This is a genomic window from Streptomyces sp. 8N616 (assembly GCF_052246385.1).
Classification (GTDB): domain Bacteria; phylum Actinomycetota; class Actinomycetes; order Streptomycetales; family Streptomycetaceae; genus Streptomyces.
Genome location: NZ_JBQQBY010000004.1, coordinates 114,349 through 172,019 on the forward strand (window position 1 = coordinate 114,349; position 57,671 = coordinate 172,019).

The 57,671-nt window shown below is 71.9% G+C and carries 43 protein-coding genes and 1 pseudogene (1 of these 44 running past the window's edge); 19 read left to right on the forward strand and 25 right to left on the reverse strand.

Features of this window, described 5'->3' with window-relative positions; translation table 11 throughout:
* Positions 1-15: 15 nt before the first annotated feature.
* Both ACTWQC_RS05095 and ACTWQC_RS05100 read right to left on the reverse strand, forming a co-directional pair.
* Complete coding sequence (locus tag ACTWQC_RS05095; protein ID WP_443314305.1) at positions 16-147, reverse strand: hypothetical protein; 132 nt, start codon at positions 145-147, stop codon at positions 16-18.
* Positions 148-193: 46 nt separating this feature from the next.
* Positions 194-454 (reverse strand): hypothetical protein, encoded by a 261-nt coding sequence (locus ACTWQC_RS05100; protein ID WP_443314306.1) that lies wholly within the window; start codon positions 452-454, stop codon positions 194-196.
* Between the two features lie 176 nt (positions 455-630).
* Between ACTWQC_RS05100 and ACTWQC_RS05105 the strand changes: the two genes are divergently transcribed.
* Positions 631-1,611: a ScbA/BarX family gamma-butyrolactone biosynthesis protein gene (locus ACTWQC_RS05105; RefSeq protein WP_443314307.1), complete on the forward strand. Its 981-nt coding sequence runs from the start codon at positions 631-633 to the stop codon at positions 1,609-1,611.
* Between the two features lie 231 nt (positions 1,612-1,842).
* Here the strand turns inward: ACTWQC_RS05105 and rho are convergent.
* The 6 genes and pseudogenes from rho to ACTWQC_RS05135 all read right to left on the reverse strand — a co-directional run.
* A pseudogene (gene rho, locus ACTWQC_RS05110) lies at positions 1,843-3,018 on the reverse strand (transcription termination factor Rho); the annotation flags it as partial.
* A 522-nt stretch (positions 3,019-3,540) separates the two neighbouring features.
* A complete protein-coding gene (locus ACTWQC_RS05115) occupies positions 3,541-5,283 on the reverse strand; it encodes an N-acyl-D-amino-acid deacylase family protein (protein ID WP_443314308.1) in 1,743 nt (580 codons plus the stop codon).
* Between the two features lie 528 nt (positions 5,284-5,811).
* Positions 5,812-6,939 (reverse strand): LLM class flavin-dependent oxidoreductase, encoded by a 1,128-nt coding sequence (locus tag ACTWQC_RS05120; RefSeq protein WP_443314309.1) that lies wholly within the window; start codon positions 6,937-6,939, stop codon positions 5,812-5,814.
* A gap of 99 nt (positions 6,940-7,038) precedes the next feature.
* Positions 7,039-7,824: an SDR family NAD(P)-dependent oxidoreductase gene (locus tag ACTWQC_RS05125; protein WP_443314310.1), complete on the reverse strand. Its 786-nt coding sequence runs from the start codon at positions 7,822-7,824 to the stop codon at positions 7,039-7,041.
* 127 nt (positions 7,825-7,951) lie between these two features.
* Positions 7,952-8,863: a TIGR03619 family F420-dependent LLM class oxidoreductase gene (locus tag ACTWQC_RS05130; protein WP_443314445.1), complete on the reverse strand. Its 912-nt coding sequence runs from the start codon at positions 8,861-8,863 to the stop codon at positions 7,952-7,954.
* A gap of 223 nt (positions 8,864-9,086) precedes the next feature.
* Positions 9,087-10,307: an amidohydrolase family protein gene (locus ACTWQC_RS05135; RefSeq protein WP_443314311.1), complete on the reverse strand. Its 1,221-nt coding sequence runs from the start codon at positions 10,305-10,307 to the stop codon at positions 9,087-9,089.
* 179 nt (positions 10,308-10,486) lie between these two features.
* On the opposite strand from ACTWQC_RS05135, the gene ACTWQC_RS05140 reads away from it, so the two are divergent.
* From ACTWQC_RS05140 to ACTWQC_RS05150, 3 genes are all read left to right on the forward strand, one after another.
* Positions 10,487-13,423, forward strand: coding sequence for an AfsR/SARP family transcriptional regulator (locus tag ACTWQC_RS05140; RefSeq protein ID WP_443314312.1), 2,937 nt, complete (start codon positions 10,487-10,489; stop codon positions 13,421-13,423).
* Between the two features lie 214 nt (positions 13,424-13,637).
* On the forward strand, positions 13,638-14,003 hold the full coding sequence (locus tag ACTWQC_RS05145; protein ID WP_443314313.1) for a hypothetical protein: 366 nt from the start codon (positions 13,638-13,640) through the stop codon (positions 14,001-14,003).
* A 192-nt stretch (positions 14,004-14,195) separates the two neighbouring features.
* A complete protein-coding gene (locus ACTWQC_RS05150) occupies positions 14,196-14,381 on the forward strand; it encodes a hypothetical protein (RefSeq protein WP_443314314.1) in 186 nt (61 codons plus the stop codon).
* 20 nt (positions 14,382-14,401) lie between these two features.
* Here the strand turns inward: ACTWQC_RS05150 and ACTWQC_RS05155 are convergent, their stop codons facing one another.
* A complete protein-coding gene (locus tag ACTWQC_RS05155) occupies positions 14,402-16,006 on the reverse strand; it encodes a FadD3 family acyl-CoA ligase (RefSeq protein WP_443314315.1) in 1,605 nt (534 codons plus the stop codon).
* A 112-nt stretch (positions 16,007-16,118) separates the two neighbouring features.
* On the opposite strand from ACTWQC_RS05155, the gene ACTWQC_RS05160 reads away from it, so the two are divergent.
* The 4 genes from ACTWQC_RS05160 (at position 16,119) to ACTWQC_RS05175 (ending at position 19,191) form a co-directional block, all read left to right on the forward strand.
* Positions 16,119-17,270, forward strand: a complete 1,152-nt coding sequence (locus tag ACTWQC_RS05160; RefSeq protein WP_443314316.1) for a lipid-transfer protein — start codon at positions 16,119-16,121, stop codon at positions 17,268-17,270.
* Position 17,271: 1 nt separating this feature from the next.
* Positions 17,272-17,724 (forward strand): Zn-ribbon domain-containing OB-fold protein, encoded by a 453-nt coding sequence (locus tag ACTWQC_RS05165; protein ID WP_443314317.1) that lies wholly within the window; start codon positions 17,272-17,274, stop codon positions 17,722-17,724.
* On the forward strand, positions 17,721-18,485 hold the full coding sequence (locus tag ACTWQC_RS05170; protein WP_443314318.1) for an enoyl-CoA hydratase/isomerase family protein: 765 nt from the start codon (positions 17,721-17,723) through the stop codon (positions 18,483-18,485). Before ACTWQC_RS05165 ends, ACTWQC_RS05170 begins: the two co-directional genes overlap by 4 nt.
* Before the next feature lie 136 nt (positions 18,486-18,621).
* Positions 18,622-19,191 carry a hypothetical protein gene (locus tag ACTWQC_RS05175; RefSeq protein ID WP_443314319.1) on the forward strand — a complete coding sequence of 190 codons (570 nt, stop codon included), beginning with the start codon at positions 18,622-18,624 and terminating at the stop codon, positions 19,189-19,191.
* Positions 19,192-19,423: 232 nt separating this feature from the next.
* Here the strand turns inward: ACTWQC_RS05175 and ACTWQC_RS05180 are convergent, their stop codons facing one another.
* From ACTWQC_RS05180 to ACTWQC_RS05190, 3 genes are all read right to left on the reverse strand, one after another.
* Positions 19,424-22,459 (reverse strand): outer membrane protein assembly factor BamB family protein, encoded by a 3,036-nt coding sequence (locus ACTWQC_RS05180; protein ID WP_443314320.1) that lies wholly within the window; start codon positions 22,457-22,459, stop codon positions 19,424-19,426.
* Positions 22,460-22,657: 198 nt separating this feature from the next.
* Entirely contained in the window at positions 22,658-23,446 is a 789-nt protein-coding gene (locus tag ACTWQC_RS05185; protein ID WP_443314321.1) for a VOC family protein, read from the reverse strand.
* A 72-nt stretch (positions 23,447-23,518) separates the two neighbouring features.
* Complete coding sequence (locus ACTWQC_RS05190) at positions 23,519-24,304, reverse strand: VOC family protein (RefSeq protein ID WP_443314322.1); 786 nt, start codon at positions 24,302-24,304, stop codon at positions 23,519-23,521.
* A 257-nt stretch (positions 24,305-24,561) separates the two neighbouring features.
* Here ACTWQC_RS05190 and ACTWQC_RS05195 point away from each other — a divergent pair, with 257 nt between their 5' ends.
* Positions 24,562-25,209, forward strand: a complete 648-nt coding sequence (locus ACTWQC_RS05195) for a TetR family transcriptional regulator (RefSeq protein ID WP_443314323.1) — start codon at positions 24,562-24,564, stop codon at positions 25,207-25,209.
* A gap of 711 nt (positions 25,210-25,920) precedes the next feature.
* The gene (locus tag ACTWQC_RS05200; RefSeq protein WP_443314324.1) at positions 25,921-27,915 is read left to right on the forward strand and encodes a sulfatase; all 1,995 of its coding nucleotides are present in this window, start codon (positions 25,921-25,923) and stop codon (positions 27,913-27,915) included.
* A gap of 159 nt (positions 27,916-28,074) precedes the next feature.
* Here ACTWQC_RS05200 and ACTWQC_RS05205 read toward each other — a convergent pair whose 3' ends face one another.
* Together ACTWQC_RS05205 and ACTWQC_RS05210 are read right to left on the reverse strand one after the other, a co-directional pair.
* Positions 28,075-28,545: a nitroreductase family deazaflavin-dependent oxidoreductase gene (locus tag ACTWQC_RS05205; protein ID WP_443314325.1), complete on the reverse strand. Its 471-nt coding sequence runs from the start codon at positions 28,543-28,545 to the stop codon at positions 28,075-28,077.
* Positions 28,545-29,897, reverse strand: coding sequence for an acyl-CoA dehydrogenase family protein (locus ACTWQC_RS05210; protein ID WP_443314326.1), 1,353 nt, complete (start codon positions 29,895-29,897; stop codon positions 28,545-28,547). Before ACTWQC_RS05210 ends, ACTWQC_RS05205 begins: the two co-directional genes overlap by 1 nt.
* Positions 29,898-30,057: 160 nt before the next feature.
* Here ACTWQC_RS05210 and ACTWQC_RS05215 point away from each other — a divergent pair, with 160 nt between their 5' ends.
* Entirely contained in the window at positions 30,058-31,323 is a 1,266-nt protein-coding gene (locus ACTWQC_RS05215; RefSeq protein WP_443314327.1) for a thiolase C-terminal domain-containing protein, read from the forward strand.
* A gap of 203 nt (positions 31,324-31,526) precedes the next feature.
* On the opposite strand, the gene ACTWQC_RS05220 is transcribed toward ACTWQC_RS05215, so the two are convergent.
* Positions 31,527-31,949: a Zn-ribbon domain-containing OB-fold protein gene (locus tag ACTWQC_RS05220; RefSeq protein ID WP_443314328.1), complete on the reverse strand. Its 423-nt coding sequence runs from the start codon at positions 31,947-31,949 to the stop codon at positions 31,527-31,529.
* 308 nt (positions 31,950-32,257) lie between these two features.
* Here ACTWQC_RS05220 and ACTWQC_RS05225 point away from each other — a divergent pair, with 308 nt between their 5' ends.
* Positions 32,258-33,547, forward strand: a complete 1,290-nt coding sequence (locus tag ACTWQC_RS05225) for a flavin-containing monooxygenase (RefSeq protein WP_443314329.1) — start codon at positions 32,258-32,260, stop codon at positions 33,545-33,547.
* 220 nt (positions 33,548-33,767) lie between these two features.
* Here the strand turns inward: ACTWQC_RS05225 and ACTWQC_RS05230 are convergent, their stop codons facing one another.
* The gene (locus tag ACTWQC_RS05230; RefSeq protein WP_443314330.1) at positions 33,768-34,310 is read right to left on the reverse strand and encodes a GNAT family N-acetyltransferase; all 543 of its coding nucleotides are present in this window, start codon (positions 34,308-34,310) and stop codon (positions 33,768-33,770) included.
* Positions 34,311-34,499: 189 nt separating this feature from the next.
* Between ACTWQC_RS05230 and ACTWQC_RS05235 the strand changes: the two genes are divergently transcribed.
* The 3 genes from ACTWQC_RS05235 (at position 34,500) to ACTWQC_RS05245 (ending at position 38,637) form a co-directional block, all read left to right on the forward strand.
* A complete protein-coding gene (locus ACTWQC_RS05235) occupies positions 34,500-36,728 on the forward strand; it encodes an acetate--CoA ligase family protein (RefSeq protein ID WP_443314331.1) in 2,229 nt (742 codons plus the stop codon).
* Positions 36,729-37,014: 286 nt separating this feature from the next.
* The gene (locus ACTWQC_RS05240) at positions 37,015-37,881 is read left to right on the forward strand and encodes an enoyl-CoA hydratase/isomerase family protein (RefSeq protein ID WP_443314332.1); all 867 of its coding nucleotides are present in this window, start codon (positions 37,015-37,017) and stop codon (positions 37,879-37,881) included.
* Between the two features lie 60 nt (positions 37,882-37,941).
* Positions 37,942-38,637, forward strand: a complete 696-nt coding sequence (locus tag ACTWQC_RS05245; RefSeq protein ID WP_443314333.1) for a flavin reductase family protein — start codon at positions 37,942-37,944, stop codon at positions 38,635-38,637.
* Between the two features lie 79 nt (positions 38,638-38,716).
* Here ACTWQC_RS05245 and ACTWQC_RS05250 read toward each other — a convergent pair whose 3' ends face one another.
* Positions 38,717-40,081, reverse strand: coding sequence for an MFS transporter (locus ACTWQC_RS05250; RefSeq protein ID WP_443314334.1), 1,365 nt, complete (start codon positions 40,079-40,081; stop codon positions 38,717-38,719).
* Between the two features lie 123 nt (positions 40,082-40,204).
* Between ACTWQC_RS05250 and ACTWQC_RS05255 the strand changes: the two genes are divergently transcribed.
* Positions 40,205-41,212 carry a GlxA family transcriptional regulator gene (locus tag ACTWQC_RS05255; protein WP_443314335.1) on the forward strand — a complete coding sequence of 336 codons (1,008 nt, stop codon included), beginning with the start codon at positions 40,205-40,207 and terminating at the stop codon, positions 41,210-41,212.
* 138 nt (positions 41,213-41,350) lie between these two features.
* Here ACTWQC_RS05255 and ACTWQC_RS05260 read toward each other — a convergent pair whose 3' ends face one another.
* The 4 genes from ACTWQC_RS05260 to ACTWQC_RS05275 form a co-directional block, all read right to left on the reverse strand.
* Positions 41,351-42,418, reverse strand: coding sequence for a Zn-dependent alcohol dehydrogenase (locus tag ACTWQC_RS05260; protein WP_443314336.1), 1,068 nt, complete (start codon positions 42,416-42,418; stop codon positions 41,351-41,353).
* A gap of 14 nt (positions 42,419-42,432) precedes the next feature.
* Positions 42,433-43,899, reverse strand: a complete 1,467-nt coding sequence (locus tag ACTWQC_RS05265; RefSeq protein WP_443314337.1) for an aldehyde dehydrogenase family protein — start codon at positions 43,897-43,899, stop codon at positions 42,433-42,435.
* Positions 43,896-45,206 (reverse strand): acyl-CoA dehydrogenase family protein, encoded by a 1,311-nt coding sequence (locus tag ACTWQC_RS05270; RefSeq protein ID WP_443314338.1) that lies wholly within the window; start codon positions 45,204-45,206, stop codon positions 43,896-43,898. Before ACTWQC_RS05270 ends, ACTWQC_RS05265 begins: the two co-directional genes overlap by 4 nt.
* A 246-nt stretch (positions 45,207-45,452) precedes the next feature.
* Positions 45,453-46,412, reverse strand: a complete 960-nt coding sequence (locus tag ACTWQC_RS05275) for an SDR family oxidoreductase (RefSeq protein ID WP_443314339.1) — start codon at positions 46,410-46,412, stop codon at positions 45,453-45,455.
* A gap of 255 nt (positions 46,413-46,667) precedes the next feature.
* On the opposite strand from ACTWQC_RS05275, the gene ACTWQC_RS05280 reads away from it, so the two are divergent.
* Entirely contained in the window at positions 46,668-47,594 is a 927-nt protein-coding gene (locus tag ACTWQC_RS05280; RefSeq protein WP_443314340.1) for a cyclase family protein, read from the forward strand.
* A 272-nt stretch (positions 47,595-47,866) separates the two neighbouring features.
* On the opposite strand, the gene ACTWQC_RS05285 is transcribed toward ACTWQC_RS05280, so the two are convergent.
* From ACTWQC_RS05285 to ACTWQC_RS05295, 3 genes are all read right to left on the reverse strand, one after another.
* Positions 47,867-48,559 (reverse strand): ATP-binding protein, encoded by a 693-nt coding sequence (locus tag ACTWQC_RS05285; protein WP_443314446.1) that lies wholly within the window; start codon positions 48,557-48,559, stop codon positions 47,867-47,869.
* Between the two features lie 428 nt (positions 48,560-48,987).
* Entirely contained in the window at positions 48,988-50,169 is a 1,182-nt protein-coding gene (locus tag ACTWQC_RS05290) for an acyl-CoA dehydrogenase family protein (RefSeq protein ID WP_443314341.1), read from the reverse strand.
* Between the two features lie 81 nt (positions 50,170-50,250).
* Entirely contained in the window at positions 50,251-51,414 is a 1,164-nt protein-coding gene (locus tag ACTWQC_RS05295; RefSeq protein ID WP_443314342.1) for an acyl-CoA dehydrogenase family protein, read from the reverse strand.
* A 184-nt stretch (positions 51,415-51,598) separates the two neighbouring features.
* On the opposite strand from ACTWQC_RS05295, the gene ACTWQC_RS05300 reads away from it, so the two are divergent.
* Complete coding sequence (locus ACTWQC_RS05300) at positions 51,599-53,122, forward strand: AMP-binding protein (protein WP_443314343.1); 1,524 nt, start codon at positions 51,599-51,601, stop codon at positions 53,120-53,122.
* Between the two features lie 20 nt (positions 53,123-53,142).
* Here ACTWQC_RS05300 and ACTWQC_RS05305 read toward each other — a convergent pair whose 3' ends face one another.
* Positions 53,143-55,941: a hypothetical protein gene (locus ACTWQC_RS05305; protein WP_443314344.1), complete on the reverse strand. Its 2,799-nt coding sequence runs from the start codon at positions 55,939-55,941 to the stop codon at positions 53,143-53,145.
* Between the two features lie 496 nt (positions 55,942-56,437).
* On the opposite strand from ACTWQC_RS05305, the gene ACTWQC_RS05310 reads away from it, so the two are divergent.
* Positions 56,438-57,671: the 5' portion of a hypothetical protein gene (locus ACTWQC_RS05310; RefSeq protein WP_443314345.1), read on the forward strand. It continues 434 nt past the right edge of the window; only the first 1,234 of its 1,668 coding nucleotides appear in the window; the start codon lies at positions 56,438-56,440; its stop codon lies beyond the right edge, outside the window.

Consider the following 57,671-nt stretch of genomic DNA (forward strand, 5'->3'; position numbering starts at 1 on the left):
TTCGCGATCACAAACTTACTGACGCAGCCGGATCGAGCCGTTCGGGCCGTCGGCCGAGGGCTCCAGCAGCACAGGCAGCGTGCGGTGCCCGTCGGAGATGAACGACTCGATCGGCTGGACCGGGTCACACGGAACGGCGAGCTCCATCCGCGGAAACCTCTCGAAAGGGCCGGAAGCGCGATGGATGCCTCCCTCAGCGCAAGCGGACGTCCGATGCAGTGAAGTCCGCGACGGCATACCGCAGGGGAGGTTCGCTACGGGCTCCGCGCGTGGTCGAGAAGGTTGACGGTCGTTGCGTGCCCGCGCCGATGATCAGCAGCAGCGAGTCGAGGAGCTCCTCCTCGCTGAGGCCGCCTCCGCCCTCCGCGTCCCTCGCGGCGACCCGATCGCTGGTCACGTCCGGCGCGGGCTCGGCGCGCCAGGCCGCTACCGGATCGGCGAGTTGGTCCGCCATAGGCCGTCAGCATGCTCCTGGCCTCTCGGCGCGGGCACGCGCTGCTGGTTCCCGGGCGCCAATGCCGCGCTGACGTGCGGTCCCATTTAACCTTTGAAAAAAACCGGCCAGTCTGTATCTTATGAAGCCGTAAGGTCCGAACGCAATCCACTCAGCTACGGGGCGAGGTCACCTTCATGACTCAGCTGACGACGATTTCGCGCAACAGCTACACCGTTGGCTCCTCTCTGGCTCCCGAGGCCACGCTCACGACCACCGTGCCCAAGGAGTTCGTCCATCTGGACACCGTCGCCGAGGTCTTCCTGACCGGCTGCATACAGCTCAGCGCCACCCACTTCTCCCTCACTGGCCAGTGGCCCAGGGCGCACACCTTCTTCACCACCGATGGCGGCACCCGGTACGACCCACTCATAGCGGCCGTGACGATCCGGCAGTGCGGGCTGTACCTCGCACACGCCAAGTACGGGATTCCGCTCGAGCACGTCTTCCTGCTGCGCGACCTGGACTTCACCGTCGTCGACGAGGAGATGGCCATCGGGCAGTCCCCTGCCGACATCGTCCTGGACGCCAGCTGCCCGGAGCTGCAGTGGCAGGGCCGTCAGCGCGTGGAGTCCCGGATGGAGTTCACCATCCACCGGGCGGGCCGCCTGGTGGCCACCGGAAGCTCGGGCTTCGCCTGCCTGACGCCGGCGTTCTACCAGCGCGTACGTGGCGAACGGATCAGCACCACTACCAATGGACTGCTCAGCCGACCGGCCCCGGTCAGCCCGGCCAGCGTGGGCCGGTCAGCTCCGACAGAGGTCGTACTCGCTCCTACCGGCATGCCGAACCGCTGGCTGCTGAGCCCCGATCCGCGCCATCCCATCCTCTTCGACCACGGCAGCGATCACACCCCCGGGATGGTCCTGCTCGAAGCCGCACGTCAAGCCGGTCACATCCTTCTCACCCCCCTGGGCGTGAAGCCTACCTCCGCAGCCATCTCTTTCCATCGATATGCGGAGCTGGACACCCCTTGCACTATCTCGGCCGAATTGATGGACGGCTCCGTGAATGGCGAGCGGACAGCCAAAGTGACTGCCCATCAGGACGGCCCCGTTCTCTTCACCGCGGTCCTCTCCGGGCCCGCAGCCACCGCCCGGAATCAACGACCGAATTGACCTCGGCGACAGCACTTCGCCTCGCCGATCGAGCGTTCGGCGGGGCGAAGCGGGCCCCGAATCAACCAACAGCGGGCCGAAGCAAGTCCCGTTGCGTGAACTCCGGCGTCGCGGAGAGACGCTGGACCAGGCGCTGCTCCGCCGCGCCTCTCGGCAGCTTCGACGTGGCCGTCGGGCACGATGACCAGTACCGCTGTTCTCACCCCATCTGGCCGGGCGGTCTCACCCCATCTAGCTGCCCTGGCCCTGCTGGCTGATCCGGTGCAGGAATTCGGCATTGCTGCCGGTGTTCCTCATCCGGTCCAGCAACAGCTCGATCGCCTTCTGCGCGTCCCGCTCGTGCAGTGCGCGCCGCAGCCTGCGGACGACCGCCAGTTCGCCGGGCGGGGTGAGGATCTCCTCCCTGCGGGTGCCCGAGGGGTCGACGTCGATCGCCGGGAAGATCCGCTTCTCGGCGAGGGCGCGGTCGAGGCGCAGTTCCATGTTGCCGGTGCTCTTCAGCTCCTCGAAGTAGTAGTCGTCGGCCCGGGACCCGGTCTCGACCAGCGCGGTCGCCAGGATCGTCAGCGACCCGCCGTTCTCGATGTTGCGCGCGGCGCCGAACAGCCGCTTGGGCGCCAGCAGGGCGGAGGAGTCGACTCCGCCGGTGAGGATGCGCCCGTTGCCCGGTGCGCAGTTGTTGTGCGCGCGGCAGAGCCGGGTGAGGGAGTCGAGCAGGATCACCACGTCATGGCCGAGTTCCACGAGCCGTTTGGCGCGCTCGATGGCCAGGTCGGCGAGGGCGGCGTGGTCCTTGGCGGGCCGGTCGAAGGTCGAGGAGACGACCTCGCCGCGCACCGAGCGCTGCATGTCGGTGACTTCCTCCGGCCGCTCGTCGAGGAGCACCACCATGAGATGGCACTCCGGGTGGTTATGGGCGACGGCCTCCGCGAGTTCCTGAAGGATCACAGTCTTGCCTGTCTTGGGCGGGGCCACGATGAGCCCACGCTGTCCCTTCCCGACGGGCGCGACGAGATCGATGACCCGGGTCGCCATCCGCCCCGGAGCGGTCTCGAGCCGCAGGCGCTGCTGCGGGTGGAGCGGGGTGAGATCGGCGAAGTGGGGACGGTCGGCAAGGCTGGGACGATTGGCGAGGCGGGGACGGTCGCCGCCTCCGCCCGCCTCGATCCCGTTGACCTTGTCGACACCGACCCACGGCTGGGTGGCCTTGCCGTGCCCGGGGCGCGTGGTGCCTTCGGCGAAGTCGCCTTTGCGCAGGCCGAGTCGGCGTACCTGGTTCATCGTCAGGTGCAGATCGCGCACGCCGGGCAGATAGCCGTCGGCGCGTACGTACGCGTGCTGGCCGACGAGGTCGACGACCCCGGCGAACGGCAGGACCACTTCGTCCTTCGCCGGGCGGAGCTGGGGGGAGGTGTGTTCAGTTGGGGATTCGGTAGCGGTACTCACGCGGAGTCCTTTCGTGATTCGCTCGAACAGGAAAAGATCGAGGAGAGAAGGGGAAGGGGAAGGGGAGGCCGCACCGAAGCCGGAACAACTCACAGCTCCGCAGGGCGGCAGGGATCAACCCGCGGCGACGTACGCACACGCGTACGGGAATCAGCCACGGTGATGAAGAATCAGGAACTTCGCACAACACCGGTCATCGAAAGACGGTGACGGTGCCGACTGCGGAAGCCTTCGAACGAACAAGCACGGGCGCCGCGACGCGGCGTACACACGTGCTGTGAAAGAGAGTAGCACCACCGCACCCGGGCAGCGCGGGACGAGAACTCACCCGCGCAGTTCGGATGAGCGTGCCGGGTTGAGCGTGCGATGCCGGCGAGCACGCCATCGACAGAAACATGGTGCTGCGCAGCGGCAGCACCAGGGATGAGTCCGAGCGGGTCGCGGACGAGACGGTCAACGCGACCCGCAGCACATACGGTTCTTTCAGCCCGCGGTGCTCACCGTCCGTGTGTCCCTGCCGGACCGCAGGACGATCCCGGGAATCCGGCCCGTCACGGTGTCGTCCCGGACGGTCTCCACACCGTTCACCCGCACGCTCACGATTCCCACCGCCCGCGAGTCCAGCCGCGGGCTGTCCCCCGGCAGGTCGTGTACGAGCCGCGCAGGGCCCGCCTCGATCCGCTCCGGGTCGAAGAGCACCAGATCCGCGTGCCAGCCCTGGGCGATACGGCCGCGCTCCCGCAGCCCGAACAGCTGCGCCGGGTCGTCCGTGAGCATCTTCACCGCCTGCTCGAGGCCGACCAGTCTGCGGCCGCGCAGGCAGTCCCCCAGGAAGCGGGTGGTGTACGGCGCACCGCACATCCGGTCCAGGTGAGCCCCGGCGTCCGAGCCGCCCAGCATGACGTCCTCGTGCTCCCAGGTCTGCCTGCGCAGCTCCCAGCTGGCCGGGTCGTTGTCGGTCGGCATCGGCCACAGCACCGTACGGAGCTCGTCGTTGGCGCAGATCTCCACCAGGCAGGCGAAGGGGTCCTGGCCGCGCTCGGCGGCGATGTCGCGTACGACGCGTCCGGTGAGCCCTGCGTTGGCCTCCGAGTAGGTGTCGCCGATGACGTATCGGCCGAAGTTCGTCAGCCGCCGGAAGACACCGGCCTCCTTGCTGTCCGCGCGGCGCAGCATCTCCGCCCGTACGGCGGGGTCGCGCAGCTTCGCGATCCGCTCCGGCACCGGCAGGCCCAGGATGTCGCCCCAGCCGGGGATGAGGTTGAGGGCGCAGAAGGTGCCGAGCGACATGTTCATGGGCGTGAGGATCGGCATGGTGAGGGTGACGATCCTGCCGCCCGCCTTGCGGGCCCGCTCGGAGGCGAGGAGCTGGCGCGGGACGCGCTCGGGCACGGCCGCGTCGATGGTGAGCACGTTCCAGTTGAGAGGCCGGCCCGCGGCGGCCGACATCTCGACGAAGAGGTCGATCTCCTCGTCCGCGAACTGGTCGAGGCAGCCGGCGACGATCGCTTCGATCTGCGTGCCCTCGTGCTCGCCGACCGCGCGGGAGAGCGCGAGCAGTTCGTCAGGCGCGGCGTGCCGGGAGGCGACGGGCTTGCCGTCGCCGTCCGAGTGCGTGGAGGACTGGGTGGTGGACAGGCCCCACGCGCCCTGGTCCATCGCCTCGTGGAAGAGCCGGAGCATCTGCTCCAGCTGTTCCGGCGTGGGCCGGCCGCCGACCGCGTCCGGGCCCATGACGTGCCTGCGCAGCGCGCAGTGCCCGGCCATGAAGCCCGCGTTGACGGCGATCCGGCCCTCCAGCGCGTCGAGGTAGTCGCCGAACGAGTGCCAGTTCCAGGGGGCGCCCTCTTCGAGCGCCACCAGGGACATGCCCTCGACCTTGCTCATCATCCGGCGCGTGTAGTCGGCGTCCTCGGGACGGCCGGGGTTGAGCGGCGCGAGCGTGAAGCCGCAGTTGCCGCCGGCGACGGTGGTCACGCCGTGGTTCATGGAGGGGGTGGCGTACGGGTCCCAGAAGAGCTGGGCGTCGTAGTGGGTGTGCGGGTCGACGAAGCCGGGGGTGAGGACGAGGCCCGTGGCGTCCTCGGTGCTGCGGGCCTGTTCCGTGACGGAACCGGCCTCGGCGACGACCGCGATCCGCCCGTCGCGTATGCCGACGTCGGCGACGCGTGCGGGCGCGCCCGTGCCGTCGACGACGGTCGCTCCGCGAATGAGGTGGTCGAGCATGGCTGAGGTCCCTTCTCGGCTGAGGCGGTCTGTCGGCCGGGTCACGGCCGGACCGGCCGGCCCGGCCGAGTGGTTTCGTCCGGAGGCCGCCGCGGCTCGGGCTCCGGACGTGTTCGCCGTGCGTCCGCGTCCTCGCGCCCGCGCCCGAAGGCCGGGCGCCGGATGCCCCGATGGCCCCGGCCGGAGGCCGCCGCGGAGGGGCCTCCAGACGGGGCCACTCCCGGAACGGCGGCCCGGGATTTCCCCGTCCCGTGCGGGGCAGCCCCCGCCGGACGGCGGCAGCTGCCCACGTTTCACGGGTGTGGGCATGCGTTCCGCGGGGCTGGGGGCACACACCTCCCAGCGGTAGCTGGGGGAGGGTGGGCCCAGCTCGGCCCGCACCCGGCGACGGCGCACACCCCCGCCGGGGGCTTCCGGTTTCGTACGCGGCTGCACGCCGGTGGCCGCGTTGTGCCCACCCTCCCCCAGCTACCGCTGGGAGGTGCCCCCAGCCCCGCGGAACGCATGCCCACACCACGGCGAGCGCCGTCAGGTGCCTGCCGCCTGGCGGAAGCGGGTCGTGCGGTGGACGGGGTCCGTGTCGATCTTGGGGATCACGTGCTCGCCCACCAGCCTGAGCGTGTTCATCACGTCCTCGAACCGCACCCCGATCGGTATGCCGAAGCTCAACTGGTCCGCCCCCGCCTGCTCCCACCGCTTGCACTGCTGCAGCACCTCGTCCGGATCACCGCAGATCAGCAGCTCCTCCTGGATGAGCAGCTCGATGATCTCCTCATTGAAGTCCGGCAGCATCTCCGGCCACACCGGCAGCCCCTCGGGCTTCGGGAAGGTGTCGTGGTAATGGAAGACCAGGGACTGCAGCCGGTTGAGCCCGGCGCCCGCCGCGATCCGTACGGCCTCCTCGTGCGTCTCGGCGCAGATCGCGGTCGACGTCACCATGACGTTGTCGTTGACGAAGTCGCCGACCGGCTCGGCCTCCCGGATGGCGGTCTTGTACTGCTCCAGGACCCACTCCATGTCGGAGACCTTCTGCACGCTGAAGCCCAGCACCCCGAGCCCCTTCTTCGCCGCCATCGCGTACGAGGACGGGGACCCGGCCGCGTACCACATGCCGGGGTGGGACTTCCCGTACGGCTTGGGGAAGACCTTGCGCGGCGGCAGCGACCAGTGCTTGCCCTGGAAGCCCTCGTACTCCTCCTGCAGCCACATCCTGGGGAACTCGGCGATCGTCTCTTCCCAGATCTCCTTGGTGTGGTTCATGTCGGTGATGCCCGGCAGGAACCCCAGGATCTCGTGACTGCCGGCCCCGCGCCCGGAGCCGAACTCGAAGCGCCCCTCGGAGAGGTGGTCGAGCATGGCCACTTTTTCGGCGACCTTCACCGGGTGGTTGACCTGGGCGAGCGGGTTGAAGATGCCGGAGCCGAGGTGGATGCGTTCGGTGGCGTGCGCGAGGTAGCCGAGGAACACGTCGTTCGCCGAGAGGTGCGAGTACTGCTCCAGGAAGTGGTGCTCGGAGGCCCAGGCGTACTTGAAGTTGTACGTGTCGGCCTGGATGACGTACTTGGTCTCCTCGATCAGAGCGTTGTGCTCCGCCTCGGGGTCGACTGCACGCCGCGTGTCGGGCACATATCCCTGTACGAAGATCCCGAATTCCAAGGAGGTTCACCGTCCCGAGGTTGTATCTGACGGAGCGTCAGCTCGCGATGCAGACGACTGTCGCACCGGCCGTACGAGCCGTCAATAGCTGATGCCTCGTCAGAAAATGCTGACTCCCGCCAGCCATCCGCCGTCGATGACGAAGGGCTGCCCGGTGATGTACGAGGAGTCGTCGCTGGAGAGGAAGAGCGCCAGCCTGGCGACCTCTTCCGGCCGCCCGACGCGCTCGAGCGGCACCAGCCTCCTGTAGAGCTCGTCCAGGGCCGCGGAGGTCTCCGCCGGGTCGGCCGTGGGGTCGAGCTGGGCGGGATTGCTCATCGGGGTGTCGATAGCGCCCGGGCACATCGCGTTGACCCTGATCTTCCTGCCCGCCAGCTCCAGCGCCGCCACCCGGGTCAGCCCGACGATCGCGGCCTTCGTCGCCGCGTACGAGCCGACGGCGGCCATGCCGGTCAGGGCCGTGTACGAGGCGGTGTTGACGATCGTGCCGCCGCCGGCCGCAGCGATCTCGGGGGCGACGGTCTTGATGCCGAGGAAGGCTCCGACCTGGTTGACCTGCACGATCTGCTGGAACTCGTCGAGCGGGGTGGCGGTCAGCTCGTTGAACCTGAGAATCCCGGCGTTGTTGACCAGCCCGTCGATCTTCCCGAAGGCGGCTTTGGCGGCGGCGACCGCGGCCTGCCAGTCCGCTTCCTGGCTCACGTCGAGGTGGACGTACGTGGCGACGCTCTCGCTCAGCTCCTTGGCGAGCGCCTCGCCCTGGTCGTCGAGTATGTCGCCGAGGACGACCTTCGCGCCCTCGGCGGCGAACAGCCGTGCCTCCTGCTCGCCCTGTCCGCGCGACGCGCCGGTGACGATGACGACGCGGCCGTCCAGCTTGCCCATGAGGAACTCCTCAAATCCAGCCAGGGGGCTCCCCCTGGGCGTCGGGTGCGGGCCGGTGGCCGTGGTGGCCCCCCAGACTCCGTCCGGGGGGACTCCCAGCCCCGCGGAACGAATGCCCACACCACGGCTAGCCGTCCAGGTGCGGGGCGACATCCGTGGTGAAGGCCTCCATCTGGTCGGTCAGTTCGGCCCGGCTCCGGCTCCGGAAGCGGACCTGGATCTGGTGCACGCCCATGGCCGCGTACTCGCGCAGCGACTCGGCCAGCTGCTCCGGCTTCCCCGACAGCGTCCTTCTGCCGACGTGCCAGCCGGGCTCACCGACGTACAGCGGCTCGGTGATCGCGCCGATCTCGATCGGCTCCGTCACCCCCGCCTGCTCCCGAAGGGCATGCAGCCGGGCGATCTGCTGCGGCAGCCGGTCGCGCGGGTCCCCCTGCGGCAGCCAGCCGTCGCCGCGGACCGCGGCCCGCCGTACGGCCGCGGGGGACGAGCCGCCCACCCAGAGCGGCGGGCGCGGCTCCTGCGCCGGGCGGGGCCGCTGACCGAGGCCGCTGAACGCCAAGCGTTCGCCGCCGAACTCCGGGAACTCCTCGGGCCCCAGGGCCGCCTTGAGCGCGTCGACCGCCTCGTCCAGGACGGGCCCGCGCTCGGCGAACTCCACGCCGAGCGCCGCGAACTCCTCCTCCACATGCCCGGCCCCGACCCCGAGGACCAGCCGGCCGCCGGAGAGGTGGTCGAGCGTCGCGTACTGTTTGGCGGTGGCCAGCGGGTGCCGCAGCCCGACCACGGCCACATGGCTCAGCAGCCGTACGCGCTCGGTGAGTCCCGCGAGGTACGCGAGGGTGGCCACCGGGTCGTACCAGGTCGTGCCCATGGCGGCGGCGAGCCGCCGGGGGATGGCCACGTGGTCGCAGCAGGCGACGTAGAAGAAGCCCAGCCGGTCGGCGGCCCTGGCCACCTCGGCGAGATCGCCAGGCCCGGCCCCGGCCTCCCAGGGCTCCGCGTAGATGGTGCTCAGCGACTGGATCGGCAGTTGCATGCCGTACACCAGCTGCCCTCCTGGCAGGATCTGAACCACGTCGTCTCCTCGACGGTCGGTCGGTCACTCGGCCGCGCCAAGCGGCGCCCGGCCCGGCGCCCGGCCCGGCGGCGGGCCCGGCGGCGGGCCCGGCGGACGGGCGGGCGGAATTTCCGCGCCGCAGGCGCGGGCCGACCGGGCTGCGGCTCCGGCGCCACGCCCCCGGCACTTCGGCCCCTGGGCGCTACGCCCCCGGCCAGAGGCCGTCCTTCGTCAGCCGCAGCAGCTCGATCGCGTTGCCGCGCACGATCCGCTCCACGACGTCCGGCGCCAGGTGCCCCATCTGGGCCTCGCCGACCTCCCGCGACTTGGGCCAGGTCGAGTCCGAGTGCGGGTAGTCCGTCTCGTACAGGACGTTGCCGACCCCGATCGCGTCCAGGTTCCGCAGCCCCACCGCATCGTCGAAGAAGCAGCCGTAGACGTGTTCCGCGAAGAGCTCGGACGGCGGGCGGAGCACCTTGTCGGCGACGCCGCCCCAGCCGCGGTTCTCCTCCCAGACCACGTCCGCGCGCTCGAGGATGTACGGGATCCAGCCGATCTGGCCCTCCGCGTACATGATCTTCAGGTCGGGGAAGCGGTCGAACGTGCCGGACATCAGCCAGTCGACCATCGAGAAGCAGCAGTTGGCGAAGGTGATCGTGGACCCGACGGCCGGCGGTGCGTCCGCCGAGGTCGACGGCATCTTCGAGCTGGACCCGATATGCATGGCGATGACCGTGCCGGTCTCGTCGCAGGCGCGCAGGAAGGGGTCCCACGCGTCGGTGTGGACGGACGGCAGGCCCAGGTGTGGCGGGATCTCGCTGAAGCAGACGGCCGGCACGCCGCGCGCCGCGTTCCTGCGCACCTCCGCGGCCGCCAGCTCCGCGTCCCACAGGGGGATCAGGGTCAGCGGGATGAGCCGGCCCTGCGCCTCGGGCCCGCACCACTCCTCCACCATCCAGTCGTTGTAGGCCCGTACGCCCAGCAGCCCGAGTTCGCGGTCCTTGGCCTCGGTGAAGGTCTGGCCGCAGAACCGCGGGAAGGTCGGGAAGCAGAGCGCGGACTGGACGTGGTTGACGTCCATGTCGGCCAGCCGCTCGGGCACCGAGAAGGATCCGGGGCGCATCTGCTCGTACGTAATTCCTTCGAGCCTGATGTCGTCCCTGGCGTAGCCGACCGCCGTATCCAGACGGGTCAGGGGGCGGTGCAGGTCCTCGTACACCCACCAGTCCGCGACGGGTCCTTCGTCGCCCGGGGCGCCCATCTTGGGGGCGAACTTGCCTCCGACGAAGGTCATTTCCTTCAGGGGCGCGCGGACGATGCGGGGTCCGACGTCGTGGTACTTCGACGGGAGCCGGTCCCGCCAGACGCCGGGGGGCTCGACCGTGTGGTCGTCCACCGAGATTATCTTCGGGAAGCTCTCCATGTCTGACACGGTAGCGCTTATCTGACGAACCGTCAGCTACTCGGGCAGGCGCTTGCTCCGCGCCCTCTGTACACGGTTTGTAGAGAGATGGGGAGACAGCGGACTCCTGGTGACGCAGCAGTCATGCACAAGGCAAACTGGCGTGTGCGACTTGACATAAGGAGATCTGGGGGCAGCGAATGGGTCAGGAACCGGCGGTCGGCGCGCGCCTGCGTTTCGCCGTACTCGGTCCCGTACGGGCCTGGTGCGGCCAGCAGCCGCTGCCGACCGGTTCGCCGCAGCAACGCGCCCTGCTGGCCGCCCTCCTGCTCCGCGGCGGCCGCACCGCCACCGCGCCCGAGCTGGTCGACGCGCTGTGGGGCGAGGACCCGCCGGAGGCCGCCGTGGCCGCGCTGCGGACGTACGCGTCCCGGCTGCGCAAGGCTTTCGGACCGGACGCGGACGCGCTGGTCAGCGAGTCGGGCGGGTACGCGATCCGGGTCGCGGACGGCTGCCTCGACATCGCGCTGGCCGAGCGCTGGGCGGCCGAAGCCGAGAAGGTCCGCAGCCATGGCGACCGCAGCCGCGCCCGCGACCTCATCAACGACGCGCTCGGCCTCTGGGACGGCGAACCGCTGGCCGGGCTCTCGGGCCCGTACGCCGAGGCGCAGCGCACCCGCCTCGACGAGTGGCGGCTCCAACTCATCGAGACCCGCCTCGAGATGGACCTGGAGGTCGGCTGCCACGCGGAGGCGATCTCCGAGCTCACCGCGCTGACCGCCGCCCACCCGCTGCGCGAGCGGCTGCGCGGCCTGCTGATGCTGGCGCTCTACCGCAGCGGCCGGCAGGCGGAGGCGCTCGCCGTGTACGCGGACACCCGGCGGCTGCTCGCGGACGAGCTCGGCATCGACCCGAGCGCCGAGCTCAACGAGCTGCACCAGGGCATCCTCCAGGCCGACGCGGGCCTGGCCGCCGCGCCTGCGGGCGGCGGGCACGGCGGCGATCCGGCGCGCGAGGCGGCGGTCGTACGGCCCGCGCAACTGCCCGCGACGGTCGCCGACTTCACCGGGCGCGCGGCCTTCGTCGGCGAGCTCGGCGAGCAGCTGGCGACGGCGGAGGGCCGGATCATGGCGGTGTCGGCGGTGGCGGGCATCGGCGGCGTGGGCAAGACGACGCTGGCCGTGCACGTGGCGCACGCGGCCCGGGACCGCTTCCCGGACGGGCAGCTGTATGTGGACCTCCAGGGCGCGGGTGCGCGCGCCGCGGAGCCGGAGGCCGTGCTGGGCGCGTTCCTGCGCGCCCTCGGTACGCCGGACACCGCGATCCCCGACGCGGTCGAGGAGCGCGCCGCGCTCTACCGGTCGACGCTGGACGGGCGCCGGGTGCTGGTCCTGCTGGACAACGCCCGCGACGCGGCCCAGGTCAGGCCCCTGCTGCCGGGTACGGAGGGCTGCGCGGCACTGATCACTTCGCGGGCTCGTATGGTCGACCTGGCGGGCGCGCACCTGGTCGATCTCGACGTCATGAGCCCCGAGGAAGCCCTTCAGCTCTTCACGAAGATCGTGGGCGAGGAGCGGGTCGCGAGTGAGCGGGAGGCGGCGCTGGACGTCGTCGCGGCGTGCGGCTTCCTGCCGCTGGCGATCCGCATCGCGGCGTCCCGGCTGGCCGCGCGGCGGACGTGGACCGTCTCGGTCCTGGCCGCGAAGCTGGGCGACGAGCGCCGCCGCCTGGACGAACTCCAGGCGGGCGACCTCGCGGTCCGCGCCACCTTCGAACTCGGCTACGCCCAGCTCGAACCGCAACAGGCCCGCGCCTTCCGGCTGCTGGGCCTCGCCGACGGCCCGGACATCTCCCTGACGGCGGCCGCGGCGGTGCTGGACCTGGACGCCTACGAGACCGAGGAACTCCTGGAGTCCCTCGTGGACACCTCCCTCCTCGAATCCGCCGCCCCGGGTCGCTACCGCTTCCACGACCTCGTACGGCTTTACGCGCGTGCATGCGCGGAGAGGGACGAACTCCCCCCGTCGGAGCGGGACGCGGCGCTGTCGCGGCTGCTGGACTTCTACCTGGCGACGGCGGCGGGGGTCTACGCGCTGGAGCGGCCGGGTGACCGGGTCACGGCCCACGTCGCCCCCACCCGGCGCCCCGGCCTGTCCTTCCCGGACCGGAACGCGGCGTTGAAGTGGCTGTTCACCGAAGCCCGGTGCCTGCTGGCCTGCGCCCAGCAGCTGACCGGCCCGAGCACGCTGAGGCGCGCGGTCGACCTCGTCTTCGTGACCAAGGACCTGGCCGAATCCGGAGCCGATTCCCGCCAGTGGGGGCAGGCGAACACGGCGCTCGCGGCTGCCGCGCGAGAGGTGGGCGACCCGCTGGCCGAGGGGCGGGTACGCGCCTCGCTCGCGCATCTGCACAGCCTTGCGGGCCGGTTCGACGAGGCGGACAAGGAAGCGCAGTCCGCCATGCTGCTCGGGCTCGCGGCCGAGGATCCCGTCGCTTCCGGCTTCGCGCCCAACGACCGCGGCATCATCGCGACCTACCAGAACCGCCACGAGGACGCCGAGGCGTATCTGACTCAGGCACTGGCCACCTTCCAGGCCGACGGAAACCAGCAGTGCGAGGCGAGTTCGCTCTGCAACCTCTCGCGAGTGCACCTGAACACCGGGCGGATCAGCAGTGCCGTACGGCTGGCGGAGGAAGCGATCGCCATCTACCGGCAGTTGGGCGTCACGATGCGGCTGGCCAACGGGATGTACACGCTCGGGCTTGCTCTCACGCAGGACAAGCGGCTCGATGAGGCCATGCACCAACTCACCGAAGCGCTGGCGATCTTCCGCGACAGCAGGCAGCGGCTGTGGGAGGGTATGACCTACTTCCGGCTGGCCGAAGTCCATCTCGCAGCGCAGCGCCCGGCCCAGGCCGCCGTCCACGCCGAACAGTCGCTCTCCGTGCTCCGCGGTATCGGCGGCGAGTGGCGGCGCGCGAACGCGCTGACCGTGCTCGGGCAGGCTCTCAGCGGCGTCGGCCACGCGGACCGGGCCCGGGCGTGCTGGCAGGATGCGCTGGCCGTTTACGAGCAGTTGGGCTCGCCGGAGGCGGACGAGGTACGACGCCTCCTCGCGCCGGTCGCCGCGGCCTGAACCCCTGCCGGGGGCATTGCCGCGGACGTTTATCGATCGTTCATCGCTCCGCGCCATTCTCATGAGTGCCGATCCGCCGCGTCGGGGGGCAGACGGGTCGGTGAGATGGCCCCACCACTATGGTGAGCGGCTCCGATATGCCCGTCCGGCGGCCCACGGGGGAGTCGCCGGGCGGGTTGCTCAACGGAGCGCGCACTCACAGGAGTTGATCGCAATGACGACCGAGAAGAAGCCCAAAACCGTCGCGCCCGATGTGGTGAAGCCGCTGGACAACCACACCACCGGCGGGGACGTCACCACCCTGGACAGCCACGCGGACCTCGTCCCGGTGGACAACCACACCACCGGCGGGGATGTGACCGCCGCACTGACCAACCACATCACCGGCGCAGATCTCAAGCCGGAGGACAACCACACCACTGGCGGGGACACCAAGCCGCTGGACAACCACACCACCGGCGGAGGCCTGACCGCACTGGCCGGCCACGCCGCCGGCGGAGACCTCAAGCCTGAGGACAACCACACCACCGGCGGGGACACCAAGCCGCTGGACAACCACACCACTGGTGGGGGCATCTGACCCCGGCCACACCGAGCGGGGGACGGCCGCGGCGGCACGGAGGGGGAGCCGTCGCGGCCGCATCTCCTTGTGCGATCTCGCCAACCTTCGCTCTCTTTTGGCCAGACATCGGAAGAGTCGCTGCCTTTGCATCCGCATCGCATCTTCAACTGGGAATAGACATCCCATCCCTACGGCCCTCAGGAGCTGGCAATGTTCTGCACGAAGAGACTTCTCATAACGATTGCACTCACGGTCGCCGCGACCGGTGGCTCTGTGGCTCCCGCGATGGCCGACAACCACTCCACCGGCGGCGGCACCGTCGCCACCCGGGACAACCACTCGACTATCCCGGCCCCTCAAACCAGCCCCGACGGCACCCCCGCCAACTCCGCTTGACGGGTCTCAGTGCAGCGGTCTCACAGGGCCCGCGACCTGAGCCGTGTCTTCAGCACCTTGCCGCTCGCGTTGCGCGGCAGCTCCCGCAGGAACTCGACTTCCCTCGGGACCTTGAAGTTGGCCATCTCCCGCCGCGACCAGGCGATGAGGTCGTCCCCGGTGAGCGTCGCCCCCGCCCGCCGTACCGCGTACGCCTTGCCCACCTCGCCCAGCCGCGGGTCCGGAACGCCGACCACCGCCACCTCCGCGATGTCCGGGTGACGGGCGATGAGCTGCTCGATCTCCGCCGGGTAGGCGTTGAAGCCGCCGACGATGAACATGTCCTTGATGCGGTCGGTGATCCGCAGGTTCCCCTGCGCGTCCATGACGCCGACGTCGCCCGTGCGCAGCCAGCCGTCCGGTGTGATGGCCTTCTTGGTCTCCTGCGGCTCCTCGAAGTAGCCGGACATGACGTGGTAGCCGCGTACCAGCACCTCGCCCGGATGGCCCGGCGACAGCTGCTCGCCGTTCGGGGCGACGACCTTGACCTCCGTGTCGGGGATGGCGCGCCCCGACGTGCCGGAGATGACCTCCGCCGGGTCGCCGCGCCGGCACATGGTCACCGTCCCGCTCGCCTCCGTCAGCCCGTACGCGGTGAGCACCGTCGCGATCCTCAGTTCGCTGCGCAGCCGCTCCACCAGCTCGAGCGGCACCACGGCCGCCCCCGTCACGACCAGCCGCAGCGCCGACAGGTCGTGCTGCGCACGCGCCGGGTGGTCGAGGATCGACTGATGCAGCGTCGGCGGCCCCGGCAGCACGCTGATGCGCTCGGCGGCGATATTGGCGAGCGCGGTGTCCACGTTGAACACCGGCTGCGGGACCATCGTCGCCCCGCGCATGAGGCAGGCGATGATGCCCGCCTTGTAGCCGAAGGTGTGGAAGAAGGGATTCACGATCAGATAGCGGTCACCTTCCCCGAGGCCCGCGAGCTCGCTCCACACCCCGTAGACCCGGAGCGTCTGGGCGTGGGTGATGACCACGCCCTTCGGGTGCCCGGTCGTCCCCGAAGTGAAGGTGATGTCGGAGGGGGCGCTCGCCTGCACGGCGTCCGCCCGGGCCCGTACGGAAGTCGCCGGCACCACCTCGCCCGCCGCCAGGAAGTCCTTCCACGTGCGGAAGTCGGCCGGTGCGTCGTCCGCCAGGACGACCACGTCCCGCAGTGAGGGCAGTCCGGGCAGCGGGCCCTCGCCCGCGCCGTCCCCCGCCGCGCGCCGCAGCGAGGCGACGTACGACGTGCCGAGGAAGGTGCCGGTGATGAACAGCAGCCTCGCCCGCGTCCGCTCCAGGACGTACGCGGCCTCGGTGCCCTTGAAGCGCGTGTTGACGGGGACGACGATGCCGCCCGCCGTGACGGCGCCGAGGGCCGAGACGATCCAGTCGACCGTGTTGGGCGCCCACACCGCCACCCGGTCGCCCGGCTCGACGCCCGCCGCGATGCAGGCCGCGGCCGCCCGCTCGACGCGCTCCCCCAGCTCGCCGTAGGTGATCCTGGTACGCCCTTCGACCACGGCCTCGCGGTCCCGGTAGCGCTCCGCCGCCGCGTACACCAGCCCCGGGATGCTGCCGAACTCCACGTCTGCGCGCATCGCACAACCTCCGACGTACCCCATACCCCGCACCACGTACTAGCTGACTAACCGTCAGATTAGCGGTAGCCTTCCCGGCTGTCAGCAGGGACGGCCGACCACGGAGGTGGCGATGGCGGCGACGCTCAAGGACGCGACCGCGATAGCCGGTATCGGCCAGACGCCGTTCGCCAAGCGGCTCCCCGAATCCGAGAAGACCCTGGCCTGCCGCGCCGTCCTGGCCGCTCTCGAGGACGCCGGCATCGCCCCGCACGAGGTCGACGCCTTCGCCTCGTACACCATGGAGGAGACCGACGAGGTCGAGGTCGCCAAGGCCGTGGGCGCCGGAGACGTCACGTTCTTCTCCAAGGTCGGCTACGGGGGCGGCGGCTCCTGCGCGACCGTGGGACACCTCGCCGCCGCCATCGCGACCGGGCAGGCGAGCGTCGGGGTCGCCTGGCGCTCGCGCAAGCGCGGCAGCGGGCCCCGCCCGTGGACCAACACCGCGGTCCAACTGCCCACGCCCGCCCAGTGGACCCGGCCGTACGGGCTGCTCCGCCCCGCCGACGAGATCGGCATGCTGGCGCGCCGGTACATGCACGAGTACGGGGCGACCCGCGACCACTTCTTCAACGTCGCGCTGGCCTGCCGGAACCGGGCGAACCAGAACCCCGCCGCGATGATGTACGAGCGCCCGCTGACCCGTGAGATGTACATGACCGCTCGCTGGATCAGCGAGCCGCTGTGCCTCTTCGACAACTGCCTGGAGACGGACGGAGCCCTGGCCTGCGTCGTCGTCTCCGCCGAGCGCGCCCGCGACTGCCGCCACCGCCCCGTCCACGTCCACTCCGCCGCGCAGGGGCTGCCCGCGCAAGCCCACGGAATGGTCAACTACTGGTGCGAGGACCCGCTGGCAGGGCCCGCCTGGACCGCGGCCCGCCACCTCTGGAAGACGGCCGACTTCGGCCCGGAGGACATCGATGTGGCCCAGATCTACGACGCGTTCACCCCGCTCATCCCGCTTTCGCTGGAGGGCTACGGCTTCTGCGGGCGCGGCGAGGGCGCGGCCTTCACCGAGGGCGGGGCGCTCGAGATCGGTGGGCGGCTGCCGCTGAACACCGGCGGCGGCGGGCTCTCGGAAGGCTATGTGCACGGCTTCAACCTGATCAACGAGGGCGTGAAGCAGCTGCGCGGCACCTCCACCGCGCAGGTCCCGGATGCCACGACCTGCCTGGTCACGGCGGGCGAGGGAGTCCCCACCTCCGCGCTGCTGCTGAGGAGTTGAGATGCGAGACGCTACGGAATCCGGGCTGCTGGCGCCAGTGGCCGACGAGGACGGGGCGCCCTTCTGGGAGTACGCGGCCCGGGGCGAGCTGCGCGTGCAGGCGTGCGCCCCATGCGGCAGGCTGCGCTTCCCGCCCCGCCCCTGCTGCCCGCACTGCCGGTCCTTCGACAGCGAGTGGCGGAGAATGAGCGGGCGTGGCCGGATCTGGTCGTACGTCATCCCGCACCCGCCGCTGCTGCCCGCCTACGCCGCCCGCGCCCCGTACAACGTGATCCTCGTCGAGCTGGCCGAGGACCCCGCGATCCGGCTGGCAGGAAACCTGGTGGCGGCCCAGGACGCGCCCATCGGCTCCCTCGACCCGTCCCGGCTCCGGATCGGCGCCCCCGTGAAGGCCGCCTTCGCCGGGCACGCGGACGGCGTGACCGTGCCGCGCTGGCTGCTGGAGCGGCCATGACCGTACGAGTCGAGAGCGAGGACGGCGTCGCGCTGGTCACCCTCGACCGGCCGGGGCGCCACAACGCGATCGATCTGGAGACGGCCGCGGAACTGCGGTGCGCGTGGCGGGAGTTCCGGATGACGGACGACGTACGGGCCGTGGTTCTCACCGGGGCCGGCGACCGCGCCTTCTGCACCGGCCTCGACCGGTCGGCCGACGTCCCGCAGCCCAGCAGCCCGTACGCGATCGACGACCCGCTCCTGACCGTCGGCCCGAAGGCGTGCGACCTGTGGAAGCCGGTCGTCGCGGCGGTCAACGGCATGGCGTGCGGCGGCGCCTTCTACCTGCTCGGCGAGAGCGAGTTCCTCATCGCGTCCGAGACCGCGACCTTCTTCGACCCGCATACGACGTACGGGATGGTCAGCGCGTACGAGGCCATCGGCATGGCGCAGCGGATGCCGTTCGGCGAGGTCGCGCGGATGTCGCTGATGGGCACGGCCGAGCGGCTCTCGGCGACCCGCGCGTGCGAGATCGGGCTGGTCTCGGAGGTCGTCCCGCCGGACGGGCTTCTGGAGGCGGCCCTGCGGGTGGCCTCGATCGTCGCGTCGTACCCGACCGATGCCGTGCAGGGGACCGTACGGGCCGTGTGGTCGGCCCGTGAGGCGGCGCGCACGCAGGCGCTCGCGGGCGCGCCGCACCTCATCGCGCTCGGTAACCTGCCGCCGGAGCGGCAGGCCGGACTTTTCGCCGCGCGCGGCCACGAGTTCCGGACGCGGTGAGGCGGCCCCTCGGGGGCCGGGCGGCCGGGCGGCTGCGTGGCGGGCGCCCGGCACCGGGCGTAGCGTCGACAGTGGACGCTTCCTCCTGCCTTCTGCCTTCGGCGGGAGGGATCCCCGAACGAGGTGGTCCGCGCGTATGGCCCGAAATCTCATCGGCTCCGCGATCGCCCTCCTCGGAGCGGCGGCCGCCGCCTGGAGCCCCTTCCGTATCTGGTACGACGGCCGTGAGGGGCGTGACATCCGCATCGGCGACCTGTTCACCGGGATCACCGCGCAGACGCCGACCGGGCTCATGGGCTCGCTCTTCCTGCCCATGGTGATCGGCGCTGTTCTGGCCGTGCTCGGCGTGCTGCTGCGGTCGCGCCTGGTCGTGGCGGGCGCGGGCCTCGTGGTGCTCGCCTTCGCGATCCTGTGGATGGTGCGGCAGGGGCTGGCGCTGGGGAGCCTGACCGCCGGAGGCGACAGCGGGCTGGGGATGGGGAGCGGGGTGGCGCTGGGCGGCGGCGTGCTGATGCTGTTGGGCGCGCTGGTCATGCGGGGGCGGCGGCCGCGCGGGCGGCGAGCGCGGCACGGGCGGGGACGGCCGGAGGTCCCGGAGGGGGAGCCGTACGGGCCGGCGACGACGGAGGCCGATCCGACGCACGGCCTCCCTCCGGCGCCACCCCCGGACGAGCCCTGGAGCCCAGGCCACCGCCACACGTCCTGACCGGGTTGTGGGCACTCGGACCGCCCGAGGGGCGGAACGGTGGCCACAACCCGGTTGTGGGCACTCGGACCGCCCGAGGGGCGGTACGGGTGGGCACAACCGGCCCGCACCCGGCAGCGGAGCGCCACCCACCGCCGGGGCCCCCGTTTCGTACGCGACTGCGGCTCGGTGGCCGGTTTGGGCCCACCCGTTCCGCCCCGCGGAACGAATGCCCCCAAACCGGCATTGGTTCCTAAGCCCGGCCGGAGGCCGATTGGCGGGAGAGGCCCGTACCCTTCAGCGCGTCCAGCGCGTACACGCAACGATCCTTGCTGCACGCGTAGACAACGCCGCCCGACACCACCGGCGTCCCGGTGATCTCCCCACCCGTCGCCAGCTTCCACCGCAGCTGCCCGCCCCCCGCGTCCAGCGTGTAAAGGCAGTGGTCCGCCGAGCCGAAGTGGACCCGTCCGTCGGCGACGACCGGCGCGCCGATGACCTCGCCCTGCGCCGCGAAGCGCCACTTCGGCGTGCCCGTGACCGCGTCCAGCGTGTAGAGCGCGCTGCCGCTGCCCACGTGCACGGAGCCCGCCGCGACCAGGACCGGCTCGGTCGACTGCCGGGCCTCGGTCGCGATCCGCCAGCGGTCGCGGCCGTCCGCCGGGTCCAAGGCGTACACCGTGCCGAGGTAGTCGGCGATGTATACGCCGCCGCCCGTCACAGCCGGCCCCGGCGCGTACGCCGGCGCGCTCAGGAAGACCGCCGGCGCCTCGAAGCGCCACCGCACCTCGCCCCGCGCCACGTCGATGGCCAGCACCCGCGTCCCCGCGGCCACGTACACGACCCCGTCCGGCGCGTGCAGCAGCCGCACCGGTACGCCGCCGCAGGAGGCCGCGTCGCCGACCGGATAGGACCAGCGCTCCACCCCCGTACGGGCCTCGAGCGCGCGCATCCGCCCGTCCGACCAGACGTACACCGTGCCGTCGTGCACCGCGGGACCGGACTCCGGGGTCTCGAAGTCGGCCTGAGCACCGGAGAGTTCCCACAGCTGCTCGCCGTTGGCGGCCTCCCACGCCTGGACGCCGCCGCCGCGCGTGCCGGTGACGACCGTGCCGCGGTCGACCTTCAGCGAGTACACCCAGCCGTCGGTGTTCAGCCGCCACCGCTCGGAGCCGTCGAGGGCGTCCAGCGCGTACAGCGTCGGCCCGTCGGAGGCGTGGATACGGCCGTCCGCGACCGCCATCGCCCACGCCACGTCGCGGGTCTTGAACTGCCGCCGCCCGGTGGCCACATCGAGCGCGTGCACCTCGAAGGAGGTGACGTAGAGCAGGTCGCCGGCGACGGCCGGGGTGCCCCAGACGTCGTTGGACATCCGGAACCGCCACGGCCGCCAGCGCCCGGGAGCGCTCTGCGCACCCTGCGCGCCGGGCGGCTCCGCGGGGGCGGGTACGGGCGCGGGGGCGGGAGCGGAAAGGGGCGCGGGCGGCGCGGGGTGGCCGTCGGCCGCGGGGGATGGGCCGGGCACGGGCGCTGCCGCCGCGCCGGCCGGGGGCCGGATCCAGCCGGTGGCCCCGGCGTCGTCGGCGGGCCGGGCCTGCGGGTCACGGCCCTCCGCGGCCCGCGGTCCCGGCCCTATCGACACCTGCGAGCCGGGCAGCTGTACGGCACCGTCGGGGGCGGCGGGCGCGACGGGCGCGCCGTGCGCACCGCCGCCGTCCGCCCAGCCCGCGGCGGCCGCAGGGGGCCGCTCCGGGGCCGCGGGGCCCGGGCCGGCCCGTACGGCGGTCGGGCCGGGGCCGACCGCGGGTCCGGAGGCCAGCGGCCCGGGCCCCTGGCCGTGCAGTGCGGCCGCAGCCCCACCACGCGCGTCCCCGGCGCCGGCGCCACCGTCCGGTCCGGGTCCGGGTCCGGGTCCGGGTCCGGGTCCGGGTCCGGGTCCGGGTCCGGCAGCGTGCCGGGCTCCCACCCCCTGCGCTCGGGCGCCTCCCGGGCCATCCGCGCCCCGGCCGCCGGCCTCACCAGGCCGGCCGCCATCCCGTCGCGACCCATCACCATGCCGGGCAGCCCCGCGCGGGTCTCCCGCCCCCGCGCCGTCGCCCTGCCACGCGCCGTCCCAGTCGGCGCCATCACCGATACGCGCAGCCGCCGGACCTCCGGCGCCTCCGCCCTCACCACGCCAAGCCTCACCCCGGCCGTCAAGGCCGCCCCGGCCGGAATCGGCGACCTGAACCCGCCCGTCACGGGCATCTCCCCGCCGACCGCCCGCGCCCGGCCCGCCGTCCTGGCCCCGGCCCGGATCAGGGGCCGGCGCGTACGGCGGCGGGGGCGACGCCGGAGCGCGGCCCTTGCCGCCGCTGGCGCCGCGGCCCGCACCCGCCGCGCCTGACGACGACCGCCCGCCCCGCCGCTGCTCGATCATCGAGACCGCTCGCCCCGGCAGCCACGCCGAAGCCGTCCCGCTGTCGTCCCCTCCGGAGGAGAAGAGATGCGGCGCGAGCTGCGACTGCAGATCCGCCGGGCTCGGCCGGTTCTCCGCGGCCATCTGCATACAGGACTCGATGAGCGGCCGCAGCTCCTCCGGCAGCCCCTCCAGGTCGGGGCCCTCCCGCAGCAGCATGAAGACCGTCTCGACGGGGTTCGCCCCGTGAAAGGGCGCGTGCCCGGTCGCCGCGAACACCAGCGTCGAGCCGAGCGAGAAGATGTCGCTCGCGCCGGTCACGCTGCGCGAATCCCGCGCCTGCTCCGGCGACATGTACGCGGGCGTGCCGACGGCCACATTCGTCATCGTCAACCGCGTGTTGGAAACGCCGCTCGCAATGCCGAAGTCGATGACCCGCGGCCCGTCCTCGACGACGAGCACATTGGAGGGCTTCAAGTCGCGGTGGACGAGACCGGCTCCGTGAATGGACTGCAGCGCCTCGGCGACGCCGGCCGCAAGCCAGCGCACCGCCTGCGCGGGCAGCGGACCGCACTCATTGACTATTTCCTCGAGGGAGGGCGCCGGGACGTACGCGGTCGCGAGCCACGGCACCGCGGCCCGCGGATCGGCGTCCACGACGGCTGCGGTGTAGAAGCCGCTGACCGCGCGGGCGGCCTCCACCTCGCGCGTGAAGCGGACCCGGAACAGCTGGTCCTCGGCGAGTTCGGTCCGGACCGTCTTGATCGCGACGCGCCGGCCGGACGCCGAGCGGGCGAGATAGACCAGCCCCATGCCGCCGGCACCGAGTCGGCCGAGCACCTCGAACGGCCCGATCCGCCTCGGGTCGTGCTGCGTCAGCTGCTCCACCACTTTGCCTGCCACCTCCCCGTAGGGGCTTGAATGATGTCAGCCCCGTGCAGCGTCTCACCGTGAACCGTCCCGGGGTACGCAACCTGATTCTTCCTGGCGAAGGCGGTGGTTGCGAACCCGGGGGCGAATCGGGGTGTCTCCCCGGACATATGACGCATATACGTGAGCGGGTGGTGGTTACCGGCCGGTCAGCTCCGGTTATCGGACTGCGCGGGAAAGGTCGATGGCCGCGAAATTCGCCCCCTGATTGTCGACCAGCACCGCAAAACGTCCGTACGGGGTGTCCTCCGGGTCGAGGATGACACGTCCGCCGAGCCGCGTCGTGGTGTTCACCGTCTCATCGCAGTCGGCGACCGCGAAGTAGACGAGGAAGTGCGCGGGCATCTCGGCGGGGAAACCGGCGCTGATCACGGCGCGGCCGACGACCGCGGTCTCGAGACCCGGCGGCCTGCCCGGCGGCGACCAGACCGCGAACTCCGTGCCGTTGGCCGTGTCCAGCCTCCGCGTGGTGTAGCCGAACACGGCCTCGTAGAACGGGTCGACGCGCTCCGGCTCCCGCGCGAAGAGATCGGTCCAGGCGTACGAGACGGGCAGGCCCTGCTTCGCGAAGCCGGTGTGCGAGCCTGCCTGCCACAAGCCGAAGACCGCGCCGCCCGGGTCGACGCCCATGGCCATCGTGCCGAAGTCGCCGATCGGCGTGGGGTCGGTGATGATCTGGCCACCGGCGTCCCGGATCTTCACGGCGGTCGCAGCGATGTCGCGGGCCGCGAAGTAGAGGTTCCACACAGTGGGCATGCGCCCGTCCGGCTTGGGTGCGAGCGCGGCCACGTTGCGGCTGTCGTGGAAGGCCTGCGTGTAGGAGCCGTACTCCTTCTCGCCCTCCTGGAACGTCCAGCCGAACAGCTCGCCGTAGAAGCGTTTGCCCGCCTCCAGGTCCGGCAGCATCGCGTCCACCCAGCAGGGCACGCCGTCTTCGAATACGGCCATGACAGCGGTCCTCCTCGACCTTCTAGACCTTCGGCACCTACGGCACCTCCGACACTGCGGCTGGACGTTTGGTCAGGCCTTCGGCTCGCCCACCTTCGTCTGTGGGTCGATCACCGAGAAGCTCGCGCCCTGCTGGTCGGTGACGATGGCGAAGCGCCCGTACGGGCTGTCCTGCGGGCCCATGCGGACCTGGCCGCCGAGCTTCCGGATGGTGCCCACGGCGTCGTCGCAGTCGCCGACGACGAAGTAGACCATCGCGTGCGGCCCGACGTCGGGCGGGGTGTCCTCGGGCAGTTTGAAGCGCCCGGCCACCGGTTTCCCTTCCAGCTTCCAGACATTGAAGTCGAAAGCCTCGTCCCCGTACGGCACCACCTCGTACGGGAAGACGGCCGGGTAGAACGCGTCCACGCCCGCGGTCTCCCGGACGACGATCTCCGCCCAGCCGAACGATCCCGGCTCGTATCTCTTCTCGAAGCCCTTGTGGGTGCCGGGCTGCCAGACGCCGAAGATCGCGCCGCCCGGGTCCTTGGCCATGAGCATGCTGCCGTACTCGCCGACCTGCATCGGGCCCATCATCGTGACGCCGCCGTTGGCGCGGATCTTCTCGGCGGTGCGGGCGATGTCGTCGGACGCGAAGTAGAGGCTCCAGGCGGGAGGCATGCCGTTCTGGCCCTCGGGGGCCGGAGCGAGCGCGGCGACGTTCTTTCCTTCGTGGAAGGCCTGCGTGTAGTAGCCGTACTCGGCCTCACCCTCCTGGAAGGTCCAGCCGAACAGCTCGCCGTAGAAGCGCTTGCCCGCCTCCAGGTCGGGGACCATGGCGTCCACCCAGCAGGGGGCGCCCTCGGGGTATGCGGCCATCGCGTGCTTCCTCCCGCACGAAATTCCTCGGAAGATGTCTTGTTTCAGCACGCTATCCGGTGATTTGAAGCCCCGCCCGTCGTCCACGAAAGTTGTCCACAGCCTGTTGATAACAGGATTCATTCGTATGGACCAAACGGGCGGCGGGCGCCTTGCGGATCACGGCACTGAGCTGGCGCTTCACGGTGGCGCCCGCCACCCTCCCCATTTGCAGGCGGCCGAATCGCGCTCCGATCACCCCTCGGTAAGCTGACGGCATGACAGGACAAGTTCGCACCGTGGACGGCCGGGTGGCGGGGCGCCGCGGGCAGGCGACGCGGCAGAAGCTGCTCGACTGCCTCAGCGAGATGCTCAGCTCCTCGCCGTACCGCGACGTCAAGGTCATCGACGTCGCCCGCAAGGCGGGGACTTCCCCCGCGACCTTTTACCAGTACTTCCCGGATGTCGAGGGCGCCGTCCTCGAGATCGCGGAGGAGATGGCCAAGGAGGGCCAGAGCCTGACCGAATTGGTCGCCGGCCGCTCCTGGGTCGGCAAGTCGGGCTGGCAGACCGCCGAGGAACTCGTCGACGGCTTCCTCTCCTTCTGGCGCAGGAACGACGCGATCCTGCGGGTCGTCGACCTCGGGGCGGCGGAGGGGGACAAACGCTTCTACAAGATCCGGATGAAGATCCTCAACGCTGTCACCAACTCCCTGACGGACTCGATCAAGGAGCTGCAGTCCAAGGGGAAGGTCGACAAGGACGTGAGCCCGGCGGCGGTGGCCGGTTCGCTGGTCGCGATGCTCGCTGCGGTGGCTGCGCACCAGAAGGGGTTCCAGAGCTGGGGCGTCAAACAGGCCGAGCTGAAGCCGAACTTGGCGCTGCTGGTGCATTTGGGGATTACGGGCAAGAAGCCGGCGAAGTAAGCGCTCCGCGCTGACTTCGAAGGTGCCGGGGCTCCCCCTGGACCTCCGGGTCCCCCGGCCCCTGGTACCCGCCCCTTACTCGGCCCCCGGTTCCTCGCAGCAGGTACTCCTGGCCCGGGGCCTTCGGTTCCCGGCCTCCCGGTTCTCGCGGCCCCCGCTTTCGCGGCTTTCGCGGCCCCCGCTTTCGCCGCCTCCCCGTTCGCCGTCTCCGGCTTCTGGTCCCGTCCGTGTCTCGTGCCCCCTACGCGCCCGCCGTCCGCCCAAGTCCTGTCAACCTGTGGCGGCTCTCCTCCTCCCCCCGGCGCGAGAGACCGGCGGGCACGCCGGCAAGATCCGGCGGCCACGGTGCGAGCACCCCCGCGCGGCCAGGTCAGGCCAAGCCGAGCGCCCGCCCCCCTCGTAGCCCCATCTGCGGCGCACCGCCTGATCCGACGCGCGAGACCCGCCGCGGCGGCTCGACCCGGTGCGGCCCGCGGCCCGCACCCCGACATACGAACGCGCCCCCGCGATAGGTGAGTTGGCGACTCCCCACCACCTCGCCTTTCCACCCGCGCGGGTTGAGTCACCCCCACCGGCGTACGCTTCCGGCGCGGGCGGCGCTGGTGAATGAACGGAAGCCGCGGGCAAGCCGTACGGATGACGGCGGGCCCCCGACCTCCCGATCCCGGTCCGCCGTGCCACTACCGGGCTTCGCACGGAAGGATCTTGGGGTTGTCGAGCTCTCGTCAGCTGCCGAATACGGACAGGGCATCCACGGAGGAGGACCCCACGCCTGAGGGCCCCCCGGAACCCACGCCGGACGACACTGCCGCGAGTCAGGACACCGCCAGTCAGGACACCGCCGGCCAGGACACCGCGAGCCAGGACGCCGCGGCTGACGGCACCGGCATCCGTGGGGAAGCCACCGCAGGTGGCGCCGCAGGTGACGACCCGGGCAAGGCCGCCGGTGACGACCCCCCGGGCGAGGCCCAGGAAGCCACCGCAGGTGGCCCCGCAGGTGGCGCCGCAGGTGACGACCGGGGCCAGGCCGTCGCACGTGGCGGCTGGCGGGACAAGCATCCGGCCACGGCGCGGGCCGTGGCGTGGGGGACCACTGCCCTGGCCGCCGGCCTTGTCCTCTTCGCCCTTCTCCTGCCGAACGAGCTCACCCGCGTCACGCCCAGCGCGTTCGTGCGCATCCCGGGCGAGGCGATCTTCGGGGCCGCCGTGCTGCTCGTCCTGCCGCTGAAGGCGAGGCGGGTGGTGGCGGTGCTCGCCGGGTTGGGCCTCGGCCTGCTGACCATCCTGAACCTCCTCGACATCGGCTTCAACGAGGCTTTCGGCCGAGGGTTCAACCTGGTGCTCGACTGGGTCCTGCTCGACGACGGCGAGTCGTTCCTCAGGGACGCGATCGGCCGGGCGGGCGCGATCGGGGTCGAGATCGGGATCGTGGTCCTCGTCCTCGCCCTGCTCGTCCTCACGACGCTGGCGGTCGTCAGGCTCAGCAACCTCATAACCCGGCACAGCGCCACGGCGACCCGTACCACCCTGATACTCGGGACCGTCTGGGTCACCTGCGCGGCGCTCGGACTGCAGCTCGCCGGCGCACCGGTCGCTTCCAGGAGCACGGCCGCGCTGGTCAAGGACCGTGTGAACCGCGTGAATGCGGCCCTGGAGGACGAGCAGGCGTTCCAAAAGGAGGCCGCCGTCGACGCCTTCCGCGATACCCCGCCCGACCAGCTGTTGACCGGACTGCGCGGCAAGGACGTCATCTTCACCTTCATCGAGAGCTACGGCCGCAGCGCGGTCGAGGACCCGGGGATAGCACCGGGGGTCGACGCGGTGCTCGCCGACGGGACCAAACGGCTGCGCGCGGCCGGGTACTCGTCCCAGAGCGGCTGGCTCACGTCATCTACGTACGGCGGCATGAGCTGGCTGGGCCACTCCACCTTCCTGTCCGGCCTGTGGATCAACAACCAGCTGCGCTACCGCACGATCACCGCGGGCAACCACCTGACCCTCACCGGCGCCTTCCGACGCACGGGCGCCTGGCGGACGGTCGGCATCATGCCGGGCGTCACCACGGGCTGGCCGGAGGCCAAGTTCTACGGTCTCGACCACGTCTACGACTCCCGGCACCTCGGGTACAAGGGCCCGAAGTTCAGCTGGTCGACCATGCCCGACCAGTACACCCTGTCGGCCTTCGAGCGCCTGGAACACGGCAAGCCGGGCGACAAGCCGCTGATGACGGAGATCATCCTGACCTCCAGCCACAACCCCTGGGCGCCCCTCCCCAAGACGCTCGGCTGGGACGAGATCGGAGACGGCTCGGTCTACAACGCCGTCCAGAAGGCGGGCAAGGACCCCAAAGACGTATGGAAGGAGACCGACCAGGTGCGCACCGAGTACGGCCGTTCCATCGAGTACTCGCTGAACAGCCTCATCTCGTACGTGGAGAAGTACGGCAACAAGAACACCGTGCTCGTCTTCCTCGGCGACCACCAGCCCGTCGCGAAGGTCAGCGGCGACCACGCCAGCCGCGACGTCCCGGTCGCGATCGTCGCCCACGACCCGGCCGTGATGGACCGAATATCCGGCTGGGGCTGGCAGGACGGCCTGAAGCCCGGTCCGAAGGCCCCGGTCTGGCGGATGGACACCTTCCGCGACCGCTTCCTGAAGGCCTACGGCCCGCAGCCCGGCTCCACCCCGGCCCGCACAGCCCGGTAACCGCTGGGGGACCGACCCCAAGGGATCCCGGACGAGTCGACCTGCACGCCGGAGTGCGCCGCCGCCGATGCCGCCGCCGATGCCGCCGCCGATGCCGATTCCGACGCCGATTCCGATTCCGATTCCGGCATCGCCCGCGGGCGGCCATCCAGCCCCAGGTCAGCGCGAGTGGAGGCGGAAGAGGCGGATGCGGCGCTCGACGCGGCTCTGATACGTGGCGTACGGCGGCCAGAACGCGAGGACCGCCGCCCACGCCTCCTCGCGCTCCGCCCCCTCGAGCAGCCGCGCCCGCACCGGAATGTCCCGCCCCTTCCAGCTGATCTCCGCCTCGGGGTTGGCCAGCAGGTTCACGGTCCAGGCCGGGTGACCCTGCCGCCCGAAGTTGCTGCCGACCAGGACGAACGTCCCGCCGACCTCCGGCATGCAGGCCAGCGGCGTGCGCCGCGGCTCCCCGCTCTTCGCGCCCGTGACCGTCAGGATCACGCCCGGCAGCATCTGCGCGCTCGGCAGCACCTTGCCGCGCGTCAGCCGGTGCACGGCCCGGTCCACGGCCGGGATCACGTACGGCGCGACCTTCGCGAAGAACCGCGTCGAGGACACCTTCTGGACCATCCGCTCTGCGGCGGACATCAGATCCCCACTCCCTGTGCGGCCGGGCCCGCGGCGGCGCCCGGGGCCGTGCCCCGAGCTGCGGCCTTCGCCGCGTCGAAGAGTCCCGCCCGCTGTGCGGCGCGCGCCCGCAACCGGTGCACGGGACCGAAGAGCAGCTCGTCCGAGGCGGCCCGCTTGAAGTAGAGGTGCGCGTCGTGCTCCCAGGTGAAGCCGATGCCGCCGTGCAGCTGTACGGCCTCGCCCGCCACCGCTCGTAGCGCCTCCAGCGCCTGGGCGAGGGCCGGCCCGCCGACGGCCGGATCGGGTACGGCCTCCGGACCGCCCTCAACCGAGTCGTCCCACGACGCCACCTCGGCCGCCGCCCAAGCCGCGTAGTACGCCGCCGACCTCGCCGCCTGGATCTGTACGTAGAGGTCGGCCAGCCGGTGTTTGACCGCCTGGAAGGAGCCGATCGGGCGGCCGAACTGCTCGCGTGCCTTCACGTATTCCACCGTCCGCGCGAACGCCCCTTCCGCCGCCCCCACCGCTTCCGCCGCGAGGGCAGCGGCCGCCGAGCCGCCCAGCCGGGCCAGCGCACCCAGCACGTCCGCGCCCTCCTCCGGACCGAGCAACTCCCCTTTCATGTCCCGTAGTTCGATACGGGCGTGTGGCCGCGTCTCGTCGAGCGCGGTCCGCCGTGTACGGGTGAGACCCATGGCCCCGCTCCGTACGTCGTCGTCCCGTATGTCGTCCCGCACGACGAACAGCTGTGTGCGGCTGCGCGCGTAGCCGCCGGTGTGGGCGGCTACCACCAGCAGCCCGGCGCTGTGCCCGTCGAGCACCTGGTCGGCCTGCCCGTACAGCCGCCAACCGTCAGGCGTGCGCCGGGCCTGGACACCCCCGGCGCGCCCGCCGCCCGCCCAGTCGCCACCGTCGCCGCCGCTGTCGCCGTTGCCGCTGTCGCCGCCGTTGTCGCCGGTCAGGCCGAGGGCGAGGGGCAGGGCGCCGCCGGGCACGGCGAGCGTGGCGGTCAGCTCGCCGCCCGCGATGCGCGGCAGCAGCACGTCCCGCTGCTCCTCCGTCCCGAGGGCGGCGATGAGCGGCGCGGCGAGTACCGCGGTCGCCAGCAGCGGGGAGGGCAGCAGCACGCGCCCCGCCTCCTCGCAGGCGAGCGCCAGCTCGGCAGGACCGCAGCCCGCACCCCCGTACTCGGCGGGCAGCGCGAGCCCCGGCAGCCCGAGGTGCTCGCCGAGCTGCCGCCACAGACCCTCGTCCCACCCGGCGGGCGTGCGCACCGCGGCCTTGACCTCGTCGGGGCCGCACCGCTTGAGCAGCAGCTCGCGCAGCGTGCGGCGGATCTCGTCCTGCTCGGCGGTGAAGGCGGCGTCCATCGGCAAGCTCCTCCCACCCGGCCTGCTCCCACCGCTGCGCGCTGCACGGCGTGACCAGGGAAACCTGACCTGACGGGCCGTCATGCTAGGCCGCCGAGAACCAGATGGACAGAGCCGCGCGGGAAGCGGCGCCACCATAACCTGATGTACCGTCAGATTCATGCCGAACGCGAACGTGAACGCGAACGCAGACGCGGACGCGGACGCGACCCGCGCGATACGCACGACAGCCCCGACCCGTATCGGTACCGGTACCGGTACCGATAAGGCCCGCAGGGTCGCCGTCGTCGGCGTCGCCCTCGCGGACTGCGGCCGGGTCGACGAGCTCACGCCGTACGCCCTGCACGCCCAGGCCGCCCGCCGCGCACTCGCCGACTCCGGGCTCGACCGCGCGGTCCTCGACGGCTTCGCGTCGGCGGGCCTCGGCACGCTCGCCCCGGTCGAGGTGGCCGAGTACCTGGGCCTGAGGCCCACCTGGACCGATTCCACAGCGGTCGGCGGAGCCACCTGGGAGGTGATGGCCGCGCACGCCGCGGACGCCATCGTCGCAGGCCACGCCAACGCCGTACTCCTGGTGTACGGCTCCACGGCACGCGCCGACCTCAAGGCGAAGCGGCGCACCGCGAACCTCTCCTTCGGCGCGCGCGGCCCGCTGCAGTTCGAGGTCCCGTACGGCCACACGCTCATCGCCAAGTACGCGATGGCCTCCCGCCGTCATATGCACGAGTACGGCACCACGCTCGAGCAGCTCGCCGAGGTCGCCGTCCAGGCGCGCGCGAACGCCGCCCACAACCCGGACGCGATGTACCGCGCGCCGATCACGGTCGACGACGTCCTGTCGGGCCCGTTGATCGCCGACCCCTTCACCAAGCTGCACTGCTGCATCCGCTCGGACGGCGGCTGCGCGGTGCTGCTGGCGGCCGAGGAGTACGTACCGGACACGGCGAAGGCGCCGGTGTGGGTGCTGGGCACGGGCACCTCGGTGTCGCACAGCGCCATGTCCGAGTGGGAGGACTTCACGGTCTCGCCTGCGGCGGTGTCCGGCCGCCTCGCCTTCGAGCGGGCCGGGGTCCGGCCGGACGACATCGATCTCGCCGAGATCTACGACGCGTTCACGTACATGACGCTGGTGACCCTTGAGGACCTGGGCTTCTGCGCGAAGGGCGAGGGCGGCGCGTTCGTCGGGAAGGGGCGGCTGCTGCGGGACGGCGACCTGCCGGTCAACACGGACGGCGGCGGCCTGTCCGCCTGCCACCCGGGGATGCGCGGGCTGTTCCTGCTGGTGGAGGCGGTACGGCAGCTGCGCGGCGAGGCGGGCGAAGGCCAGGTCCGCAAGGCGGGCGGCCGGCTCCCGGAACTGGCGGTGGCCTCGGGCACGGGCGGCTGGTTCTGCTCGTCGGGAACGGTCGTCCTGGGCCGCGACTGAGTGCCGCCGGCGGCGGCGCCGTAACGGGGGCGCCGTAGCCGGGGGCCGCCGTAACCGGGGCGCCGTAACCGGGGCGCCGTAGCGGGAACGGCCGCCCGGCCCGGGATCGCGCACGTGCGACCAGCGGTTACTGAAGGCCGCCGAGTCCCTCGGACTCGCGGTTGCCCCGCCCCGCTGAACTCCTGCCCCGCATCGGCACGTTGTCAGCGGTTGCCGTCCGGGCGGACGCCGTGCCGGAAGACGGGTACGGGCGGGTCGCCCCGGAAGTGGACCCGCAGCTCCATGCCGATGCGGAGGTCGGACTCGGCACAGTCGACGACCTCCGTCATCATCCGCGGGCCCTCCGCGAGGTCGACGACCGCCGCGACGTACGGCACACGGTCGCCGAACGGCGGCAGATCGTTCCGGTGCACCACCGACCAGGTGTAGAGCGTGGCGCGGCCGCTCGCCTCCTCCCACGAGACGCTCTCGCTCCAACAGCGCGGGCAGAACTCCCGCGGGTAGTGGTGCGCCGCGCCGCAGTCGCCGCAGCGGCGGATGAGCAGCCGGCCCTCGGCGGCCGCGTCCCAGTAGGGCTGGGAGAAGGCATCCGTCTCGGGCAGGTCGTAGCGGGGCGGCACGGTCACGGGAAGAGCCCCCAGGCGCTGTCGAGCCGACCGGGGCCGATGCGCAGCACGGCGAGCCATTCGGCTCCGCTGCGCCAGATCGTCTGCACGGGGCACACCCCTTCCGATCCTCCTGACGGTACGTCAGTTCAATAAGTTCAGCGGATCCGGGCGGCTTGGCGCAAGGGGTGGCGGACGGAGCGAGGGGGCGGCGGAAGGAGCATGGGCGGCGGAAGGCCGGTGAGGGTAGCGGACCGTGATCGATCCGCAACCCATTCGGTATGAGCTCGACCGACGCACGGCAATCGTCCGGTCCTACGCTCACGCCCATGCCCGACATCACCCCCACGACCGCCACGGCTCACACGACCCGGCTGCGCAGTTCTCCCGTGTACGTCATCGGCGCCGGGCCCGGCGGACTCGCCACCGCGGCCGCGCTGGGCGAGCGCGGCGTACGCACCGTCGTACTGGAGAAGTCCCGGGCGGTGGGCGCCTCGTGGCGCGGGCACTACGACCGGCTGGAGCTGCACACCACGCGCAGGCTGTCCGCCCTGCCCGGCCTGCCGATACCGCGGGCGTACGGGCGGTGGCTCAGCCGGGACGGCGTGGTGCGCTATCTGGAGGAGTACGCGGAGTACCACCGGCTGGAGATCGCCACGGGCGTGGAGGTGACCCGCATCGAGCGGTCCGGCCTCGGGGCGGAGTCGCAGTCCGAGGCGGAGCCCCAGCCTGGTGCACGGTCCGGCCGGCGAACTGGCTCAGGCTCAGGCTCCGGCTCGGGGTCCGACTCCGGCTCGCCCGGGCCTCGCTGGCTGCTGCGGGCGACCGGCGGGCGGGAGCTCGCGGCGGACGCGGTCGTCGTGGCGACCGGTTTCAACCACACCCCGTACGTGCCGGACTGGCCCGGCCGCGACGGCTTCCGCGGAGAGCTGCTGCACGCGGCCCACTACCGGAACGCCGAGCCGTACCGCGGCCGTGACGCTCTGGTCGTCGGCACCGGCAACACGGGTGCCGACATCGCCGTCGACCTCGCCGAAGGCGGCGCGGCGCGCGTGCGGCTGGCGGTGCGCACGGCGCCGCACATCGTGCGCCGTACGACGGCGGGCTGGCCCGCGCAGGCCACCGGCATCCTCGTACGGCGGCTGCCGCGCCGCGCGGTCGACCGGGCAGCACGGACGATGGCCCGGATCTCCGTCCCCGACCTCGGCCCGTACGGGCTGCCCCGCCCGGACACCGGCCTCTACTCCCGGGTCCTGGAGGGCGCGATCCCGGTCCAGGACGTGGGTCTGATCGCCGCGATCCGGTCCCGGAAGGTCGAACCGGTCGCGGCCGTCGAGTCCTTCGAGGACGACAAGGTGATCCTCGCGGACGGGTCCCCGGTCACTCCGGATGTGGTCATCGCCGCCACGGGCTACCGGCGCGGCCTGGAGGACCTGGTCGGCCACCTGGACGTACTCGACGGCCGCGGCCGCCCCCGCTCCCACGGCCGCCGCCCCGCCACCCCCGGCCTCTACTTCACCGGCTACACCAACCCGATCAGCGGCATGCTCCGCGAACTGGCCATCGACGCCCGCAAGATCGCCCACGCGATCGCATGCGAGGCGGCACTGCGGGGATGAGGCGGCGCGGCTGTTGCGGCGCGGGCTGAAACGACGGGGCTAAGACGGCAGGGCTAAGCGGCGCGGCTGACGCAGCGCGGGTTGATGCGGCGCGAGTTGATGCGGCACGGGTTGATGCGGCACGGGTTGATGCGGCACGGGTTGATGCGGCGCGAGTTGATGCGGCGCGAGTTGATGCGGCACGGGTTGATGCGGCACGGGCCGGGCTACAGGCCGCCGGTCATGGTCGGGACGCCGGGACCCAGAACCGGAGTACGCCGCCGCGCTCGTCCTCCAAGACGCCGCCGCACGCCTCGATGACCTTGCGGGACGCCGCGTTGCCGGTATCGCAGGTGATCAGGGCCGGGTCGACGCCGAGCCGGGCGGCGAGGGGGAGCGCCTCGCGCAGCATGGCGGTGGCGTGGCCGCGGCGTCTGGCAGTGGGGCGGATGTCGTAGCCGATGTGACCGCCGAGCTCCAGCCAGTAGGACGTGAGCCGGTGCCGGATGGCGAGACGGCCGAGATAGGCATCGCCGTCCACGTACCAGAGGGTGGTGCACTCGACGTCGTACTGGAGCAGGCTCCGCGGCCCGTGGGTGAGGCGGAGCCGGCCGAGGTACTCCGCGAAGGCCCCGGGGTCGTGCCAGGTGGGGCCGTACTCGCGCAGGCTGACGCCGACGCTGGAGTCGTCGTCCGGGCCGCCGCGCCCTTCGGCGCGGAACTCCTCCATGGCGGCGAGGTACGAGGCGTGGACCCGGGCATCCGGGAGTATGAGCTGCGGCACCGGGTGAGTGTGCCGCCGCAGGCGGGGCGGTGGCACCTGGTTTTCCTGGGGTGGGCGGGAAATGGCTGCAGGGCTGTTCCTGACAGTGTGTCAGTTCAAGTAATCTGACAGAGCGTCAGCTATACGCGGAGCTCGACCGGTGGGCGCCGCGCGTCCCAATCGGCCATCGAGCAGGAGCGGGCGAGAACGATGCTTGGATCTACTCACGGCACCCTCACCACTCACTCCCGCCCGGCCCGCGTCGTGGCCTGCGGCGAGCTCCCCAGGTCCATGGTGCACAACGCCTCGGCCCCTGGCGAGGACCTGGACGTCAGCGGGCGCCCGCTGCACGCACCCGTGCCCGACCTGGACCGGTTCTTCCGGCCCGAGTCCGTGGCCGTCGTCGGGGCGTCCGACAGCGAGGGCCGGCCCAACACCGGTATCACCCGGCGGCTCATCGACTGGTCCGAGCGGGTCGGCGCCCGCCTGCACCCCGTCAATCCGGGCCGCCCCACCGTCTTCGGTCTGCCCTGCCTGCCTTCCGTCGCCGATCTTCCCGAGCCTGTCGATCTCGCCGTACTGCTCGTCGCCGATCCCCTTCCCGTGGTCGAGCAACTCGCCGAGAGCAAAGTGAAGTTCGCGGTCGCCTTCGCGTCCGGCTTCGCCGAGACCGGCGAGGACGGAGCCGCCGCCCAGAACCGGCTCGCCGACGCCGTACGGCGCTCCGGCCGCCTGCGCCTGCTCGGCCCCAACACCAACCTCAACGCCTTCGAGGACTTCCGCGAGGACCTCGAAGGCCCCGCCATCGCCCTCATCACACAGTCCGGCCACCAGGGACGCCCCGTCTTCGCCCTCCAGGAGCTGGGCATACGGCTCTCCCACTGGGCGCCGACGGGCAACGAGGCCGACCTGGAGACGGCCGACTTCATCTTGTACTTCGCCTCACAGCCCGAGATCGGCGCCATCGCCGCATATATGGAAGGGCTCAAGGACGGCCGCGGATTCCTCCTCGCCGCCGACCGGGCCGCCCGGAACAAGGTGCCGGTCGTGGCGGTGAAGGTCGGCCGCACCGAGACAGGAGCCCGGACGGCCGCCTCCCACACCGGCAAGCTCACCGGCGCGGACGAGGTGGTGGACGCGGCGATGCGGCAGTTCGGCGTGATACGGGTCGACGGGCTCGACGAACTCCAGGACACGGCCGCGCTCCTCGCCCGCGCCCGCCCGCCGCGCGCCGACGGCGTCGCCGTCTATTCGATCTCGGGCGGCACGGGCGCGCACTTCGCGGACCTCGCCGCAGCCGCGGGCCTGAAGCTGCCCGCCCTCTCCGACGCGAAGCGGGCCGAACTCCACCAGTGGATACCGGAGTACCTCGGCGTCGCCAATCCGGTGGACAGCGGCGGACACCCGGTGGGCGACTGGCGCGGCCGGAAGATCATCGACGCGATCCTCGCCGACCCCGCCGTGGGCGTGCTGATCTGCCCCATCACCGGGCCCTTCCCGCCCATGAGCGACAAGCTGGCGCAGGACCTGGTGGACGCGGCGGAGGCCACGGACAAGCAGGTGTGCGTGGTGTGGGGCTCTCCGGTCGGCACCGAGGACGCCTACCGCACCACCCTGCTCGGCTCCTCCCGCGTCGCCACCTTCCGTACATTCGCCAACTGCATCACCGCCGTCCGCGCCTACCTCGGCCACCACCGGTTCGTATCCGGCTACCGCTCCCCCTTCGACGACGCGCCCCGCACGCTTTCGCCCTCGGCGCGCAAGGCGCAGGGCCTGCTGCGCACAGGCGAGCAGCTCAGCGAGCACGCGGCGAAGCAACTGCTGCGGGCGTACGGTATCCGCGTGCCGCGCGAGCAGCTGGTGACCAGCGCGGCCGCGGCCGTCAGGGCGGCGGGACTGGTCGGCTACCCGGTCGTCATGAAGGCCTCGGCCGCCCAGCTCGCCCACAAGACCGAACTGGGGCTTGTCAGGGTCGGTCTGACCTCGGCCAGCCAGGTCCGGGATGCCTATCGCGAGCTGACGGACATCGCCCGCTTCGAAGGAATCAAGCTGGACGGCGTCCTGGTCTGCCAGATGATCGAGCAGGGCGTGGAGATGGTCGTGGGCATGAGTCACGACAGCCTCTTCGGACCCACTGTGACGGTCGGCCTCGGCGGCGTGCTCGTGGAGGTGCTGCGGGACGCAGCCGTGCGCGTACCGCCGTTCGGCGAGGACCAGGCCCGCGCGATGCTGCGCGAACTGCGCGGCCACGCCCTGCTCGAGGGCGTGCGCGGCTCTCCGCCGGCGGACGTCGACGCCCTGGTCGAGGTCGTCCTGCGCGTTCAGCGCATGGCCCTCGAACTGGGCGACGGCCTCGCCGAACTCGACATCAACCCACTGGTCGTACTGCCACGGGGCCAGGGCGCGGTGGCACTCGACGCGCTGGCCGTCTGCCGGTGAGCCGTGGGGCTCGCGCGGCGGGTCCGGCGGCTCCCCTCTCCGCGAACGACGGCGAAGCCGCGCTCCCGGAAACGGGGCCCCGCCGAGCGGGCGGGCGGGTCGGCGCGCGGATCGCCGCAGCGCCGATGGGTCCGTGGGTCGGCGCGCCGCGCCTTTCCCGCCCCCCGCGCGGGAAAGACGCGGCGCGGCCCGCGGGCCGGTCGCACGCCGCCGTGCGGCGAACTGCCCCGCCGCCGCGGATACGGGCCGACGCGTCCAACGTCGCCGTACGACAAGGAGCTTCAACATGACTGCCTCCCCCGAGAAGTCCCTCGAGACATTGGTACTGCACACCACTGACAACGGCGTCTCGTGGATCACGCTGAACCGCCCGGAGGCGATGAACGCCGTCACCTGGGACCAGCGGGAACGCGTCATCGCGCTGCTCGAAGCGGCCTCCGCCGACCCGGACGTGCGGGCGGTCGTCATCGCCGGTACGGGCAAGGGATTCTGCGCGGGCGCCGACCTGCGCGGCGGCCCTCCGGGCGGCGGGGCGGCAGGCGGAAGCGCTCCGGGCGGCAGCGACGGCAGCGACGGCAGCGGCGAGCGCGTCGCGGGCGATGTCGCCCGTACGATCCGCCGCGGCGCACAGCGGCTCGTCGCCGCCGTTCTCGACTGCGAGAAGCCGGTGATCGCCGCCGTGAACGGCACCGCCGCAGGCCTCGGCGCGCACCTCGCCTTCGCGTGTGATCTCGTGCTCGCCGCGGAAACGGCCAAGTTCATCGAGGTGTTCGTGCGGCGCGGGCTCGTCCCGGACGGCGGCGGCGCGTATCTGCTACCCCGGCTCGTCGGTCCGCAGCGCGCCAAGGAGCTCATGTTCTTCGGCGACGCGCTCCCCGCCCCCGCCGCGGAGCGCCTGGGCCTGGTCAACCGGGTCGTGCCCGCCTACGACTTGGAGAAGACGGCCCGCGAGTGGGCCGGGCGCCTCGCCGACGGCCCGACGCGCGCCCTCGCCCTCACCAAGCATCTGGTCAACGCCTCACTCGACGCCGACCGCGCGGCTGCCTTCGCCGCGGAAGCCGCCGCTCAGGAGATCAACATGACGACCGCCGACGCGCGTGAGGGCGTCGCCGCATTCGTGGAGCGCCGGCCTCCGAACTACCGCGGACGCTGAGGTTCCGGTCTGGAGCGTCCGGAGCTTCCAATCTGACGGCTCGTCAGGTTCAATGGGGGCATGATGGGACACGCTGGCATGGCGGCCGCCGCCGTGCGCTATCTGCGCTCGGTCGGTTCGCCGACCTCCGCCGGGCGCCCGGTCGAACCGCTTCCCCGGCCCGACCTGCGGGCCGTTCGGGAGGACGAGCGGCTGCCCGTCGACCCGGCCGAGTTCCGCCGCGTACTGGGCAACTTCGCGAGCGGGGTCACGGTCATCACGGCCCCCGGCACTGCGGACGAGACCCCTGAGGACGATCGCAACCCTCAGGGTGGTCCGGCGGATCATGAAGGCGACCACGGCCGCCCCGCGGGCTTCGCGTGCCAGTCCTTCGCCTCGCTCTCCCTCGACCCGCCCCTGGTCGCCTTCATGGTCGGCCGGACGTCCACGACCTGGCCGCGCATCGCCCGCGCCGGGGTCTTCTGCGTGAACATCCTGGGCGCGGAACAGGGCGGGCTGTGCCGCGACTTCGCGGTGAGCAGCGACCGGCGCCCCGACAAGTTCGCGGGCGTCGCGTACGACGCCGCGCCGGCGACGGGCTCACCGCGCCTCGCGCGCGTGCCGGCGTGGATCGACTGCACGATCCACGCCGTGCACACCGGCGGCGACCACCTGATCGTCGTGGGCCGCGTCGAGGCGCTGGGCACGGACGAGGACGCCTCTGCGGCAGGACCGCTGCTCTTCCACCGCGGGGCGTTCGGCGGCTTCACCTCCTGACCGAACCGCCCGTCCGGGAGCGGTCGACTGCCCGTCCGGGCACGGTCGACCGCCAAGTCAAGGCGCGATCGACCGCCCGTCAGACCGTTGCCACGCGCGCGTGGTCCGGGCGGCGCCGGATCACCAGCGCCATCAGAGCCGCCGCGGCGCACAGCGCTCCCGAGGTGTACCAGGCCGTGTTGTACGAGCCCGTGACGTCCCGGACCACGCCCGTCAGGAAGGCGACGACGCCCGCTCCGACCTGGTGGGAAGCCAGGACCCAGCCGAAGACGATCGCGCCGTCCTCGCCGAAGTGCTCCCGGCACAGAGCCACCGTGGGCGGCACGGTGGCGACCCAGTCGAGACCGTAGAAGACGATGAAGAACAGCATCGGCGGGTGGACCGAGTCGGCCAGCAGCAGCGGCAGGAACATCAGGGAGACGCCGCGCAGGGCGTAGTAGACGGCGAGCAGCCGCCGTGAGTCGTAGCGGTCGGTGAACCAGCCGGAGGCGACCGTGCCGACGAGGTCGAAGACGCCGATGACGGCGAGGAGGCTCGCGGCCGCGGTGACCGGCATGCCGTGGTCGTGCGCCGCGGGCACGAAGTGGGTGCCGATCAGGCCGTTGGTGGAGGCCCCGCAGATGGCGAAGGTGCCCGCCAGCAGCCAGAAGACCTTGGTGCGGGCCGCCGAGCGCAGCGCGCCGAGGGCGCGCCCCGCGGCTCCGCCCGCCCCCGAGCCCGCCGTCGCGCTCGAAGCCGCGGCCGCACGCTCGGCCTCGTCCTCGTCCTCGTCCCCGGGCCCGGCGCCGTAGCGGGTCGTGCCGGCGTCCCGCGGATGGTCCCGCAGCAGCCACAGCACCATCGGTACGACTGCCAGCGCCGCGAAGGTCACGGCGAGCGTCGCCGTGCGCCAGTCGTAGCGCTCGGCGAGCCAGGCGACGAGCGGCAGGAAGACCAGTTGCCCGGCCGCGCCGCCCGCCGTCAGCACGCCCGTGACCAGGCCGCGCCGGGCCACGAACCAGCGGTTCACGACGGTGGCGACGAAGGCCAGTGCCATGGAGCCGGTGCCAAGGCCGACCAGGACGCCCCAGCACAGCACGAGCTGCCAGCTGGCGTTCATGAAGACGGTCAGCCCGCTGCCCGCCGCGACGAGGAGGAGCGCGGCGGTCACGACCTTGCGCATGCCGAAGCGCTCCATCAGCGCGGCGGCGAAGGGAGCCGTCAGGCCGTAGAGCATCAGGTTGATCGAGACTGCCGCCGAGATCGTGCCGCGCGACCAGCCGAACTCCGCGTGCAGGGGGTCGATCAGCACGCTCGGTGCCGCCCGGAAGGACGCCGCACCGACGAGGGCGGTGAAGGAGACGACGGCGACCCACCAGGCGCGGTGGATACGCGGACCGCGACGGCCTGCGGCCTGGGGGCTGTGGTGGTCTTCACGTGCGGGGAGCTGAGGCGTCTGCGTCACCGGACCAGCATCAGTGGCCCGGCCCCGGTAATCGAGTGGCCCGAAGGACACGGTCCGCTAGGATCGGGCCACCAGGGCCATCAAGGGACCCGGCCAGCCGCTGAGGGAGAGGGGGCCGCCGCCATGCCGCAGGAGGCCACGCGCGCGAAGCGCGGCACGCGCCCGCACCGGGTGGTCGTGCTCGTGCTCACCGGAGTCATCCCGTTCGAACTCGGCATCCCCTACCGGATCTTCGGCAAGGCCACGTCCCCCGCGGGGCACAGCCTCTACGAGGTCGTCACCTGCGCACCTGAGCCCGGCCCGGTCCGTACGGACGCCGACTTCACGATCACCGTCGAACACGGCCCCCAGGCCCTGGCCGAGGCCGACACCGTCGTGATCCCGGCCTCCTACGAGCTGGGCCCTGTCTACGAGGAGGGGAGGCTGACCGAGCCGCTGGCCGCCGCCCTCGCGCGCGTGCGGCCGGGAACCCGCATGGTGTCCATCTGCACCGGCTCCTACGTGCTGGCGGCCGCGGGGCTGCTCGACGGGCGGCCCGCCACCACCCACTGGCGCAGCACCGACCACTTCCAGCAGCTCTTTCCGAAGGTCAAGGTCGACCCGGACGTGCTGTTCGTGGACGACGGGGACGTGCTCACCTCCGCCGGCGTGGCGTCCGGGATCGACCTGTGCCTGCACATCGTGCGGCGCGACCACGGCACGTCCGTCGCAAACGAGGTCGCGCGCCGCAGCGTGGTGCCGCCGTACCGCGACGGCGGCCAGGCCCAGTACATCCAGCGCCCGGTTCCCGAGCCGCGGCGGGCCACCACGGCAGCCGCCCGAGCCTGGGCGCTGAGCCGGCTCGACCGGCCCATCCAACTGCGTGACATGGCCGAGCAGGAGGCGATGAGCGTGCGGACCTTCACCCGGCGGTTCCGGGAGGAGACCGGCGTCAGCCCGGGGCAGTGGCTGCTGCTGCGCCGGGTGGAGCGGGCCCGGCATCTGCTGGAGGAGACGGATCTGCCGGTGGACCGGGTGGCGCGGGACGCGGGCTTCGGCACGGCGCAGTCGCTGCGCCAGCACCTGCAGGCCGCCCTCGGTGTCTCCCCCACCGCGTACCGCCGTACTTTCCGGGCCACCGCCGGGAGTTGAGGCCCTCGGTGGCCCTGTCCGTCCCTTCCCTTAACCAGGGGCTTCACCCCTGGAACCTCGGGTCTGGGGCCTGGGGCATGGCCCCCGGGCCCGCGGCCTGGGGCGGAGGCCCAGTTTCGGGCCCTGGAATTCGGGGCCCTAGAAGGTGAGCACGCCCCGGGCCACGCGCCCGTGGTGCGCGTCGTCCGCGGCCTTGGCGAAGTCCTCCACCGGGTAGGTCTCGGTGACGAGTTCGTCCAGCATCAGCCGCCCCGCGCGATACAGCTCCGCATAGAGGGCGATGTCGCGCTGCGGGCGCGAGGAGCCGTAGCGGCAGCCGAGGATGGACTTGTCGAGATACATCGAGGAGACGAGGAAGGACGCCTCCGCGGTGGCGGGCGGGACGCCGAGCAGCACCGCCTGGCCGTGCCGGTCGAGGAGGTCGACGGCCTGCCGGATGAGCCTGGTGTTGCCCACGCACTCGAAGGCGTGGTCCGCGCCCGTGGGCAGGATCTCCTTCACGGCGGCCGAGGTGTCGGGGACGGCGGAGGCGTCGATGAAGTGCGTCGCGCCGAAGCGGCGGGCCACGGTCCCCTTCGCCGGGTTGGCGTCCACGGCGACGATGGCCAGCGCGCCCGCGATCCGGGCGCCCTGGATCACATTCAGCCCGATGCCGCCGGTGCCGATGACCAGCACCGTGTCGCCGCGGTCGACCTTCGCCCGGTTGAGGGCGGCGCCGACGCCGGTCAGCACGCCGCAGCCGATGAGGGCTGCCGAGGTGAGTGGAATGTCCGGGTGGATCCTGACCGCCTGGATCGCTTTGACGACCGTGCGCTCGGCGAACGCGGAGTTGGAGGCGAAGTTGTAGAGGGGCTGCCCGCCGCGCGAGAAAGGCCGGCCGGGGCGGCCGATGGAGGCCCGGCACATGGTGGGGCGGCCGCGGTCGCACTCGGCGCAGGCGCTGCAGTTGGCGAGGGTGGACAGGGCGACGTGATCGCCGGGCGCCACGTGCCGGACGCCTTGGCCGACCGCCTCGACGACGCCCGCGCCCTCGTGGCCGAGCACGACGGGCACGGGGAAGGGGATCGTGCCGTCGACGACGGAGAGGTCGCTGTGGCACAGGCCCGCCGCCCGTATGCCGACCAGCACCTCGCCGGGGCCGGGGTCGCGAACTTCCAGGTCGTCGACGACCTGCGGCCGACGGCCGTCGAAAATGACACCTCTCACGACTGCTGATCCCTTCAGGATGGCCAGACGACGGACTGGAGCTCGCTGTAGGCGTGCAGGCCGAACGAGCCGCCGTCGCGGCCGACTCCGCTCTCCTTGAATCCGCCGAAGGGCGTCTCGGGATGGCGCTGCACGGTGTTGATGCCGACGTTTCCGCTGCGCAGCCGGGCGGCGAGCGCCCAGGCGCGGCCCGCGTCGGCGCTGAACACGTAGTCGTAGAGGCCGTACGGGGTGCCGTTGGCGATACGGACCGCGGCGTCCTCATCGTCGTACGGGATGGCCACCACGACCGGGCCGAACAGCTCCTCCTGCGCGACGGTCATGCCGGGTGTGACGTCGGTGAGGAGCGTGGGGGCGACGTAGAAGCCGGTCTTCGTCTCCGGGCGCTCGCCGCCGGCGGCGAGACGGGCGCCCTGGTCGCGCGCTCCCGCGATGTACGCCTCGACGCGATCGCGCTGGTCGGCGGAGATCAGCGGGCCGACGATCGTGGAGTTATCCACAGGGTCCCCGACGGTCAGTGCGGATGCGTAGTGTTGGAGACCGGCGACGACCTTCTCGTACAGCGATCGATGGACGAGGACGCGGGTCGGCGCCGTGCAGATCTGACCGCTGTGGAACGACCAGGTAGAACCGACTGCCCCGATCGCCGACTTGATGACCTTCTCGTCGGCGTCCTCCAGCACGATGGCCGCGCCCTTGCCGCCCAGTTCCATAAGGGTGCGCTTCATCGTCTCGCCTGCGGACCGGGCAATCCGCTTTCCCACGGCAGTCGACCCAGTGAAGCTGATCATGTCGACATCCGGGTGCGCGACCAGCGCCTGACCGGCCGCCGCGCCCGAGCCGGTGACGACGTTGAACCCGCCGTCGGGCAGCCCGGCCTCCTGGAGCAGCGGGCCCAGCTCCAGGCAGCCCAGCGGGTCCTGCGGGGCCGGCTTGGCGACGACCGTGTTGCCCATGGCCAGGGCGGGCGCGACTTTGCCCGCGAGATTGACGATCGGGAAGTTGTAGGAGGTGATGCAGCCGACGACACCCACAGGTCGGCGGACTGCCGCGGCGCCGATGAGCCCGCCGGGCGCGAGCGGGCTCGAGGCGACGGGATGCGGTGCGAGCGGGATGGTTGCGGGCTCGAGGGCACCGCGCGTGTAGCGTCGGAAACGGTCGGCGGCGGTAGGGACTTGCATCGTCGAGGCGATGCGCATCGTCGAGCCCGTCTCGGCCTGCAGGAGCGGTACGAGGTCCTTGGCGCGCTCGGTCAGCAGGTCGGCGATGCGGTCGAGCACGGCGGCGCGCTCGCGCGGCTCCGCGCGCGACCACTCCTCGTACGCGGCCCTGGCGGCGGCGACGGCCTCGCCGACCTCCCCGTCGGACGCTTCGGGGGCCTCGCCGACGACCTCCTCGGTCGCCGGGTTGACGACGGGGTAGTGGCCCGTCGCCGGTGTCCGCCAGGAGCCGCCGATCCAGTGCTGGTACGTCGTCGTCATCGGGATTCCTTCGGCAGGCCGAGCACGCGCTCGGCGATGATGTTGCGCTGGATCTCGTCCGAGCCGCCGTAGATGGTGTCGGCGCGGGAGAAGAGGAACTGGCGCTGCAGCGGGTCGAGTTCGTACGGGCGGTCGGCCGACCAGTCCGCAGGGCCGAGCGCGGCCGCCGCGCCGCGCACCTGCATGGCCAGCTCGCCGAGCCGCTGGTGCCAGCCGCCCCACAGCAACTTGGCGACGCTGGGGGCACCGGGATCGGCGGCCACGCGCCCGGCGGCGGGGCGGTCCCCGGCGGCCTTGCGTCCGGCGGGGCGGTCCCCGGCGGCCTTGCGCCCGGCGGGGCGGTCCCCGGCGGCCGGGTCCCCGGCCGCTGTGCCCAGGGTGCGCAGGGCGTTCCAGCGCATGGTGCGGAGCTCGGCCCACTGGCGCACGAGCCGGTCCCGCAGGACCGGGTCCTGCGCGGCGCCGGTCTCCAGCGCCAGCCGCACGACCTGGTCCAGCTCTTCGGCGAAGCCGATCTGCTGGACCAGGGTGGACACGCCGCGCTCCCGCGCGAGGAGGCCCATGGCGACGCGCCAGCCGTTGCCGGGACCACCGACCAGGTGCTCGGCGCGCGCCACCGCGCCGTCGAAGAACACCTCGTTGAACTCGGCGGTGCCGGTCATCTGACGGATCGGCCGGACCTCGATCCGGCCCGGCTGGTCCATCGGCACGAGAAGGAAGGAGAGTCCGTGATGACGTTGTGAGCCGGGCTCCGTCCGGGCGAGGACGAAGCACCAGTCCGCGTGCTGCGCGAGGGAGGTCCAGATCTTCTGGCCGCTGATCCGGTACGTGCCGTCGGCCGGGTCGCGGACCGCCGCCGTCCGGAGCGCGGCGAGGTCGGAGCCCGCGTCTGGCTCGCTGTAGCCCTGGCACCAGAGTTCATCGCCGCGGGCGATGGCGGGCAGGAAACGGTCCCGCTGGGCCGTGTCCCCGTACGCGATCAGCGTGGGCGCGAGCAGGTTCTCGCCGATGTGGCCGACCCGGTCCGGGGCTCCCGCGCGGGCGTACTCCTCGGCCCAGACGACCTGTTGGGTCAGGGTGGCGGCCCGGTTGCCGTAGTCGCCGTGGGTGCGGTCCCAGCCGAGGCCGATCCAGCCGGCGGCGCCGAGCTCGCGCTCCCACGTGCGGCGGGTGGCTACGCGCTCGTGCTCGCTTCCGGGGCCGCCGCGGCTGGTGGCATCGGCGTACGCGCCGACGAGGTGCGCGTCGAGCCACGCGCGCGCCTCGGCGCGGAAGCGCTCGTCCTCGGGCCCGAAGCTGAAGTCCACGCCGCTCTCCCCTCACTCCCCGCGCTCAGCGCAGGGGTTGGTCTCCCATCCGCACGCCCTTGGCAAGCGGGGTAAGGAGGTAAGACCGCAAGACCGCAAGACCGCACCGGAGGTGCGATAGCCAGGTGGCCACGTGCCCTGTGCCTTGTGCCCTGTGCCCCTGTGCCCAGGTGCACACGTGCCCAGGTGCACACGTGGCCACGTGGCCCAGGTGGCCAGGTGGCCAGGTGCGCTCGTCGGCGCAAGTCACGCGTTGGGGCGGTCTTTGCGTGCCGCCGCGGCTGTCATTGCCTCCAGTTGGGCCAGCAGGGGCATGGGGTCCGTCCCCACCGACCCCGGGAGGAAGTCCGCGATCTTCTCCGGGGTCCAGGAGCCCTCCGCGTAGGCGGAGCGCAGTTCTCTCGGCTGGGCCCAGACCGCGATCTTGGGGCCCGCGATCGTGTAGACCTGCCCGGTGATCTTCGCTTCCTTCGCACGTTCGCTGAGCAGGTAGACGACGAGTGCCGCGACGTCATCGGGCTCGCCGATCTCCTGCAGTTCCATCGGCACGTTGGCCGACATCCGCGTCCGGGCCACCGGCGCCACGCAGTTCGCGGTCACGCCGTACTTGTGGAGCCCGAGGGCCGCGCTGCGCACGAGCGAGATGATTCCGCCCTTGGCCGCCGAGTAGTTGGCCTGGGAGACGCTGCCCTGATGGTTGCCGCTGGTGAAGCCGATCAGCGTGCCGCCGCCCTGCCTGCGCATGACCGCGGACGCGGCCCGGAAGACGGTGAAGGTGCCCTTCAGGTGGGTGGCGACCACCGGGTCCCACTCCTCCTCGCTCATGTTGAAGAGCATCCGCTCGCGCAGGATCCCGGCGACGCACACGACGCCGTCGATCCGCCCGTACCGGGACAGCGCGAGGTCGACGACCCGCTGCCCGCCCGCCATCGTCGAGATGTCGTCGGCGACGGCGACCGCATCTCCCACCCGTCGCCCACCGCCACCCTCAGCGGAAGCGCTGTGCGCCCCATGATTTCCCGCCTCGATCTCCTTGACCACGGCCTCGGCGACCTCGCTGGCCGGTTCTGCGCCCTCGATCGAGACGCCGTAGTCGTTGACGACGACCTTCGCGCCCGCTGCTGCGCAGGCCAGCGCGACCGCCCGCCCGATGCCGCGACCGGCGCCCGTGACGGCGACGACCTTGCCTGCCAAGAAGTTCCCCACGCCGCGCCCCTTCCCGGAGTTTCTGACGGCCCGTTAGATTCTCGGTAGAGGCAGCCGCAAGCACAAGCCCCGTACGGGAATCGGCGCTCGACGCTTCGCATGGACCACCCGGCACGGAGTACTCGGCATGGACCACCCGGCATGGGGCAGTCGACATGCGGCACTCGGCATGAGGCGTTTGACACGCGGCACTCGGCATGAGGCCTTTGACACGCGGCACTCGACATTCGGCGTTCGGCAAGGAGGAGTGAGCCCATGGCACTGCCGCCGGAGTTCCAGGACATCGCCAAGCGCGTGAACAACTGGGGGCGATGGGGCGAGGCCGACGAGATCGGCACGCTCAACCTCATCACCGACGACGTGGTCCACGCGGCCGCCGCCACCGTGCGCAGCGGCCGCCGCGTCCCCCTCGCGCTCCCGCTCCAGCAGGACGGCGTGCAGACCGGCATGATCCCCGGCCGGACCAACCCGCTCCACACCATGATCGCCGTCAACCAGCAGATATTCGGCCCCGGTACGGTCGCCACCAGCGACGACACCGTGACCATGGCGCTCCAGGCGGCCACCCACTGGGACGCCCTGACCCATGTCTCGCACTCGGGGCGGATCTACAACGGCCGCCCCGCCAACTCGATCACCGCCCACGGCCGCTCCGCCTTCAGCGGCATCGAGAAGGCCCGCCACATCGCCTCGCGCGGCCTCCTGCTGGACGTCGCCCGCGCCCTCGGCAAGGACCGCCTCGACGGCGACCACGCCGTCACGCCGGAGGACCTGGAAGCCGCCGAGGAACTGGCGGGCACCCGCGTCCATGCCGGCGACATCGTGCTCGTACGAACCGGTCAGATCCAGCAGTACCTGTCGGGCGACAAGCACGGGTACGCGTTCCCGTCCCCCGGCCTCTCGGTCCGCTGCCCCGAGTGGTTCCACGCCCGCGATGTCGCCGCCGTCGCCAACGACACCCTCACCTTCGAGCTCTTCCCGCCGGAGATCGAGAACCTCTGGCTGGCCGTCCACGCCCTCGACCTCGTCGAAATGGGCATGCTGCAGGGCCAGAACTGGAACCTGGAGGAGCTGTCGGAAGTCTGCGCCGAGGAGCGGCAGTATGTGTTCCTGCTGTCGGCGATGCCCGAGCCGTTCGTCGGCGGGACCGGGGCCCCTGTCGCGCCCGTCGCGATCCTCTGAAGGCCCGCCCAGCCCCCCGGGGTTCAGGCCAGTCGGGTGGCGGCGCGCTCATGCGCACCCCGAGCACGGCACAGCGGACCGCCACCCGGCTCCGGCTGCCCAGGCGGGCCTGCGCTCGCTCACAGCGGCCGCACCGGACCCACGACCCGCACTCGCCAAGGAATCATGGCCAGAAGGCCAGGTCGTCCCTCGACGTCCCCTCGCGACGAATCGCTGCCCCAAGGGTGATCAAGTGAACACTGGACGTCAACACCTGGTCTGGACTTTGCCGATTATGCCCTATTTGTGACGGCGCATTGCGATTCGTGCACGCCTGTACCCCACGAGCGCCTCACCGGCTGGACCACCGGCTGCTTCACCGGCTGTTCCGCGGGCTGCTTCACCGGCTGAGCCATGGGCTGGCCCACCGGCTTCCGCTCCGCGCGGTCGACTTCGCACCAGATTCTCTTGCCGCCGCCCTCCGGGTGCCAGCCCCACCGGTCGGCGAGACCGGTGACCAGCTCCAGACCCCGCCCGTTGGTGTCGTCGCCCTCCGCGTGCCGCGGCTTCGGCGCATGGGCGCTGCGGTCGGCGACCTCGACCCGTACGGTCTCGCGTGCGGCCTCGCGGACGATCCCCGTCCCCGCTCCCGTCCCCGCGCGCGCCGCTCCCGAGCCCACCGCTTCCGCACCCGCCGCTCCCGAGCCCGCCGCTTCCGCACCCGCCGCTCCCGAGCCCGCCGTTCCCGCGCGCGCCGCCGCGGCCCCCGCTCCCACGTCGGGGAGCTGCATCCGCAGCACGGCCGGACAGCCGGTGTGCACCACGGCGTTGGTGACCAGCTCCGAGATGAGCAGGATCAGTGTCTCGGCGAGCGGTTCATCGGGCCCTATTCCGGACCCTGCGAGCCTCGAACGAGCCCACCTCCGGGCCCGCCCCACCTCCGCGGGGTCGGGCCGCACCTCCAGCTGAACCTGAAGCACCTGCACCTGCACCGCTCACACCATCCGAACCGGCGGACACATCGCCTCGCGCCTCCACGAGATCACGGTCCGTGACCTCCGCGGAGAACAGCATGGTTGACGTACAGTCACCCCAACAAGCGCTTCAGGCATATTCCGGCGCAATGGAGTATGCGTGCTGCATACTGTGCGGCGCGCGCTGCGGGGAGTCGAAAAAGGGGGCATATCGTGCCCCCACCCGGCGCGAGCGGCATACATTCGCCACCCCGGCCTCGCCACACTGGCCACTCCGGGATAGTTGCGCATCAGAACCACTCGCACCCGAGGCAGCGTACCGGAGCCTGCCGCCGACTCCCCCCTGTGACGAGTCACGTATAGGACACAACCCGATATCGACGCTCAGTGACGCTCCTGGTCGAACTCGGGTGAATCACTCGGACATTTCGCCGATGAGCTCATGCGCCAGGACATCCTTCGCCGGCAAGGCCCTCGGCGAGAACATCCTCCGCCTCGGCAGCCGACTGCCACTGCGCGGCCCGCACCCAGGCCCGCTTGAGATGCAGATGGACATCCGCCTCCCAGGTAAAGCCCATCCCGCCGTGAACCTGAAGGCAGTCGCGGGCGTTGCGCACGGCGGCCTCGTCCGCGAGAAGCTTCGCGGCGGCGGTGTCGTACGCGACCCCGGTCACGGCAGCGGCATATACGGCGCTACGGGCGATTTCCGCACGTACCAGCATCTGGGCGCACAGGTGCTTGACGGCTTGGAAGGCGCCGATGGGCTGCCCGAACTGTTCGCGTTCGCCCGCGTACTGGACGGCCATCTCGACCGTGCGGGAGGCGCTCCCGAGCTGCTGCGCCGCCGTGAGCAGGGCGGCCTCGCGCCGGAGCCGGCCGGCTGCGGGCGCCGCGGCGGCCGCTGCCTCCCGCAGCCCGCACGCGCGGCCACCGGGCGTCCTCGCGCCGCCACCCGCCCGGCGCGCCTCCCGGGTCGCCACGCGGGCGACGCCACGCTCGACGCCACGCACGACGCGGTGCAGCGGTGTGGCGGGGTCGACGGAGCGCATCGGCGCGGCCTCGACGCCGTCCGGCCGCAGCACGTTCACGCCCACGCCCACACCCACGTCAACCACTCCATCTACGCCATCCACGTCATCCACAACGAGTAGGGCGTCCGCCGAGGCCAAGTGCTCGACCGCGACCGGCCCGCCGGCGCTGCCCGAAATGTCGACGGCGGTCACCACCGCCTCACCAGTGGCCGCCCCCTCGACCAGTCCCGCGGCCAAGTGCGTCGCGACGAGCGGCCCCGGCAGCAACGCCCGCCCCGCCTCCTCAAAGACGAGCACGGCCTCGGGCAGCCCCAGCCCCACCCCGACCCCGCCCTCCTCCTCTGCCAACCGCAGCGCGAAGAAGCCCGCTTCACCGAGCTCGCGCCACAGCCCCCGGTCGAGACCCCGGTCGAGACGCCGGTCGAGACGCCGGTCGAATCCCCGGTGGAGACCCCGGTCGAATCCCCGGTCGATGTCGAGGCCCCCGCCATCCACTGCAGCCCGCAGCCGACCGCGCGGGAAGCGCCCCGCCAGCAGTTCCCGGAACCCCTTCCGCACCGCCTCCTGGTCCTCCGTCAGCCGGAAGTCCACCGCACCCTCACCCCGCTCAACACCCCACTCACCCTGCGGACCGCCCTCACCGCCTCACCGCCCTCACCACCCCCGCACCGCTCACCGCCCCTTCGGCAGGCCGAGGATCCGCTCGGCGACGATGTTCTGCTGGATCTGCGACGTGCCCGCCGCGATCGTGTACGAGAGCGACGACAGCCGGTCCGCGACCCATTCCTGCTCCGCGTCCAGCGCGCCCACGGCCCCCAGCACCTCCGCCGCCGCGTCGTACAGCTCCTGCCGCGCCTGCGAGTACCGGAGTTTGAAGACCGAGCCGCCGACGCCCGGCACGCCCCCGTGCGCGCTGTGCTCCGCCTCGCTCACGTTCCACTGCGTCAGCCGCCACAGCGCCGTGAACTCCGCCGCCAGCCGCCCCAGCCGCCGCCGCAGCCCGTCGTCGTCCCACCGGCCGTTCGCCCGCGCCGCCCGCGCCAGCTCGCCCAGCACCCGCCGGCAGGCGACGACCTCGCCCACAAAGGCCGTTCCGCGTTCGAAGGAGAGGGTCACCATCGTGACCCGCCACCCGTCGTTCTCCTCCCCGACCCGGTACGAGACCGGCACCCGCACCTCGTCCAGGAAGACTTCCGCGAACTCCTCCGACCCCGCGAGGGTGCGCAGCGGCCTTACGGTCACCCCGTCCGCGTCCATCGGCATCGCCAGCCATGTGATCCCCCGGTGCCTGGGCGCGTCCTGGTCCGTACGGACCAGCAGTTCACACCAGTCGGCGACCTCAGCATGCGAGGTCCAGATCTTGGACCCGCTGACCACGTACGAGTCCCCGTCCCGTACCGCACGTGTCCGCAGCGCCGCCAGGTCGGAACCGGCGTCCGGCTCGCTGAAGCCCTGGCACCAGACCTCCTCGCCGCGCAGGATCGGCGGCAGCCAGCGCCGCCGTTGCTCGTCCGTCCCCTCCGCGGCGATCGTCGGCCCGGCGTGCAGCAGCCCGACGAAGTTCGCCCCGACGTACGGCGCTCCCGCCCGCTCGGTCTCCTCCAGGAAGATCAGGTGCTGCGTCGGGGTGGCGCCCCGCCCGCCCGCGTCGGCGGGCCAGTGCAGGCCCGCGTACCCGGCGTCGTACAGCGCCCGCTGCCAGCCCAGGTCGTACGCCCTGCGCCCCGGCCAGTCCCCGGGCGAGGGCTTCGGCGGCAGCCCCGGCAGCACCTTCCCCAGCCACGCCCGCAGTTGGCGCCGAAAGGATTCCTCTTCGTCGCTGTACGTGAGATCCATCAGCGCCCGCGGCCCAGATCACGTGCCGGCTCCATCGCCCGCCTCCGGCCTTTCCCTCAGGTTTCTGATGCTTCGTCAGATAGGAGAAAGGCTAGCCCCCGCCCCCTGGACCGACAAGGCGCAGACCGTCTACGCTCCCCGCAACATCTGACGAGCCGTCAGCTGATGCCGATGGGGGGTCCGAATGAACGACACGGCACACGACCTGGCGGGCGCGGCGACCCTCTGGGAGCTGGTGGAGCGACGCGCGGCCCTCGCCCCCGACGCGCCGGCCCTCCTCCAGGCCGCCGCATCCCCGCACGACGACCGGCGGCTCACCTTCGGCGAGCTGCGCGCGGACGCGGAACGGGTGGCCGCAGGGCTCTGCGAGATGGGCGTGCGGCCCGGGACGCCGTTCGCCTGGCAGCTCCCCACCCGCATCGAGACGGTGGTGCTGTCGATGGCGCTCGCCCGCCTGGGCGCCGTACAGAGCCCGGTCATCCCCATCTACCGCGACCGCGAGGTGGGCTTCGCGCTGCGCACGGCCGAGGCGGAGTTCTTCGCGGTGCCCGGCGAGTGGCGCGGCTTCGACTACGCGGAGATGGCGCGCCGCCTCCCGGACCCCCCGCGCCTCGTCATGGCGTACGACTCGCTGCCCGAGGCGGACCCCGCGGTCCTGCCGGACCCGCCCTCCTCCGGCACCGACGTCCGCTGGATCTACTGGACCTCGGGCACGACCTCCGACCCCAAGGGAGTCCTGCACACCGACCGCAGCCTGATCGCGGGCGGCTCCTGCCTGGCCCACGCGCTGCGCCTTACGCCCTCCGACGTCGGCTCGATCGCCTTCCCGTACGCGCACATCGGCGGGCCGGACTATCTCGTGATGCTGCTGCTGTACGGCTTCCCGGCCGTTCTGCTGGAGCAGTTTGCGCTGCCCGGCTCCCTCGATGCGTACCGGCGGCACGGCGTCACCGTCGCGGGCGGCTCGACCGCCTTCTACTCGATGTTCCTGAACGAGCAGCGCAAGGACCCGTCCCGCAGGCTCATCCCCTCGCTGCGGCTGCTGGCGGGCGGCGGCGCGCCGAAGCCACCGGAGCTGTACTACGAGGTGGTGGCGGAGCTGGGCTGCAAGCTGACCCACGGCTACGGGATGACCGAGGCGCCGATGATCACCATGGGTTCGCCCGACGACACGGAGGAGCAGCTCGCCCGTACCGAGGGGCGGCCGCCGGAGGCGATGGAGATCCGGATCGTCGACGGCGAGGTGCGGCTGCGCGGCGAGGCGGTCTGCCAGGGCTACACGGACCCGGCCCAGACGGCCGCCGCCTTCGACGCGGACGGCTTCTTCGTCACCGGCGACCTGGGGCATGTCCGGGACGACGGGCATCTGGTCCTCACTGGGCGGCTGAAGGACGTCATCATCCGCAAGGGCGAGAACATCTCGGCGAAGGAAATCGAGGAACTGCTGTATCAGCACCCGGGGGTGGGGGATGTCGCGGTCATCGGGCTTCCGGACACGGAGCGCGGGGAGCGGGTGTGCGCGGTGGTGGAGCAGCCGAAGGGGGCGGAGCGGCTGACGCTGGAGGCGGTCACGACGTACCTGGGCGACCGGGGTCTGTCGGTCCACAAGCTCCCGGAACAGCTGCAGATCGTGGACGCACTGCCGCGCAACGAGACGCTGCGGAAGGTTCTCAAGTACAAGCTCCGGGAGCGATTCGCCACGGTGTGAGAGAAGCCGCCGGTGCGCGGTCAGTTCGGGGCGTCCTGCGGGCACTCGTAGGCGGCATCGGGACCCCAGCTGGTGGCGCCGTCCTCGTCGTTGAGGGTGAAGGAGCCGCAGCGCAGGACGAGACCGGGGGTGTTCCCCGCGTACCGCACGATGACGAGCGCCTTGTTGAGGGGCGGCTTGGACTCATTGGCCTTCTGGTAGTGGATGACTCCGCTGACTCCCTGGAACCGGATCTCGTTGTCCAGCTTGGACTTGACGGTCACCGAGTCCACCTGCTCCTCGCTGCTCTGCTTCGCATCCACGGTCGCGTCCCACAGCACCCTGAGCGCGTCATGCCCCAGTGGCCCGTGCCCGTCGTTGAACCAGGGATCGTCCTCACCGGCGTAGTACGCATAGTGATCGGTGAAACGCTCGGCCTCCCCGCTCATGTCCTCATGCCGTACGGGCAGGACGTGGGCGGTGTAGTAGAGGCGCAGCCATTTCTTCGCAAAGTCGAATTTCCCGGCCAGGGCGGAGTTGGTGAGCTCATTCGCGCCGATGACTGTCAGGTTCCGGTAGGCGCATTCGGTACGACCGACGTAATCGTTGAGGAAGGCGTTGAAGTTCTCCACACGGGACGCCCAGTACAGAACGGCCCGCTGTCCGCCCTTCGCGTTCATACGGGCGCACACCTTCTCAGCGGTCTGCGCCGAACTGGCCACCCCTCCTGGGTACTCCATGACCGATGAGGCACCAGGAAAATTCTCGCGGAACCTGTCAGCCAAATCATCGCTGTAAAGGTCGGTCGGGTCCTTGACCACCACCGCCCGGGTGGCGGAGACACAGTAACCGTTGTTCTTCCGGGGGTCGGACGACTCCTCGATGATGGGGCCGGAGTGGGCGAACTTGGCCTCCACCCTGGTCTCGCGGTCATTGCTCGGCGAGAGGGGCCTGTAGTACTCCCCGGCTTCCTGCATCTCATTGGCCGACGCGGTCGTACTGATCACCGGCACACGACCGTCGCTGAGTGCTGCGGCTGCCGCCTTCGTCTCGGTCCGGCTCTCGGAGAATCCGATGACTCCGACAATGGTCCGGTGATCCTGGTACTTCTGGCCCTCCTGGGTGTCGGCGACGACCTGCTTCGCCACCTGTACCGCGTTCTTGAAATTGTGCCCGGTATCGCGTACGTCGACGATCAGCCGGACTTTCGAGTTCTCGGGGTCCGACGCCGCCTCGCTGTTCAGCCGCGCCTGGGCCAGCCAGATGCCGCGGAGTTCGGGCACTTCACCGTTGTACTCCGCTTCTTCCGGATCGGCGCTCACGGTGGAGCCGAGGTAGACCACCCTCCGGACGGTCTCCCCCTTCTTCTCGGCGGCCATGGCCTTCTCGTTGAGATCCTCGATCTGCTGCCGCGCCGCGTCGTACTCCTCCTTGACGGTCGCTCCCTCCAGCACGCCCTGCTTGAAGGGGCCTGCGGGCAGCGGCTCGGGGTCGACACGCTTGGCGACCGGGCTGCCGTCGAGGCAGCGGGTGTCCGCCGAGGGCCGTGTCAGACCGACCAGGAAGGACACGAGCAGGGCAAGCGCCAGGGTCATGGCCGTCAGCTCGGTCAAGAGCTCGAGCCGCGGGCCCCAGCGGAAGCCCTGCGGCCGGAGGGCGGAGACGGGAAGTCCGCCGCCCTCGAAGTCCGCGTCCTGCACCGTGGGTTGCAGTATCCGGGGGTTGTTCTGGCCAGGCGCCATGGGGGTCAGCTGCTGCGCCGGGACGGCGAGATTGGCGGAACGCTGCCAGTGCCACTGCTGGCCGGGCTCCTCCAGCTGATAGCCGTCCGGGCAGCCGACCCCGAACACGAACAGGGAACCGCTGCCGGGCTCACCGATCGCACTCTGGTACGCGCGCAGGAAGCGGACCACGTCCCGCGCCTCCGCCGTGCCCCCTGTCCCCGCCTCGTTGGGGGGCAGGGCGAGCAGCACCACACGGCGGGTGCGGCGGCGGCGTGCCCAGGGGCCGAAGCGGCCGGCGCGCCTGCGGTGGAGATCCCCCAGCAGTGCGCGCAGCAGCAGCTTCTCCAGCTCGAAGAGGGCTCGTTCACGCGCCTCCGCACCTCCGCGCAGCGCCACCGCCTGAGGCGTCACCACGTCGGACACCCGGTCGAAGAACGTGCCGGTCGGACTGCTGATGTGGAGCCACCGCGCGTACCAGCCGTACTTCCTCGACTTGAGCAGACGCCGCTTCCACCACCAGGCCCAGATCCGTCGCGGGAGCTTGTAGCAGACGGGGTTTCCGAACAGCCGCACCAGCGTGGTGATCACGGCACCCGCGCCGTCCGGCGGGGTCGCCAGTTGCGCGAGCTTGTGGAGCACGCCTCCGTCGGCCTTGTCGGCGTGCAGCTCGTACACGCTGTCGCGCAGCCGCCTGCCGGAGAGGCGGCGCTGCAGCGCGACCACATCGAGAGCCGGGTCATCGGCCACGGCGCGGGTCAGCTCGACGAGCTGGTCGACGAGCCCGAAGTCGCGGAGCTTCAGCTTCCCGGTCCGCCGGGGCGGATCCACCGGGAGCAGCCGCCCCACGTACAGCGTCAGCAGCTCTTCTCCGGGATTCCCCGTGGCCAGCGTCTGCGGGCGGGCATAGGACACGGCTTTGCGCCCGTCATGCCGCAGCGCTTCCTCCAGCGCGCCGAGGACCCGGGTCCAGCGCTGTTCGGCTCGTCTTCCCTCGCCGCCGGTCTTCAGCAGGACGGGAGGCAGCGGACGCCCGCGGAGGGACTTCCAATCGTCCGGATATACCGCTGTTTTGAAGGCTCTCAGGAACTCCGTCGCCCCTGCCGCATTCGGAAACACCGCGCCCCCTCCTCATAACCGACGCTCCCAGCTTCCCGTGCCCGTCCCTACCGGTCACGGGGTTCTCAAATACCAATGGAATAAAGGGAGTTGAGGACCGGCGAACGCGGCTGCCGGTACGTACGGCACTTCGGCGGCCGATCGTCTGTACGACGTCATCACCTCGGTCTACGAGACTGCCGAGACTGTCCGATGGGGCCTCCGTCGCCCCCGGCGAGCGCACCGGCCTCCACGCCCGGCCGGGCGGCCACCGCGCCAGGCACGACGACGCGGCGTCGCTGCACCAGCCGCGGCGATGGGCCGTCGCGCGCAGGACGGAACGGCGGAGCCCCGTGCTTCGGGGCAGCGGGCGGGCGGGATGCCGGGGCTCCGCAGGTCCGGGCCTGCGGCGGTGCGGTGCCGGGTGGAGGGCCGTGGCAGAGCGGTGGAGCGACCCGGTAGCGTGAACCGACGCTTTCGTCAGCACCGTTCCGCATCATCAGCCATAGGAGTCCCGGTGACGCACAGCGGACAGGGGAACGAGCCGCAGCTCCCTGCGGCCCGGCCCGCCCATGAGGGCGTTGTGCTGCCCGCAAACGGCGACCCACCGTACGTGCCGGGGGAGCAGGCCGCGCCCGCGGCCGGGCAGCCGTGGGGCCAGCCCTGGGGTCCGGAGTCCGCGCAGGCACAGCAGAACCCGCCGGCACCGCCGGCACCGCTCGCCCCGCCCTCGCAGCCGGACGCCTGGGCGCCCCAGAGCCCCTCGGCGCAGCCGGACGCCTGGGCGCCCCAGAGCCCCTCGGCGCAGCCGGGCGCCTGGTCGGCCCCTGAGAACCCGCCCGCCGCGCAGCTGGACGCCCCGCCGCGGAACCCGTCGCCACAGCTCGATCCGCCCGCCCAGCCAGGCGCCTGGGCGCCGCCTGCCCTGCAGCCGCCGACGGCGGGGCAGGCGCCCCACGGCCTGGCGCAGGGCGGGCCGCAGCCGGGCGGTGGCGGTAACGACGCGGACTCCCAGGCCACGCAGCACATACCGCAGATATCGCCCGAGCCGCCGACAGCCGGGAGCGGCCCGCTGCCGCCCGAAGCCCCATCCGAGTCGACGACGTTCCTCGGCCGCAGGCCGCTGCCGCAACCGCAGGCACAGCCGCAGTCGCAGTCGCAGTCGCAGTCGCACCAGGCGAACGGCGACCCGGACGCCGAGGCCACCCAGTACATCGCCCCCGTCCCCGGCGGGCCTGCCGCCCAGGGCGGGCCCCAGCCGCCGCACCCGGCGGCCCAGGCCCCGTCGCTGCCCGGCCGGGCGCCCTTCGGGATCCGCCCGGGCATGCCCGGTGACCGGCAGCCGCCCGCCGAGTTCGACGGGCTGTTCCGGTCCGAGGCGCCCGCCCCCGGGGCAGGGCCGGAGGCGCCAGGCGCCACCCAGCAGATGCCCCGCTTCACACAGCCCCCGCAGCAGCCGCACGGCGCCCAGCAGGCCCAGACCCAGGCCCCGTACGCGTACGAGCCCGAGGGCCGCGCCGCACGCCGCAACTCCGAGCGCCGCCGGGGCCTCTCCCCCGCAGCCCTCATCGGCATCGTCGTCGCGGGCTGCGCCATCGCGGGGCTCGCGGCCGGTGCCGCGCTCAGCGGCAGCGGGGACCAGAAGAACGCCGCCAAGAGCGCCACGCAGTCCACGGACGCGGGCGCCGGGGGCGACAGCGGCCAGTCCTCACCGGCCCCCGACCCGGCCGAGAAGCAGGCCAAGGACCTCG

Excerpts from the sequence above, each read along its gene's own strand:
- ACTWQC_RS05195 (WP_443314323.1), top strand. The coding sequence starts at position 24,562 with ATGACAGGACAAGTTCGCACCGTGGACGGCCGGGTGGCGGGGCGCCGC.
- ACTWQC_RS05165 (WP_443314317.1), top strand. The coding sequence starts at position 17,272 with ATGCGAGACGCTACGGAATCCGGGCTGCTGGCGCCAGTGGCCGACGAG.
- ACTWQC_RS05130 (WP_443314445.1), bottom strand. The coding sequence starts at position 8,863 with ATGCAACTGCCGATCCAGTCGCTGAGCACCATCTACGCGGAGCCCTGG.
- ACTWQC_RS05105 (WP_443314307.1), top strand. The coding sequence starts at position 631 with ATGACTCAGCTGACGACGATTTCGCGCAACAGCTACACCGTTGGCTCC.
- ACTWQC_RS05300 (WP_443314343.1), top strand. The coding sequence starts at position 51,599 with ATGAACGACACGGCACACGACCTGGCGGGCGCGGCGACCCTCTGGGAG.
- ACTWQC_RS05190 (WP_443314322.1), bottom strand. The coding sequence starts at position 24,304 with ATGGCCGCATACCCCGAGGGCGCCCCCTGCTGGGTGGACGCCATGGTC.
- ACTWQC_RS05280 (WP_443314340.1), top strand. The coding sequence starts at position 46,668 with ATGGCACTGCCGCCGGAGTTCCAGGACATCGCCAAGCGCGTGAACAAC.
- ACTWQC_RS05170 (WP_443314318.1), top strand. The coding sequence starts at position 17,721 with ATGACCGTACGAGTCGAGAGCGAGGACGGCGTCGCGCTGGTCACCCTC.
- ACTWQC_RS05155 (WP_443314315.1), bottom strand. The coding sequence starts at position 16,006 with ATGCGCGCAGACGTGGAGTTCGGCAGCATCCCGGGGCTGGTGTACGCG.
- ACTWQC_RS05185 (WP_443314321.1), bottom strand. The coding sequence starts at position 23,446 with ATGGCCGTATTCGAAGACGGCGTGCCCTGCTGGGTGGACGCGATGCTG.
- ACTWQC_RS05095 (WP_443314305.1), bottom strand. The coding sequence starts at position 147 with ATGGAGCTCGCCGTTCCGTGTGACCCGGTCCAGCCGATCGAGTCGTTC.
- ACTWQC_RS05145 (WP_443314313.1), top strand. The coding sequence starts at position 13,638 with ATGACGACCGAGAAGAAGCCCAAAACCGTCGCGCCCGATGTGGTGAAG.
- ACTWQC_RS05245 (WP_443314333.1), top strand. The coding sequence starts at position 37,942 with ATGATGGGACACGCTGGCATGGCGGCCGCCGCCGTGCGCTATCTGCGC.
- ACTWQC_RS05175 (WP_443314319.1), top strand. The coding sequence starts at position 18,622 with ATGGCCCGAAATCTCATCGGCTCCGCGATCGCCCTCCTCGGAGCGGCG.
- ACTWQC_RS05210 (WP_443314326.1), bottom strand. The coding sequence starts at position 29,897 with ATGGACGCCGCCTTCACCGCCGAGCAGGACGAGATCCGCCGCACGCTG.
- ACTWQC_RS05235 (WP_443314331.1), top strand. The coding sequence starts at position 34,500 with ATGCTTGGATCTACTCACGGCACCCTCACCACTCACTCCCGCCCGGCC.
- ACTWQC_RS05240 (WP_443314332.1), top strand. The coding sequence starts at position 37,015 with ATGACTGCCTCCCCCGAGAAGTCCCTCGAGACATTGGTACTGCACACC.
- ACTWQC_RS05295 (WP_443314342.1), bottom strand. The coding sequence starts at position 51,414 with ATGGATCTCACGTACAGCGACGAAGAGGAATCCTTTCGGCGCCAACTG.
- ACTWQC_RS05160 (WP_443314316.1), top strand. The coding sequence starts at position 16,119 with ATGGCGGCGACGCTCAAGGACGCGACCGCGATAGCCGGTATCGGCCAG.
- ACTWQC_RS05125 (WP_443314310.1), bottom strand. The coding sequence starts at position 7,824 with ATGGGCAAGCTGGACGGCCGCGTCGTCATCGTCACCGGCGCGTCGCGC.
- ACTWQC_RS05225 (WP_443314329.1), top strand. The coding sequence starts at position 32,258 with ATGCCCGACATCACCCCCACGACCGCCACGGCTCACACGACCCGGCTG.
- ACTWQC_RS05135 (WP_443314311.1), bottom strand. The coding sequence starts at position 10,307 with ATGGAGAGCTTCCCGAAGATAATCTCGGTGGACGACCACACGGTCGAG.
- ACTWQC_RS05265 (WP_443314337.1), bottom strand. The coding sequence starts at position 43,899 with ATGACGACGACGTACCAGCACTGGATCGGCGGCTCCTGGCGGACACCG.
- ACTWQC_RS05115 (WP_443314308.1), bottom strand. The coding sequence starts at position 5,283 with ATGCTCGACCACCTCATTCGCGGAGCGACCGTCGTCGACGGCACGGGC.
- ACTWQC_RS05215 (WP_443314327.1), top strand. The coding sequence starts at position 30,058 with ATGCCGAACGCGAACGTGAACGCGAACGCAGACGCGGACGCGGACGCG.
- ACTWQC_RS05150 (WP_443314314.1), top strand. The coding sequence starts at position 14,196 with ATGTTCTGCACGAAGAGACTTCTCATAACGATTGCACTCACGGTCGCC.
- ACTWQC_RS05255 (WP_443314335.1), top strand. The coding sequence starts at position 40,205 with ATGCCGCAGGAGGCCACGCGCGCGAAGCGCGGCACGCGCCCGCACCGG.
- ACTWQC_RS05100 (WP_443314306.1), bottom strand. The coding sequence starts at position 454 with ATGGCGGACCAACTCGCCGATCCGGTAGCGGCCTGGCGCGCCGAGCCC.
- ACTWQC_RS05140 (WP_443314312.1), top strand. The coding sequence starts at position 10,487 with ATGGGTCAGGAACCGGCGGTCGGCGCGCGCCTGCGTTTCGCCGTACTC.
- ACTWQC_RS05205 (WP_443314325.1), bottom strand. The coding sequence starts at position 28,545 with ATGTCCGCCGCAGAGCGGATGGTCCAGAAGGTGTCCTCGACGCGGTTC.